We start from the raw sequence: 57671 nt of genomic DNA, 5'->3' as shown, positions 1-57671 counted from the left end.
GAATGGGGATTTGGTTATCGAAGTATACCGAGGATTGGGTGCTTCGCAGCAATTGGTTTATCGTGCAGGCACTATTGTAGTAGCGGATCAATTTTTCAGCCCATGTGTATTCAGTTTCACCGGCTCTGAGTATAATGTGCCAACCGCCGGTAGTAGTCAGATCATCTATTCCGTATATGCTACGTTCAGCTATAATCCTTTGTATAATGTGAGCGGTTTACGATTAGGTCCTGAGAGCTTCAATGCAACGCTCTACTCCGATGATTAGAATGTTCACATCGACTCTGTAACTCCGTTTTAGTTAAACAAAAAACAGCCAGACACCTGAACTATCCCTTCGTTGTAGTGGTTTATATGCAATAGGGTTAGTTTTATAGGTTGAATGGCTGTTTTTGTTGTTCGGTGAAGCGCTAAGTTAGCGTCTCTCATAAAAATTAGTTTTTCAGTTTAAGCAATGATCAATAATCAGTAGATCACTTCACTCTTTGGGAGATAGAATATATCGTTCATTGAATAACGTTTACTACTCATCCATCTAAGTGTATGCTAAGATCACTTCCGATCTATCTTTCTGAGGAATAACAAGGTTAGGAGTATTATCGCTACGTCAGGAGGCGAATATGAAAAGAAAAGGAAGATTGAAGAAAATGGTAATCTACATATTAAGTTTTCTACTCATGGTCATCGTTGGAGCTCTATTATTTATGCTACTTTACCCGAGCTTTGGCGGTAATCCATCCAAAGAACAAAAGGAAACCTATAAGCAGCTTGAAAATTATACAAACGGAAAATTTGTGAACGAAGTATCAGGCAAGTCTGACTTGGATTCCTGGAAATACTTGTTCGAAGGTACAACAGATCGCTCGACTCGGAAAGAGAAAAAACCTTCCAGCCCACAACCCGTTGCAGAGATCGATTGGAAAAAGGTTAACAACGTTGAAGACAGCATCACTTGGTTGGGGCATTCCACATACCTGCTAAGTATGGATAACCTCAAAATGCTGGTAGACCCTATGTTGGAGTCGGTCGCGTCCCCTGTTTCATTTGTAGGTTCGAAGCGATATCCGTATAGTACAGATATTTACAGCAACATTGTTTCTGAAATGCCCACCATCGATGCCGTATTAATCACACATGATCACTACGACCATTTAGATTACGCAACGGTTGTTGAACTGAAAGACAAGGTGTCACGCTTCATTGTTCCACTTGGAGTTAGTGGTCATCTTGTACGTTGGGGAGTCCCTGCAAGTCAGATAACTGAATTAAACTGGTGGGACGAAATAGAATTCGAAGGAATCACCCTTGCGTTAGGGCCTGCCCGACATTTTTCTGGTAGAAGCTTGTTCAATATGAACAGTACGTTATGGGGAAGTTGGGTTATCTCAGGTACTGAGAATCGCTTGTTTATTAGTGGTGACGGAGGATATGGAGCACATTTCGAGGAGATCGGCCGCAAGTATGGACCTTTCGACTTAGCTGTTATTGAGGGAGGACAGTATGACAAGAAATGGTCTGATATTCATATGATTCCCGAACAATCTATTCAAGCTAGCCTGGACGTTAACACGACCAAAATGATGCTTAGTCACTGGGGCGCATTCACGCTAGCCAGTCATGACTGGAGAGATCCGATTCAACGAGCTATTAAGGCGGCAAAAGAAAAAGACGTCGATATTGTCGTTCCTCAAATAGGCGAAACCCTCTCGATCTCAGCGCTTAAACCTGCGTTACCTTCCTGGTGGGATGACAATTCTTAATCCGATCCACACCATACTGTTGTTTAGGATGATATGAACATAGAATTGATGGCTAAAAACTTCTTTAACCTTCATAAACGATTTCAGGAAAGAGCATTAGGTTGTTAATCTATAGGTTCTTTCCTGGAATCCAACTATTTTTAAAACTACAAATTCTTCTCTAGAAAGTAATTGGTAACTTCTTGAGTCCACGAATAATCATACCTGTTCTCCATTCTAAAAGATGACTCCCAGTATTCAATTTCATCTCCGGGAGTTTCTGAAGGAGTGAGATTATAGCAATTTCTCCTTCAAGTCTCGCAAGGGGGGCACCAAGACAATAATGAACTCCTTTACCAAAAGATATATGATCATTGACCTTCCGAGTGATATCAAATGCATCCGGTTCCTCAAACTTCCTGGAATCCCGATTCGCAGAAGACAAAGCAACAAACATCATATCGCCTTGACGAATATGATGACCGTCCAGTTCAATATCTTCTGTTGCCCAGCGAACATTGCTTACTTCAGCAGGCCCGTTGAATCGTAGAACTTCTTCGACAGTAGCCTGAATCATATTAGGTTCATCGATCAATAACTGTTTTTGCTCTGGATGCTCTAGAAGAGCTAATATTCCATTTCCAATCAAGTTTACCGTTGTCTCATGACCAGCTATGATCAGAACAAACACGAGTGCATAAAGTTCTTGTTCTGATAGCTTATCTCCTGCCTCTTCTACGTTGATAAGATCACTGATTAGATCTTCTTTTAACTCTTTTCTTCGTTCAGCTATAAGACCTCGGAGGTAGTCTACAAACGCCTTCATAACCTGATCACTCTCCTGGCTCATCTGAGGGTTGTTGACACTTTCCATAATTGTATTGGACCACAATTGAAATTTGTCCTGATCCTTCAGTGGAACGCCTAGCATTTCACAAATTACAATAAGCGGCAGAGGAAACGCATACTCCTCAATTAGATCGATTTCGCTTTTACCCGAAGTAAGTACTCTGTCTAACAACTCATCACTAATTCCCTCAATTCTTTCACGTAACCTTTCAATCATACGGGGTGTGAAAGCTTTCTGAATTAATCGCCGTAGACGTCGGTGATCTTCTGGGCTTACGCTCAGTAGATTTTGCGAGATAATCTCCATATGTGGAGCTTGTTCCCCGGCTTGTCCTTGGAGAGGATGACTCGTGACAAAGCGTCCATCTTGTAGAATATTTACGGCATCCTCATAGCGTGATACCATCCACGCATAATGCCCACCCGGCAATAAAAAACGATGAATCGGTTCATCCGCACGTAGCTTTTCGTAGACTGGAAAAGGGTGTTGAATGAAGGAACGATCCAAAAAATCAACTTTAGAACCTGAAAGATTTGAATTTTCGTTTTTAAACATTAATACTCCTCCTCAGCAATTTTGATCGCATTGAAATCATTAAAAGATCTAGTTACAAATGCATACAATCTATCAATTATCTTTCAGTGGTTTTTCCAGCAACCTCTTTTTAGAGTATAATCCTCTTGTTTCCTATATACTGGTATGATTGTTATAAAAATCGTATAAAATTATGTAAATTTAAACTGCTAATAGTAGATTCGAACAGGTTTTACTTTATTTCTGGTAACGGCAGGTTGGGTGACATACATTTGTTTTTATTCAGATCAAAAAAGCAGTTGAACAAGGGATGTTTTCCCCATATTCAACTGCTTTTTTTTGTTGATATTCTACGAAGAAAAATGAAGCTGGAGCTTCGCGTACATGTCTTCCAATGTAAAGCGAGAATCTATAAAATGATACCATCGGATTAACCGCTCACTCTGGCCATGCACATATTGCATGTCATTCGTAATTCTCGGAGCAGGCTTCATTTCATAGCCGTATTCGTGATCATCCAGTAAAACGCTAACCGCTGGAGAATCTCCCAAACTCCACATTTCACCCTTGGGCCACCCCGGAACCTCACCCATCTGGAGATTGAAGTCCACCAATTGTTGATATAAATAGGCTCCTACTTTGCCATAAGGCTTCACTCTGACGGCTAGTTCCGCGATACTAACTCGAATGGTTGCGTAAACATCTTTAGGTATAAGCCATAGTGGAATATTTGAATTGAAAATGACATTAGCCGCATTAATATCATTACTTAAGTTAAACTCGAATTCTCCCTCCGGCCATTGGCCTCCCCCAATCCATACCGCGGTCAATCTGTCAGCAATTGCTGGTTCTTTCAGATATGCAGCTGCCAAGTCAGTGATTGGACCAAGGAATATAACGTAGAGCGGTTTCGGATCGTCCGAAAGGGATTCGCGGATAATTAACTCAGCACCTTCTGACATCGACGGAGTTTCTTCATCTGGCAGGGCTCTTTCGGAACCTTTAAAGACAGGAACTTCCTGTGTCAGATCCATAAGTTCCAATACGTTGTTCACTTCATCATAGCTTTCCTGCATCGAAGTGGTCGTTCTTCGTTCTCCAAAATGAGCTGCTATAATGCCTTTAATATTGAATCTCGGGGTCAGTAACGCATGAACAATGGCAAATTGGTCATCCGCTTCATTCTTAGCGTCAGTATTAATAATTAGGCGGATTTTTTTACCCTCAGGAATATCAAACAGATGTTTCATCACAGATCAAGCCTCCATTCACAACATAACTTACAATGTACTTAGTGTAGCTCCACTCGGAGCGCAGATGGGCGACTCCCAATGGAGAAGCCGTAAGCTGCTTCGTCTCCATTCAACACGCGTCCACGAACCCACTCGTCTTGCACGAAAGTCCCTTCCTCTATACGAACATACTCTGAATTGTAGTCCCCTTCTTTAGGGAGAAATTCTACCGAAAAACCGATACCTACTACAAAAAATTCGTTATCATTGGCCTCTATGACGAGTCCCCCTGATAAGGGTTTACCATCTTTTTTGAGCTTATAAGTGACTTTCAAATTGTATTTGGAGAACGACAGTATACAGCCTGGCTCATTATTCTGGAAGAAACCTGTCATTTTCCCCGTTCCACGGTTCTTCTGTATGACTCCTAGCATATTACTAAGCAACTTATAACTCTGTGCAAGGTAGGAACCTGTTCCGGTTGCATCAAATGCGGAAAAATCTATATTGAGACTTATTAACACGCTAGGATCATAATCCGAATCTTCTTTAGGCGGAGCTAAGAAGTCCTCGATGCCAAATGGGGAATAACACAAAGCATTATACTTTCCAAAAGCATAAAAGACTTTCGCCACAGATGCCACGTCTCTTCTCGCTTCGGGAATAAATAACGGATTTTCGTTCCCAGACGTATATTCCTCACAAACCTCTGTAAAATTATCAACATATATATCCGGCGCATAAAGACAGATTGACGGAGCCGTTGCTTTCCAGATCGGTATCACCTTTGCAATCGGCCCACCACTTGGATAGGATCCCGGATTCCACGGAAATTGTTCAAGCCAGGCATTCACAAACACAGGTAACGGGTACTCTTCAATTCCTTTACTTGCGATCAATTCAACTGCCTGAGCGTAATGGTAAGCCATAAAATATTCTTCTGCGTCGTAACCAAAAGCTTCTTTCCACGTTCCTGCTTTTCCAAAAATGGCTCCTACTTCATCAGGAATGAGAAGGTTGAACTGTTCATTTGCAGCATCTGAATAGTCACGATCACTACCAAGAAACCCTATTTCATTCTCCACTTGAACCATAATCACAGTATGATGATCACTGTCCACTTTTTTCAGATGGCTCATGAATTGCCTAAAAGCATTGGCATCCGCTTTAATAGCTTCTTCGCATAACGGCGAAATCGTATCTGAAGTCGTTTGATTACGATAGGCAGTTCGGAAATATGTTTCCTTATTTCTCTTCACCCAAGTAGGGACATAGGATGAAACTCCATTTTTCCACAACCCAAACCATAAGAGTACCAAGCGAACGTTTTCTTCGCGTGCCTGTTCGATAATTCCCTCCACAAGCTCAAAATCAAATTCGCCAGGATTCGGTTCGACAAGTTCCCAGTAGACCGGAGCAATTACCGTATTCAAGTGTAATCCTCTTAGGTTTGGCCACACGTTATCTCTCATATAGTTCAGGTCGGACGCACTGGAGTTGTGAATTTCACCTGCTAATGCGATGTAAGGCTTATTGTCAACATAAAGGTTAAATACTCCGTCTTCTTTTTTTAAGTAAGGCAATGTCATGATGCAAACTCTCCTGTCATATTTGTAATAAATGGATATTAATTCATTTATATCGACTTTGAAGATTAATTACTGTCAAAATTACCTAATTGCTTTTAATTTCTCATCTAACTCCTCAAGTATGCTTGTATCCATAGGAAAATGAGCGACAAAATCTCTGATTGAAGAGTCTCGAACCTTGTACCAAATCGAACTTGGTTCCATCTCAAAACCAGGAGGAACTACTGGTTCAATAAGCTTACGTGCATGTTCGTTCACAACCAGATCGACAAGCGGTGTATATGTGCTAAAAGTTTTAATATAGCTCCTATTCGGCATATATTGAATCAGGTAGTTTCCACTCTCTAACTCAAGCTTTACATCCTCTCCATCTTGAACCATGGGCACATTTAACTCCAAACTATTATTAATTGAGATTGTACCCACAGATGCTCGTGGTAGGAGAACATGCGCCGTCGAATTAAACGGAATCTCGAAGCGGAATTCAAGTCTCCCGTCTTCATCAAATGCCCATTCACTCCTATAAGTACCTGCCGCCGAATCTACCACAGCTTTCGCCCATTGTAAGCGGAAATCCGGCTTCGGTGCGAATATGATCCGGCGAAAACCCGGCACTTCTTCGTCTGGGTTCATTCCTGCGATTACTCGGTACATCCATTCTGCAATTGCACCATAGACATAGTGATTCAGGGAGTTCAACCCAGGTGGACCGATTCTTCCATCCGAGTCAATGGAATTCCAACGTTCCCAGATCGTCGTCGCTCCAAGCTTGACTGCATAGAGCCAGCTCGGATGATCTTCGTTGAGCAACAGTGTGTAGGCAAGTTCTTCACAACCATTATTCGATAATGCGAAGTTTAGGTAAGGAGTTCCTACAAAGCCAGTCTGGAGATGATAGTCATCCTTTCGAAGACGAATAACTAATGCCTCTATAACACGTTTCTGGTACGCTGCCGGGACTAGATCCATATACAGTGCTATGGCATATGCCGTCTGGGTATCGATCGCAAGGCGACCGTTTTTTGAAAAGAACTCGTTCTCTATAGCATGTTTGACTTCTCCGGAGATTCGTTCGTAATAGACTTGGTCATCCTCAAAGCCAAGCACCATTGCCGCTTTTGCGACTAATTTTGAGGAATAGTAATAATAGGCAGATGCGATAAAGGCCGTGTCTGTTGCCCCTATTACCGATTCAGGATCGTTCCCGTCCAGGGCAAGCCAGTCTCCTAAATGAAAACCGACCGTCCACAGTCTACTGCAGCCCGAATTCTCGTCAGCATGGATAATAAAGTCAGCCCAGCTCTTCATGCTCTCGTACTGCTGCCGTAATATTCCCTTGTCACCATAATGAAGATACACGTTCCAGGGAATGATCGTGGCTGCGTCAGCCCATGCGCTAGAGCCACCGCTCGGAACGTTCACTGCGGGAACGACCATTGGAACCATGCCTCCGCGATCCTCTTGTTCAAGTGCCATATCATGACCATACTTTGAATAGAACGCATACGAATCCATGTTAAAACAAGCGGTCCCAGAGAACACTTGGGCATCTCCTGTCCAGCCCATCCGTTCGTCCCTTTGTGGGCAATCTGTAGGAACATCCAGGAAATTGCCCTTCTGTCCCCAAAGCGCATTCTGAAACAACCGATTTACAAGTGGGTTGCTCGTCTCAATTACTCCAATTTGTTCCAAATCAGAGTAGAGGACACAGCCTGTAAAGTCGTTAGGATCGAGCTCTCCCGGCCAGCCTTGCACCTTGACGTACCGGAAGCCATAGAAAGTGAAGTACGGACGAACGATTCTTTCTTCCCCATTAGCTGTATAAACATATTCCGCCTTGGCTGTTCGAAGGTTATCGCGATAGAAGTTCCCTTCCTGTAGAACCTCACCATGTTGAAGACGGATCACCGTTCCTTTTGAAGCATGTGTATGAAATTGTATCCAACCAACCATGTTTTGACCCATATCGAGTACTGTCTCACCTGCTGGTGTGTAAATTACTTCAATCGGCTTCAACTCTTCCTTCACCACAACAGGAAGACTTAATCTTGCAGTAAGACGTTCAAAGCCAAGATTACCTTTGCGAACCGAATGCAATTCTGTGGCCGTGAAGGTTGCATCGTAGACTTCACCATCATACAAATTACCATTCAAAACCGGGCTTCTCTCCGCAATCCATTCCGTATCTGATTTTAGAATCTCCGTTGTTCCATCCGTATACTTGACCCGAATTTCACATAATAGAGCGAACTCGTTACCGTATAATTCTCTGGAATAACCATCAAATCCGAAACGTCCCTTGTATAACCCGTTCCCGAGGCTCACCTCTACCTGGTTTTCTTCTTCGATCAATAACTCTGTTATGTCATACGTCTGATATTGTAGCCACTTGTTATATGCGTTGAAGTGAGGGGCGAAATACTCGTCACCTGCCTTGATCCCATTAATCTGCATCTCATACATTCCGAGACCACATACGTATGCACGGGCGGAATCAACTGATTTTGTGAGTTTGAAAGTTCTGCTAAGGACTGGGTGATGCTCCGTGTCCATTACAGGTATGATCCACTCCGCCTCCCACGATTCGTCTAGTTTTGCCGTTTCGAACCAGGCAACATCGCTAACAGCATGGTCTCCATTATCTGCCCACACCTCTACCCTCCAGAAATAGCGAGTTCTGGGTTGGATTTCGATCCGCAGCTCGAAGGAGAGACTATCGATATCTGTTTGCTTACCACTATCAAATATAATGGAAGAAAAATCTTCGTCCAGTGCTACTTCGTACCTAGCTGCAATCTGCTTCTTAGCATCAGTACACGTGACTACATAAGAAAGTCTAGGCCAATCACCCAAGAAGAATCCCAACGGATTCGTAATTCGATTTGTTTTGAGTTTCGTAATAATCATCAGGCATCGTTCCCTTCCAAAGAATTGGATGATACAATAGGCAGCCCTTTATTGGTTGGATTTCACCCATTGGTCGAGTTGTCTCTGCTTCTCCTCAATCACTTTGTCAATTCCAGCAATTTTCAAGTTGTCCAAAAATTTCGGCAACACGTTATCTGGATCAATGCTTCCTGTTTCAAGAGGAAGGCGATACTGTGAAATAACATTCCCGATGGCGGCAATTTCTGTTTTGACTGATGTTGGATCGAACGTGAAACCAAGAGCCTTTGATTTTACAGCTGACTCATTAAACTGTTTTACTTTTCCCCAGATATCAGGATCTGTTCCTTGCCAGACATAGGCGATAAATTGATTACCAAACATCCAACCGGCATTTAATCGATATCCTGAATTTTGCTCATTGACACCTTCAGGAAAATCGATGACATTTTCAGATAAAACTTTATAGTGTTTTCCTTCAATTCCCCAGATCAATAGATTCGAGATGTTTTTATCAGAGTACATCAGATTAAGAAATTCCATTGCTTTATCTGGAGATTTAGAATTCGAAGTGATCCCCCACATTGTGTTTGTAATATGAGCAGTTGAAGAAACAGGAGGGTCTGAGAATGCTATGGTTTTCATCGACACTTTATTAGATTTTTTTTCCCCTTCTTCAAATTGAAGTGCTCCGGGATGAGCATTTAGTAGAAACGCAAAACCACGATTAGAATCGATTAGATCTTGTGCATTCATCTGATTCGTCGAAGCATCTTTAAGAATTAGACCATCCTGGTACCATCTTCTAAGCATGTGAAGCTGCTCAGCGTATTCTTCTGTACCGTACAAATCAACAACTTTCAATCCGTTGTCAAAACCAGGAAGAACACCCAGATGATTATCCAGTCTGTCGAAAGTCTGATAGTTATCTAGAATAGATGCTCCTGTTGCTGGGATTAAAGGTGCCATGTTGGGCTCACCATTTTTAACCGCTTTCAAAACTTCTTCTAAATCTTCCAGTTTTCGAAGCTTACTCGTATCAATTTGGTATTTTTCGAGGATATCTTCTCGCATTGTGATGCCATTAACATATGCCATTTCATGCATAGTAGGCACACCAAATATGGCTCCATCCACCCTTGAAGCATCCAAATAAGCCGAATCTAATGCCGCAATTATACCTTCCCCATGCTTGTTAAGAAGTTCATCCAGCGGAATCAATTGACCTTGTGTTATTGCTGTGTTGTAGGCATAGATTGTTGGCATTAGATCCAGCTTTTCTCCGCTGGAAAACATCAAGTTTACTTGTTGTGTCCAATTGGAGAAACTAATGGGTAATAATTTGACTCTAACATTAATTTTCTCCTCGGCTATTTTATTAACCTCTTCTTCAATCAAAGACATATCCTTCGGAAGTGCAGCAAAAATAGGAAAAGCAACCGTTAATTCTGTCAGTTCGCCGGATTCTTCAGATGGACCGGATTCTGCAGTTGTCCCTCCATTATTGTTATTGCTGCTGTTACTACAGGCTGACAACAATAATATGGCAATGATAAGTAATGCGTTAAGCAACCTTCGATTTTTTGGCATAATATCCTCCTCGGTATAAGAAATATTTCCAAGAAAATGTATACATTCACATTTTAATTTCTTTCAACCCGGAAGACTGCTCACTTAACGACATGTTGATATTCATTTGACGACGTACTAACAGATCCTACATCAATCGATCTCTAAATAATTCAAGCTCCATCTTTCGTTTCGCTCCTGATGGTATTTAGAGCAATCTAAGCTTGGTCTTAAACGACAGGATTAAGGGTAACTTCTACATGATGAATCTTTCCGTCAGAGAAGAGAGGTAGAAGATTTCCGATCATACGACTGCCGTCCACTTTTATCTGCGGTTGTCCTTTAGATAGTTTCATTGGATTCTTGATAGTGATTTCATAACGTGTGCCGCGGAACTCCCTATACACCTGAGCCTGCTCCCAATCAGCAGGTAAACATGGGTCAATCCGGAGACCATCATAATCCCGCTTGATCCCCATAATCCCCTCCAAAAGCGACATGAGTCCCCAAGCTGAGGTTCCTGTAGTCCATGATTGATAGGATTTACCATAATATTTGGGATGAATGGAATAACAATTCGTGAATACATATGGTTCTGCGCCGGATTCTGTAGAAGGATTCTCTTCACTATCTGGAATGATTTTCAGTAGTGTACGTATCGCTTCTGCTCCCCTGCCTACCTTGCAATCGGCCATAATCTTGAAACCAGTTGCATGACAGTAGACGCCGCCGTTCTCGAATAGTCCCGGTAACATGCCGGACATTCGACCAACATGAGGGGAATATTCCATATATGGAGGCATATTGATCGGGAAGCCAAAATCATGTTCCATGCTGTCCATGGATTCCAGCACTTTGGGCAACTTCTCTTCATCCGGAATATCTGCAAGAACAGCCCACGATTGAGCGTTAATATAGATTTTACTTCCTGTGCTATCTTTGGAGCCGATATTCTCTTCTTTACTAAGGGCACGCATATACCAGTTTCCGTCCCAAGCCACATTGTTAATCGCACTACGAAGGATATTGTACTGATCATCCAGGTATCCTGCATAATCAGCGTCTCCCAGTCGCCGGATCAATGTTGAGAGCTCTTTCAGGGCATAACAGAATTGCTCAGACAACATAACAGATTCCGCATTGGGATCTGTTGTAATATTCAAAGCATCATTCCAATCTGCGAAGAAAATGCGTACCAGACCATGTTCTCCTTTGTCCTCAATTAACCGGTTAACTGCAGCCTTCACATGCTCCAGCATCGTTGCTGAACCTTCGTCCTGATATTCAATCTCCATATCCAGAAGAGAATAATCTCCAGTCTCCTTAATCAACTCACATACAGACCAGATAATCCAGAACGGCTGGTCTGAATAACGGGTAGCGTCATATGGATACCATGTTAGTACGGCATGCCCAGCCTTAAACTGATGCCGCAAGCATTCAATAATCTCCTCCTTGGCCCTCTCCTGCCTGTAGTTAAGCAGTCCAACTGCAATCTGAAGGTTGTCCCTTACTCCCTTCTTGCCAACAATACAGAAGTCCACCTGTTTTTTAACCCATTCATTCATAATCACGTTCAGCTTCTCATCAGGTGTTTTAATTTGGAGACTCGCGTATTTGCTCTTCTGGTATTCCTGTGTTTCAAGTAATGCTCGTGTTATACGATCTCCTGTGCTATACACCTCCGCGGTTTGAACAGCCTCTTCGAGTGATTCGCTGACTCCCAGCACATAATACAGTTCCTTCTCTTCACCGGGTGCCAGTACAAGCTTGTTCTGCAGAACGCCACCAAGATTAGCAAGCGTAGTGAGAGAATTCGTACAATCTCTACCCTTAACTACAACATCAGGCCGCTGGAACAATGGCGCCGGCATAGAATCCAATCGGGTATACGTCCCCAGTTCCCCCAGAAACGTTCCAAGATTGCCATCAAAGGCGTGGACGGTTTCGGAACATGCGATATAACCGTTATATCTATTGTGTGGTGCGAAGGGATGTTTGGACTCACAATAAATGCCATTCAATTGCTCATTGAAAAAAGTTTCGCAGCTTCTATACATTTCATAATACCGTGGGTATTTAAAACCTTCCAATTCAAAACTCACAGCAGAAAATACGCTGATTCGCTTCATTACATCCGTATTATTTTTCACTTTAACCATCCAAACCTCGTTGTAGCCTTCATGAGGAACAAAAAGCTTCCAGAAAGCATGGACGCCGTTCTTTTGGGACTGGAGGATGGAATATCCGATATTATGTTCGCATGAGAAGTCCTCGACTTCTTCGTTTAGTGGGCCTTCCCCAATGTTCCAGAATACGTTGGCATCATCATCACGTAGGTACAAATACTTTGCATCCTGATTATTGATCATACACATATCAGCTTTTGAATTGATATAGTAGCTTCGGCCATGCCCGATTTGGGAAACCTGTGTGCAATACCCTTGTTCACTCCACAAGTAGTTGTACCAATGTCTTGGAGTGCGTGGCGTATTGATGATGCAGGAATTACCATCTTCAGTAAAACGGTGTATTTTATTTACTTTCATGTTATCACTCCTAATTAAAACTATTGTACAGGGATCTCAATTGATTCGAGATTCAGTCCGTCAATCTCAACCATCATTGTTGACATACCAACTTCATAGTTTGCACGAACAATAGCAAGCAATCTCCCTTGATACGAAGTAAATTGGCCTTTCGTATAGTTCTCTGTGGTTTGCGGCCTGCCCGTCCCAAAAGCTGCCAATGTTGCCGCACCAGACACCTTTGCTGTTGCTTTTAGTTCAGCTGTTGGTACCAATGTCCCTTCTGCATCAACGATCTCTACAACTGCGTAGATTAAAGATTGTCCGTTTGCAACAAGCTCTTTCTTGTCGGTAACAATCCTAATACCTTCGGGTTTTCCCGCGGTGATGAGGATATCAGATGAAATGCGCTTGCCATCGATATAACTCACCGCTTCCAAAGTACCTGGTTCATATATAAGTTCAAAACTGGCTGTGTACCTGTTCGTCTTACCCGCAGAATTTCTGCCGAGACTCTTTCCGTTAAGAATCAGCTCCACTTCTTCAGCTCTGGAGTAAATATCTACCTGTATAGGCAGACTCTCCGAACCCGTCCAACTCCAATGATGCTCACATTCTGGCCAACCCCATCTGCTCAGAATCTCCAGCTTCCCGAAGTTTCCCGGATTTCTAACAGCTATGAAGGTCTCATCGGAACCCCAAACAATTTTTCGGTAGAATAGCTGAGGACGTGCAAACCCACAGAGATCAAAATCTGAACAATTGGCCACACGCCATGGGTAAGGAGAATTGCCAATACTGTTATGAGCATTACGGGTTTCATCCCGTTGGACATATTTCACTTTCCCGAGTCCTGCTTCGCCAATGTAATCATGGCTCGTCCATACGAAATCACCAATTACATGGGAAAACCGTTCTACATCATGCCAGTACTTATCACACTGAGGAGGCATACTTTCTGTTCCGCAGATCACCCGGTCTGGAAAGTGCTCAATAGCATTCGCATAATGATAATTCATATAATTATATCCAACGACATCTAAAGGAGCTGCGAATGCTTCTGAATACTCAGGCCAGATTTTCATACCAAAATCAGTATCGTAATTTGGGGTGAATCCTTCACCATCTTCAAGAAGTAAAGACATTTCCTCATAAAAAGTTGCAGTATCTTCATCATCAAGACCGTTAAAAAAAGAACATATGGAATTCGTAACCAACCTGGTAGGATCAAGTTCACGCACTCTTGCCGCCAATTGCGCTGCCAGACGGTAACCATCTGACATCCCTCCGCGTTCAAGCACCTCATTGCCTGTTGCCCACATGATGATACTCGGATGGTTCCGGTCACGCAGCATAAATGTTTCCAGATCGTTCATCCAATTTTCTGCAAAGTACAGACTATAATCTTGAGCGTTTTTCTCCATCGTCCAAACATCGAACGCCTCGTTAATCACCAACAGTCCTAAACGGTCACAAGCATCTAGCAAATCTCTTGACATCGGATTATGGGCAAAACGAATAGCATTATATCCATTATCTTTGTGTAGCTTCATTTTGCGGAATTCACTGTCCCTAAACGAAGCTGCACCTAGAATGCCATTGTCATGATGGACGCAACCACCTTTAAGCTTAAGGGAACGTCCATTTAACATAAATCCGTTAAGCGGGTCAACAGATATCGTTCTTATACCGAATTGAGTGCTATTATGATCCAGAACTGACTTATTGTCGGTCAACTCTGCTGTGATTCTATACAAATTAGGAGAATCGATATCCCAAAGATCTGCATGTTCAACTGCAACCCGTACCCTACCGACAACCTTCTCTCCAGCAGGCACATGTACTTTCACACGACCGGTTCCCGCTTTGATTCCGGAGACTTCTCTCATCATATTGACATTCAACCAAACATCGGCGGGAGCCGAAGTAGAATTTTCAACTGTCGTTTCAACAAAAACAAATGCAGTTCCGTTTACAATATGTGAGGTATGGGCAAAAATGCCCCACGGAACGATATGCACCTTCTGAGCTACAAGCAAGTCGACATGACGGTAAAGCCCCGAGCCTGAATACCAGCGTGCATTTGGTTGTGCGCCGTTATTGACAGTAACCATAAGATTATTAGGCCTGCCCGGCTTCAAATAAGGCGTAAGATCGGCGTGAAACGGAGAATAGCCGTAATGATGTTTCGTTACCATATGCCCGTTCAATTTAACCGTCGCGTTCATGTAAACACCGTCAAATTCAACCATAACCCTTTTATCAGCATATTCTTCGGGAATATCAAGAATCTTTGTGTAAGTTCCAATTCCCCCATCGTAATAACCCGTTAATGAACCTCCCGGCGCCTCTGGCTTCGTATCTATCTCAATCATGAAATCATGCGGTAAATTCAATAATCTTCCTGGCTGGGCGGAGCCAGGTACTATCGATGGGATACCATGGCTAAACTCCCAAGCCCGGTCAATATTTTCTCTAATCATTTTCTCACCCCTATAGCTCTGTAATTGTTACCTGTGAAGAAAACACCTTACGTTCAACAATAAGTTTCTCGCCTATAATCGCAAATACACCTTTTAAACGAATATCTTGGGACGATGCACCTATAAACACTTCCATCTTACCTGGCTCAACAATCTGATCCATATTTAAATCATGAAATGCCAGCTGTTTCATACTTACCTTAAATTCAACTATTTTTGTTTGGTTCACATCCAGGGTAACCCGTGCAAATCCAACCAACTGCTTCACAGGTCTTGCAACACTGCTTACTTGATCCCTAATATAGACCTGGACAACTTCTTCACCAGCAACTTGTCCGGTGTTTTTTAGCTTAAATGCGATGCTCAAGTCACCGTCTGCCTGAACCGTGGCATTCTGTACCAATTCGCTGTATTCAAATCGGGTATAGCTTAATCCATGTCCAAATGGGTAAAGCGGTGTGTTTTGGTTAGTTTTGATATATTCAGCAAATTCATTAATATCAACATAGAGTGGTAATCTGCTGTTGTACATGGGAATCTGGCCAGATTCTTTTACTATGGTCACCGGCAATTTTCCGCTAGGATTGATCTTGCCTGTAAGGATATTTACAATAGCTTCTGCCCCAAACTGTGCTGGAAGCCATGAATATAAGACAGCTTTACTCTGTTCACTTACGTATGGTGTAGATAGTGGTCGCCCATCAACAATAATAGAAATAACAGGTTTATTCAGCTTAAATACTTCTTCCATCAAGTCCAGTTGAGGCTTTTCTAGACCTATATTGATGTTATCTTTGTTTTCACCACAGGTAGCTTCAGGATCTATCATGCTTTCTTTGCCGCCCAATACTGCAATGACGATATCTGCCTCTTGTACAGCAGCTTTAACTGTTTCTATTCCACCATCTATAGCCTTGAATATATTGCAGCCTTTGGCGTGTAACACATGATCTTTCCCGAACTCTTCTTCCAGAACATCCTTAACAGATTTACAATCCGGATAAAACATTTGAACAAATTCTTCATTCGTTCTATAGACTCTGTTCGATGAATCATCAGAATTTAAATTCTGCCTGATCATATTCATAATGATTGCTTTTTGTTCAGGGGTAGGTTTCTCATCAAACTCGATGCCCATTGACTTTAATGATTCTTTATTATCTGTAATGGTTCCGGTATATAGCATTCTCAAGAAGCTATCTTCTTCAGATTTGTCAAAATCACTGCTTTTTGTGCTTGCCGAACCAACGGATGAATATCCTCCAAAAAAGTTTGTTTTGGTATCCGAGTTTGGTCCGATCAGAGCAATTTTCAGCTTCTTGTTGAGTGGCAGGATACCATCCTCATTTTTTACTAATACCATTGATTTTTCCGCAATCTCTAATGATAATTCTGCATTCTCTGCTTTTTTAATTTCGCTAAAGAAGTCGCCATCTTCATAAGGATTCTCGAATAGTCCCAGTGTGAATTTCGTTTCAAGAACTCTTCTTAATGAAACATCAATATGCGCTTCTTCAAGCTCACCTGACTCAACTGCTTCTACCAAATGCTGATAACATTGACTTCCAGGTTGTTCCACATCCATTCCAGCTTTGAATGCCAGTATACCTGCTCCTTTCGCATCTTCTGCCACTCTATATCGTAGAAATGCATGAGTAATGCTACCATAGTCTGCTACGACCAATCCCTGAAAACCCAGCTTGTTTCTTAGAATGTCAGTGAGTAGCCATTTGGATGTAGACACAGCTTGGTCATTAAGCATCCCATAACTGTTCATCACTGCTTTTATTTTTGCTTCATGAATGGCAGCTTCAAAGGGGAAACAATAACTATCCAGCAATCTTCGCTCAGATATTTGCTGTTCGCCTCCTCCTCTTCCACCTTCTGCATTCCCATAACCAACAAAATGCTTTGCTGTAGCCATAATTTCATGTTCACCCTGTATCCCATTGACAAAAGATACACCAATTTGAGCAACTAAATAGGGATCTTCGCCATAGGTTTCACCAACTCGCCCAAATCTTGGATCTCTTGCCAAGTCAAATAGCGGGGAATGAACTGCTCTAAATCCAAAAGCAATGAGTTGTTTTTTGACGACTTCGCCCATTTTTTTTGCTAAAGTCGGTTCCCAAGTTGAAGCAAGGTTGAGTGACTGAGGGAATGTAGTAGCACTAGGAATCTGCGCACCAGCTATGCCTTCACTATGGAATAATCCGGGAATGCCCAATCTGGTCTCCTCGACAAGATATTTTTGTATTCCTTTTATAGTCTCCCTATCTTTATTAAGATCACCTGTAAAAGAATCATTTAGATAACTTACGGTTCCAATTCCATCCTTTAATTTATGCATTCTGCTATCATAGACAGATTCTCCACCATACGAATTGGCACAATATAATTGAGCTACTTTTTCCTTCAAAGTCATTCTTTTAATTAGATCTTCAGTTCTCTCAGCAATAGACTTACTGGCATCTTTATAGATCATGTTCTACCTCCAAATGTCATTTGCCTTTAGATTAATGGCGCGTGTTATACAAGCTCAAACAATGCCTCTTTTACGTGATATGAGTTCGATCCGATATATACTTTGAAATCTCCAGGTTCAACTTCATTCTTCTTGTTAAGGTTCCAAAATGCCAGATCTTTAGCAGTAATTTTGAAACTGATTTCTTTTGCCTCACCTACTGCTAATTTTACTTTTTTAAACCCTTTAAGCTCTTTAACAGGACGAACCACACTTGCATAGATATCCTGAATGTACATCTGAACGGTTTCTTCACCCGCTACCATTCCAGTATTCGTAACTGTTACACTAGCGAATATTGTTCCTGATTCCATCATTCGTGTTTGCGACAATCTTATCTCCGAGATTTCGAATGTCGTATAACTTAGTCCAAAACCAAAAGGATAGAGAGGGTCGTTGGAGCCATCAATATATCGGGAGAAAAATTTCTCACCCTTATTACTTTCCGTTACAGGTCTTCCGGTTTTGAAATGATTGTAGTATATTGGTACCTGCCCTGAGTGAGCAGGAAAGCTCATTGTTAATTTTCCAGATGGATTGTAATCACCGAAAAGCACATCCGCTATGGAAAATCCAGCCTGTGAGCCTAAGAACCACGTTTCTAAGATCGCATCCACATGTGACTCAAACCAATCAAGTACAAGAGGACGTCCATTGGTCAATACCAGAATAACCGGCTTGCCCACGCGAACTATAGCTTCGGCTAACTCTTGTTGCACTTTCGGTAGATGAATATCCATACGAGATGCGGCTTCACCTGACATTTCACTGCTCTCTCCTAAAGCTAGAATGACGATGTCTGATTGGAGCGCTGCCGCTACAGCTCGCTCTACTCCACCCTCTATCACGTGTTCAACCTTGCATCCCTCTTCAATGAGCAGATTAGTCTCGGGGAAGTCCTTCGCTAAAATTCCTTCTCGCAGAGTAACCGTTTGATTTGCATACCGGGACCACTGCCAGGGGCCGAGCATATCCTTGCTATCGCCAAATGGGCCGATCACTGCCAAATTCAATTCCGTGCTTTTAAGCGGCAGTACGCCATTATTTTTCAACATGACGATAGATTTTTGAGCTAACTTCCGGCTTGCTTCCAGATGTGCCGGGTGAAAATGATATTTCTTTTCCTTCTCGGGACGAATGTATCGGTATGGATCGTCCATAATACCGATCTTATATTTAAATGTCAGAATGCGACGTACTGCTTCATTTATTTGTTCAATGTTTACGATTCCTTGCTCAATTAAATCGCTCAGATGATCATATGAACGAGTCACCATTTCGATATCCATCGTGGCATCCAGTGCTTTTTTTGCTGCTTCTTTACTGTCTTTCGCATTTCCGTGAGCGACAATTTCATCAATGGAGCCGTAGTCGGAGATCAGTATTCCGTTAAATCCCAACTCTTTTCGGAGGAGTTCATTAAGAACATACTGGTTACCTGCCACCGGAACTCCTTGATAGGTGTTAAACGAATTCATAACCGACCCTGCACCAGCATCAATTCCTGCTTGAAATGGTGGGAGGTATACATTGCGCAGTGTCCCTTCGGATATATCTACTGTGTTGTAATCGCGACCGGCTTCAGCAGCACCGTATGCAACAAAATGCTTCAAACAAGCGATAATTGTCTCTGGATCGAACAGACTATCTCCTTGTAAACCTTCAACTTGAGCTTTTGCGATTAAGCTTCCTAGATAAGGATCTTCTCCCGCCCCCTCCACAACACGTCCCCAACGTGGGTCTCTTGTAATATCTACCATCGGCCCATGATTATAGGTTATTCCTGTAGCGGTGGCTTCCTTGGCAGCAATTGCACTGGCTTCCCGAATCGCAGTCATGTCCCAACTACATGAACAGGCAAGCGGCACCGGAAATATGGTCTGAAATCCGTGGATTACATCAAAGTTAAATAACAATGGAATACCATGAGGAGATTGTTCCACCGCAATTTTCTGCAATTCGAACACACGATTGCTGTTTACAGCAGATAGTACTGAGCCAGCTCTGCCTTCTGAAACAAGCTTTTCTGGCGATTCTGAATCAATATCAGATCCCAGAGAAAGATTGGTAGACATGCACTGACTCATTTGACCAAGCTTATCAGTAACGGACATCCTATTGAGTAATGTATCGACCTCATGATGGATTTCATTATCACTCCGTTGCTTTACATTTTGATTCCTGTAACTAGAGAGTTTAGCAATGAGCAAATCTTCAAGGGATGGACCCGAGCCTTCGGTTCCTTTTACAGAAAACGCTTCCTGATAGGGAATCTTGATTCTTCCCTGGAACTCCTTGCCTTCAAAAGTCAAATCAAATTCAAAACCCTCTCCTGGTACAAATTGAGATGTACCCTTTGCCTGCAATACATGACCATCGATTTTCACACTGTTAATCTCAACAGGAAATGGAAAGGGCTCAAGAATAACAGATAAGGTGAAATCCTCCTCTTTTCCAATAATAAACTGCATTTTTATGGTGGTATGAACAGTCTCATATATGAAATGCCAAGTGCCAATCATAGTATTCAACTCACTTTCAATAAGATACGACAGCAGGATCTTCATTTTTTTGATGTACATAGCAAAGTTATTTACATAAACCTTAAAATATCTGTTAGAAAGAGCGCAGTACACTTACTGCGCTCTCGTAGACTGAATCATCATCGGTAAAAAGATTTCATTTTAATGGAAAGAAAATATTTCTATTTCTTCTTTGCAAGAAAAGCGTCAACTTGTGCCTGTCCCTCTTCTTTTACTTTATCCAGACCAGCACTATTTAAATTTTGAGTCAGTTCATCAAATGCTTTGTCTACATCCTTAACTGCACCAATGTAGATCGGGTTGGCATACTGTGTGGATGCATTGGCCAAGTTTGCAATCTGTGTTTTCACGTTCTCAGTGTTAAAGTTAAATCCATTAAGTGCAAAGTCTGAGGTATTGTATTCGTCCTGTTTCTCCCAGAAGTCAATATAAGTCTTCGGCCAAGTACTCATTGGCTTAAACAAAGCTTTATTTACGAACCAGAAGCCTGCGGAATCAGGAGGATAGGTGTTTGTTTCAGCTGTCACCCCTTCCGGCAAACCGACTTTATCATCCTTGACGACATAGTTCTTACCTTCAATTCCGAAATATGTTAAATAAACATATAATGGATCTTCCATAATAAGGTCAAATGCTTGCATTACACGTTCTGGATTTTTGGAATTTGCCGCAATTGATATCCCAGCCCCAATGTGATTTCCCATCGGGACTTTACCGTTTGGCATCAACGACGGAATGATGTAAGTTTCAATTCCCTTTGCTTCAGCAGCTTCAATGGTCGCTGCAATATCAATGCTGTTGCCAAACGCTACCGCAGATTTGCCTTCAACAAAATTATCTTTGGAGCGAATTTTATTGGCATACGGATTTTTGTTAACGTATCCTTTGTCATACCAGTCCTTCATAATAGTAGCCGCATATTTCTGGGCACTTAAGTAAGGCTCTTCAACCATGCTATAAATTTTTCCCGACGGATCTGTGAAATCAAAAGCCGCTCCCTGGGACAAAGGTCCACCGCCAAGTGAGCCGCCCGTAAAGCCCACTTTCTCACGCATCAGATGTTGATACGGTGTTGGCAGGTCAACCTGTGAGTCCAGATTTAGGCCAACCATATCTGGATGATTTTTCTTCACTGCTTCCAGATAAGGACCAATCTCAGAGAGACTCTTCACATCGGTAAGGCCTGCTTCCGCCATAATATCTTTACGAAGTACAGATACGAAGACATTACTATCAGGGGTTGTCTTCGGAATCATATAGATTTTATCCTTAATCTTGGCTTCATCCCAAGCAGCAGGATCCATTGCTGCCGATTTTTTCGGCATATATTTTGCTATGTCTTCTTGCTTCAGTTCATAAAAGGCTCCTTTATTCGCTTGTTCAACATAATAATTCCAATCTGCTGAGAAGATAAAATCCAAATCTTCACCTGTAGCCAGCAACAATGGGTACTTGGATTGCACATCTCCCCAACTGATATAATTCAACTCAATCGTAGCATTGATGTCCTTTTTTAGTTTCTTATTCAATGTTTCAAGTACCTCAGGCATTCCTTTTGGCGCCTCACCAAGCAGGTAACCTTTTAGAACAACTTCTTTTTGCCCTGTTGGATCTTCATTTCCAGTGGTGCTTGCATTATCTTCATTGCCTTTTGAACAGGCAGATAATAGCAAGGCGAACGATAGCATCATAGCAAGAATGATCTTCATATTTCTCTTAGAATTCTTCATTTTTCTTCCCCCTTATTTAATTTTTTTATATAAATCCCAATGAATTAAATAGGATTCATATCACACCTAGGACTCTAATAACATTTAGCCTTTGACGGCACCAATGGTGATTCCTTTAACAAAATACTGTTGAAGAAATGGAAACAGGATCACAACCGGACCTGTAGCAATAACGGTCATAGCAAGCTTGAATGTTTCCTTCGGCATTTCAAGAGAGGATACATGCTGAGCCAGGGCAGCTGACATATTCATTGAAGACAACATTTTATAGAGCATATACTGAAGGGGTACATACTCCTGTTTATCAGTGAACATCATAGGTGTCCACCAGTCGTTCCAGTAGGCTAAAATAGTGAACAGGCCGATTGAAGCAAGCGCTGGTTTGCAGAGGGGCAGAACCATTTGCCAGAAAATTCGAAAGTCTCCTGCTCCGTCAATTTTCGCCGATTCCACAAGCGGCTCAGGCACCGAACCTTTAATGAAGCTTCGGAGGATCAAAACGTACATCACGTTGAACATAGGAAGCAGTATCAAAACTGCAAGCGTGTTCTTCAGATGCAAGTAACTGGTAACCCAGATGAAAAAGGGTGCTAAGCCACCACTGAATAATGTGGTGAAGAACAGGAAGAACGCCAGTTTGTTCCGATACTTCACCTCTTTGCGGTACATCACATAGGCTGCCATCGTGGAGATTAGCAGTGACAGAACGGTTCCAACCACTGCGACAATTATCGACACCCGATAAGCAGAAAGAAGTTCAGCAGGATTACGAAAAATAAAGGCGTATGCATCCAATGAAAAGCCTCGAGGAATAAAGGAATAGCCCTTTGCTAAAACCTGTCCTTCATCTGAAATGGAACCTGAGATCAGAACGATAAATGGAAGCAGACACAAAATGGCGACAATTGCTACAACAGTGTAAGAAAAGGCTTGAAAAATCGGAGCTGAATTTAGTTTGTTTTTATTCACAAAATTTCCTCCTTTCTAAGTTTTAGTTAGAACAGTGCGTTCTCTTTGTCATAACGACGTACGAGATAATTAGCAATCAGGATAATGATTAAAGTGAGTACGGACTGATAAAGACCCACTGATGAAGCCATACCAAAGTCTTGTGTGCCCATAAGAGAACGGAAAACTAATGTATCAATAATATCTGTAGCATTCATAAGCGCCCCGTTGTTGCCGATTAGCTGGTAGAACATATCGAATTCACCGCGCATGACTCGTCCAAGTCCAAGTAATATCAGTACCACCGCTGTAGGTTTCAACAACGGGAGCGTTATTTTCATAATTTTTTGGAACCGACTAGCTCCATCAATGGTTGCTGCTTCATATATCTCCTGATCAATCCCGACAATCGCTGCCAGGTATAAAACACTTCCAAACCCAACCCACTTCCACACATAAAGTAAAGGAAGCAATAGGTACCAGTAGCTTTCAGTTGAATAGATATCCATAGCTTCCAAACCGAGATTTCTCAGGAATACGTTGGCTATACCAAACTCATAGTTGAAAAAGTTATAAACGAACGCTGACACGGTAACCCAGGATATAAAGTAAGGCAGAAACATTAATGTCTGAGCAGTTTTTTTGAAAAATTTGTTATACGTCTCTGATAGCAGTACTGCAACCAATATCGAGAACAGCGTATATAATCCTAAGAACACTACGTTGTACAAGATCGTGTTTTTTGTGACGATCCATGCTTTACCTGACTGAAAGAAGTACTCGAAGTTCTCGAGCCCATTCCAGGGACTCATGAAAATTCCATCCCTGTAGTTGAATTCTTTAAAAGCCATTACAATACCGGTCATCGGTATATAGGAAAAGATGATAAAAAAAACAGCAATCGGTACAAACATTAAATACAAAACCCAGTTTTTCTTTATCTCCTGCAATGGAGACAGCCCTTTTATTTTTTTGGGTTTGCTCACTACAGATCGCTCTAAATTGACTTTCATACGCTACCTCCTTCTAAATGCCTCTCTCCTTTCACATTGTAATGGAACGGTGATTCTCATCCTACGAGGGAAAGCTCTGATCTTCTTTAATATTCTTTGTTAACGCTTACTTTTTTGGAATAAAAATTTGTACAGAGGTTCCCTCGCCCAATTGACTTTTGTATAACAATCCGTACTGAGATCCATAATTTAGTTTAATACGCTCCTGAATGTTCCATATGCCAAATCCCCCCGTACCTTTGCTAACCGAGCTGTTTAGAATATTTTCTAACACCTTTTCGTCTATACCGATACCATTATCAATAACTTCCACAAGCAAGTTTCCTTCATCTGTTCTTGCGGAAACAAGTATTTCACCTTTTTCAGAATCGGTTTCCAAAATTCCATGCAAAATTGCATTCTCAATCAGAGGCTGAAGCATAATTTTCGGTACTTCACAATGTAACAGCTCTGGTGGAACGTTCATGGTCAATGTGATTGCGTTATTAAATCGCATATTCTGAATCGATACATAGGATTCCACATGCGTGAGTTCACTCTCCAAAGTGACACTTTCTCTGCCATTAGATAAGCTCAACCTATAGAATAAGGCTAATCGATCCACTACTTTGGAGATTTCCCCATTTCCGGAGTTGATCGCCATCGCATTGATCAGTTCCAGGGTATTGTATAGAAAATGAGGATTAATTTGTGCCTGTAGCGCTTTTAGCTCCTTATTTTTGACTTCACGCCCAAGCGTATAGGTCTCCTCAAGTAATCTTGATACATTATCCACCATCACATTAAAATTACTAATTAGCTCACCAATTTCATCCTGATTGACCGGAAGTGGATTCATGCCAAAATCGCCATTCTTGACCTTACGCACATGTCTCGTAAGTTTGCGTAAACGTTTAGTCGCAGAACCCGCAACGACGAATGATAGAACCAATGTGAGAGGAATGATCAACAAAAATATAAAGATTAACCGATCACGCATAGCATTGCTTGATTTCAAAATATCCGTATAAGGTACAATCATCGCTACACGCAGATCCGTTTCAGGTATCTCCTGCAGACCTAACAGAATCCGCTGTCCATTAAACTCCAGATTATCTTCCCAAATATTCATACGTCTTCCTGTCAAAGCCTTTGACAATATCTCTTCAAAATCTGTAGTTGTATATTCAAAAGTCTTAGAGGTACTGAGAATTTCACCCTGTTCGTTAAATAAAGCAACGGAAGTGGACGGAGTCGCCATAGCATGTTCCAGTATAGATATCATTGTGCTCTGTGAGATCTGAGCCCGTACAATACCGTCCATTTTCGTGATGTTATGAGGACTTGGAATAACGCGCAGTACTGATATGGCATTATTGTCTTTTTTTTCTTCCATGACCGAAGAAGGCAGCCAAGTCAGGACAGAATGGCTGTCTAAGAAGTTTCTGAACCAGAGACTGTGCTTCAAATTCTTCATACTCAAAAAATCCGTACTCTCTGTCACTGATGCGAGCCCCTGTTCCATATAGACCTGCACGGATTCAATATCCGAATTGTAACTAAACTGTCCCACGACACGGCTTAGTCTGTTTGCATCCAATCCCCAGAGGTTAACATCCTCATACCGTTTGGGATCTTCAGAGACAAGATTCTGAACCGTGTCACTGAATGCAATTGAATTCAACACTTCTTTGACCATTTCAGCACGATATTGCAGATGCGACTTGGTCTCCTCCAGCATTTTTTGAGCTGAGTACTTTGCCTGCTTCTCTGTTTCATTTGTGCTCAGATACAGATGAAGCAAGAGCAGCAGAATCAGAGGGAGGATGATAACCATTAAATAGGAAGCAAACAGTTTGTAACGGATACTAAAGTCAGCGAACGTCCTCCAGTTAATCCGTTTCATTTGGCCATCCTCTCCCTGTACTCCGAGGGCGTGCAACCTGCATATTTCTTGAAGAAGGTTGTGAAGTAGTTGGCATCAGTAAAACCAGTCAGATCAGCTACTTCATACAGTTTTAGCCCCTTAGCCAATAGAAGTTCTTTGGCTCTCTCCACTCTCAGGGAAGAGACGTACTCTTTAATTGTACTTCCCCTCTGTTTCTTGAATAAGGAGCTAAGATAAGTCTCATTTAAACCCACATGATTGGCAATATCCAGAATTGCAAAACCCTTTTCGTGAAAGCGTTTGTGTACATACTGCAGTATCTCTCGCATCTTGGCGGAACTGCCGTCCTGTTCAGGCGATAACTGGAACAGGTCCAGGAAGGAAAGAATGTACTCTTCCATACTTGAGAGATCGGGAACTCGGTCAATTTCCTTCCAGATGTATCGACGTTCTGTATCCTCATCCGTATCCGTGAACCCTAACTGTACAGCAACATCAAGAATGACCAGTAAAAATTGAAAATAGGAGTCCTTGAGCCGAATAATATCCAAATCACAAGCTATCCTTGCCTTCTTAGTCCAATTCATAATTATGTTGCGGGCAGCTTCAATATCTTCTTGTTGGAGAAAGTTACGTAAACGGCGAACCAAATCCCAATCCGTAGCCAGTTCTTGGTTATCTCCAAGTTCACTGGCAAAAATTAATCGACTGCCATCGCTATAGTAATGAAGACTACACGCATCCATCGCTTTTCTATAGGAAGCTGGAATTCGTATTCGTTCTTTTACTGATTCTCCAACTCCCATCGAAAAACGGATATTATTTCCTATAAGTTCGGTTACTTCTGCATAAAGCTTCTCTAGTACACTACGTTGCTCCCTATAGCTGCTACCGTATGCTTCAGGCAGGATGAAAATCAAAAATTGTCTAGAATCGAATCCACAAATACAACGAAGTGAGGCAAGTGTGCTATTCATACTCAACCTACGTAACAGATCCTCCTGTAACTGCCTTGAATCTTCAATGTACTGAAGCGGTTTCCAGTATATTGAAGAGACGATCACAGTGTACTCTCCTTCCGCAGGCAGAAGAAACGTCTCTCTGCTCTCAAGAGCTTTCTGTACATTGAGCGAACTCGGAACTGTGATTAACTTACGAACCATCTCCTGTCTCAGATAAGGGAGTCCTTCATCATAGGCATTCTGCATTTGGCGTTCTTCAAGTCTTTTCTTCTCATCATGTTGCCTTGCCTTAACGGCTGCCCTGACTGCCTCTCGGACTTTATCCAGATTAATTGGCTTCTCAATGTAGTCAAGTGCGTTCAGCCGGATTGCAGACATTAAGTACTCTTTATCTGAGAATCCACTCATAAACAGCAGTTTGCATGATAAATCTTCTTCCCTGAGTAATTTAGCAAATTGTATGCCATCCATCTTCGGCATCCGGATATCACAGAGAACAATATCAGGGAGAAAAACACGGCTTAAGTCTAGAGCAGCCAATCCATTACGTGCAGTCTCCACTTTACAAATACCTAATTCCATCCAATCCACATGATTACACAGCATTTCCCTGGTTCTGTCCTCGTCATCTATGATCAGCAGCTTCATGATGTATTCCTCCTAAAAATCTCGATTGCATTAAGTTATGATAACAAGAAAGCCGGTGGATTCCCCCCGGCTTAAATCTTCATTTATTAAAAGTAGTCAATACCCGCCCTTTTAAATGGACTATTGTGACATATTCTTAAAGTAGGGATTATGAAATCTCCATACTTGTCTATGATGATTCATTCATTTTATTACTGTTGAGGTGTACAATCTACGGGGTAAAACTTGGTTATTCTTTGTTTATTTTGTTAGCGCTTACTTATAAAATGCCAACCCACCTTCATTTTAAGCTAACTCCAGCAGGAAGTGAACTGCCGGAATAGTACCGTCAAGATTAAAAACTACACCACCATCAGCGGGAGTTCCTACAATGTTGACAAGAGGCGTACCCACTGTATCCAGAGCCGTGAGCGTTGCCTTCTGGCTTTGGACAATCAAAGAACCTTCAGCGGTATCTGCATACAATTTACCTTGATGATCAACTATCGTAGTAAAACCATCAGAAGTAAAAATCGTTTCGTCCATTCCAGTAGGACCGAGTAACGTGATAAGAAATGATTTGGCAACGTCTATGTGATCGCAGTTCACAGGTAATAAAGCGGCGGACAAACGATCATTGTAAGCATTCAGGACAATATCCTTTGTGAGCTTAATACCTCCGGCAGGATCTCCACTAAAGTAGCTACAACCTGGGGTGTGGATACCGAACGTACCCGCAATGGGATCAAAGTTTATCTCACCAGTATCAGAGATTAGGGCATTAGCAACTAAACCACGGTCACTAGGTAGAAGCCCCCAACGCTTGAGTGCTGTGTCTATCTTGGATGCAAAAGCGGTATAATCACCATTGCCAGCCAATGAACTGATGTCTTCAAATACCAGTAGCCTGTCGCCCAATTTCGCACCAGTCAATTCTTCATCAGTCTGCTCTGCAAGTCTCTCTAATCGTCCTGTACCAGACGTGTGTCTCATGGCATCCCTAAAGGAAGACCAAGAGAAGTAAACTGCGTGCTTGGCCTGAGAGAGATCACCGTTGTTAACAAAGCCTCCAGTGATCGCGACATCGGCATCGCCAGTATAAGTATCCCCCTGATCCAGAAATACGTTACGTAGGCTAGTGATGTATGGAAGAAAAGTATTCGGCATGCTAAATGAAGACGGAAGGGTTTTAAGATCATTTTTGGTGAAAACGAGATCCACTTGGTGCTCAGCCGGGCGTACCAAACTTCCCAGAAATAATGATGCCATAAAACCAAACTGGCAAATAAGTGACGGATCATTGTAAGCATCAAAAATGTCAGTGATGACATCATCCGGCTGGTCGTTCCAGCTTTCTGAAGTATGATAACAATAGACCATAAGACCGTCCCAGTCATTCAGACAAGCATATGCTGCCATGGATATAAATGCCGTGGAGTGAAAAGGATTAACACCATACTCATTCCATTCGCTCAGGATAAAAGGTTTACCGGCAACCACTGCTGTAGTAGCCATTTGCAGCATTTCAGTACGCATATATATTCCATCCTTGTGTACAGTCAGCGGATTAGAAGTCACGTACTCCCGCATCCCCGGCACCACAAGAGTTTCTTGGTGAAATGGCGGCATTGGATGGTTAAAGTATGTATTATTCTCCATAATATCCCCGTCTATATGGGAATAAACATCCGCTGTACCATTCAGGAGGTTGCTTGTGTTTACAGGGACTTTTGCTCCTAACGATCTGATATGATCAATCATGGTGTTGTAGTAACGACGATTTACATCAATACCAAATTCCATAAAATCGGCATAACGTGCCGGGCTTACATTCCCTGCCCAATCCCCCATTGGATCATTAGTTACCTGATAGAAGCTGCCTTCTGGAAAACGAACCGTTCCCGCTTCCGGATCTTCCTCTTCCCCAAGTGCACAGATATCGTTATACGTCCAAGCTTTCGCAAGATTCTTCCTTGAATCGTACTTGGCAAGCAGGTGCCGGTTAAAACGACGCTGTAACTCCTCTCGATATGGTATTATGCCTTTCTCATTCTTAATGTCTTCCGTCCCCCGAAAGATGGAATCCTCATTATTGACCTGAATGGTCATAACTACAGGGTCGTCAATTAAAGCCAGTCCGGTATATGGATTCACATGACATAGGAGATTGGTTGCAAATTCCTTCTGAAGTTCAATTAATCTTTCATTAACGTGAGTGAAGCCTTTGAAGAAAAAAGGCGGTGAATCAGCATAATCCAGATCATCTCCGTTTTGAAAAACACGCGCCACCAGTAGATCGATCTGCACATAAATGCCCTTTTCCTTTAGCTTTGCAATGAAATAATCAAAACGATCAAGACCTTTCTCATTAAAGTTCCTGCTGGAACCGCTATCATAATCAATCAAAGGATTGTCCACACTTGAACTCCATCCAGAAGGACCAGGTGCAGCGTCAGCAGCATGAAGTCGAATGACATTAACTCCCATAGATGCAAAGCGCTCAGCCAATCGCTCAGCAGTATGATGATCAGGTGTATTAGAACGAGTAGGCAAATTGAAACCTATAAACTTCGCACGAGTGCCATCAGCAAAGTATAAATTGCCATCTCTAACTTGAGTGAAACCATGCTTACCCGCTGGAGCATCCAACAATTTCGAAAAATCCAATACCCCGTTATTGGGTGTTGCCTTGTCGATCTTAATTCTCTGCTTCATTCTTAGTCCTCCTTCATGTTATAGAGTTAATCCACCATCCACGGCGATGATGGAACCTGTAATGTAACGCGATTTATCTGAAGCCAGAAAGTCGACCATTTCCGCGATCTCGGATGGTTCAGCAAAGCGTCCGATGCGCATATTAGGAAACTCTTCTGGTGTATAGCCTGATTCCTGCATCATCGTAGGAACAGATTGTGTCAGTGCTGTATCGACACCACCAGGACAAATGGCATTCACGCGAATACCTTTACGAACGTATTCAATGGCCGCTGCTTTCGTCAAACCAATAACGGCATGTTTACTTGCTGTATATGCAGACATACTATGTTCAGCACGAATTCCTGCAGTGGACGCTGTATTAATGATTGAACCAAACCCCTGTGCGTTCATTATTGATAGCACCTTCTTTAATCCCAAGAAACTACCTCGTACATTTACGTTCATAACCCGGTCAAACTCCATTGTTTCAAGGTTCTCAAGTAAAGAGAACTTTTGCAAAACTCCGGCATTGTTGAAAAAGACATCTATTCGACCATAAGCTTCTATCGTAGCCTTCGTGTAACGTTCGACATCTTCTTCCTTTGTAACATCTGCCTGTAAAAACAGGCTCTCCCCACCTCGTTGCTGAATCAGATTAACCGTTTCCGTACCAGACACGGTGTTGAAATCAACAGCCACAATCTTGAAACCAGATTCAGAAAGTCTTAGACATGCAGCTCGGCCAATACCTCCACCAGCTCCGGTTACAATAGCAACTAGCCCATTTTCCAAATTGTTACTTCTATTTTGGACAGTCTCCGCTGAACTCGGCTGAGCAGTTGTAGAGATAGACGATAGATCTGACAAAATAACTGAAATAAGCTCTTCTGAAATATTGGCCTGTGGAATAGCACTAAGTTGCTTCAACGTAAAACTATTTGCCATGCTAATCATTGGATTAGTAGAGATCCCAGGCAAATATTTTTCTAAAATTTTTACGGCTTCTTCGTTGGCAAGCAATTCCTTTAACTTTGTGTTTTCTGTAAAAGCCACTTTAATCACCTCGTTTAGATTGTGGAACTAACACTAATTCTAATATTAAATATGTATTGTTTATGGTATGATTCTTATTAAAAAAGTATAAATCAATGTACTTGTAGGATGTGAATCGAATGAGATCAGCTCAAGCTGATGAACGCTTACATAACTCGTGCAAATTGTTACTAGAGAGCTTGCAACTACCTATCTGTTACACTTGGATGGATGATCATGACGAGATTTTCACTTACCTCCTGGAAGGTATACCAATTAATCCTCTTTTTAACCATCACTCAGAGCTTGTTGGGCTTCTGAAGCAACAAGTTCAACCTTTGCTTGTCCCAAATATTCATACAACCCCTTTAGGAGAATCCTTTATCGTTGTTCCGTTACTTGATGATCGTGTTATGGAGGCAATCATCGTTATTGGTCCTACTACCGTGATCTCGATGAACAACGAAATCATCAATGATCTGTTGAGAGAATGCCATTACACTGCGACACCTGAGTGGAATTCCTACTTGCAGCGACTACCTCTCTATTCAACAAAACGCCTTAATCATATCGGAATTTTGGTACACCATCTAATCAATGAAATCATGCTTGATATCACTGATATTATGGAAAAACATTTTCGATTTGAGCCTGAGTCTGATTCAAGTAAACTTGCCGAAATCGTCATTTCCGATCGACGGGAATCATTCGAATTCAGTGGTGTATTTGAGATCGAGAAACAGCTGTTGAGGTCTATTAAAAACGGGGATAAAACTGCCTTTAATCAAATGACACTTACGGCTAATTACGATGGCCCTGGTATTCTGTCTAACTATAACCAGTTGCGAAGGATAAAAAATCTTGGCATCTATTCGATTGCACTCGCTGCGCGAGCTGCGATTGAAGGAGGTCTATATCCAGAAATCGCTTATACTCTCAGCGATCTTCATATTCAGCATATCGAAGATCTTCGTGAATACAGTGCGGTAGTTGCTGCCATTGGCGATGCATTAATAGACTTTGTTGATCGGGTTTCTAACAGTAAACGGAAAAATTTCTCCAAGTCCATTGCGTCTTGCCAGGAATATATTTTTAACCACTTATATGAAAATATTACTTTGTCTGTTCTAGCCAAAAAGGCTGGTTTACAGGAAAATTACTTGTCTCAGCTCTTCAAGAAAGAAACAGGAGTGACGATTACCCAGTTCATTCAAGCAGAGAAAATTGAAGAAGCAAAAAAAATGTTGGAATTAACCCAACTACCTGTTACTGCAATAGCAGCTAAATTGAATTTTTATGATCAAACCCATTTTATTAAGATCTTTAAAAAACATACAGACCTGACACCGAAAAAATACAGAGACAAGAACAAATTTAACATTGTGAACGACGATGAAGAGTAAATTAGGGCGGACAACATCTTTAATAAAATCAAAAGCTCATCATGTTCAATACATGATGAGCTTTAAAATGAAAGACCAAGTACTGCTATATCGCTTAACCCTTAACCGCTCCCAGAGCTAAACCTTTGACAAAATATTTCTGTAGAAAAGGATAAGCTAGCATAATGGGAGCAATGCTGATTACCGCAATAGCCATGCGGAAAGCCTCTGTTGGCAGCTCTTGCATGGAGTCGCTTGCCAATGAACTAACTGAACTGTTGTTGGAAAGAAACTGGATGTTACTCATCAGTTGGTTCATCACGGTTTGCAAGCTGTATAGTTTAGGATCAGTAAGATAAATCAAACCATTGAACCAATCATTCCAATACATAAGTCCTTGCAACAAACCCACAACAGCCAATATAGGCAATGAAAGCGGTAACACAATTTTCCGATAAATTGTAAACTCTCTAGCCCCGTCTATACTTGCCGACTCCAAAACCGAGGAAGGTACTGTCGTCATGAAAAAACCTCTCATCATCAGCACACTAAATCCGTTCATTAATAATCCTGGAATAATAAGAGCTGCAAGTGTATTTTTCAGATGGAATATTTGAGTATATATGATGTAAGTTGGAGCTAATCCTCCGTTGAATAACAAAGCAAAGAACAAAAGGAATGCTACAAATTTGCCACCAGGCAAATCCGGTCTTGAAAGAGGATAAGCTAGCATTGAAGTAATAAGTAAACTGGATGCAGTTCCAACTACGGTAACAAAAATTGTGATTCCATACGCATTAAAAATGAGAGAGGATTGCTGCCATATATATTCATAAGCTGCAAAACTAAATGTCTCCGGGAAGAAGGAGTAGCCTTGTTGAATAATAGATTGCTCATCAGTTAATGAGGATATGACAAGAAGCAGGAATGGACATATACATGCAAGAGACAACAAGATCAAAATAATATTAGAACCCCAATGCCATAAACGTTCTTCTTTAGCCATCACAATACCTCCTAGAACAACGCATTTTCTTTGTTAATTTTTCGAACCGTATAATTTGAAAGAATGACAAGGATAAAACCTACAACAGATTGGTACAATCCTGCCGCAGCAGACATCCCAATATCACCAAGCTGCATAAGTGCGCGGAATACATACGTATCAATAACATTTGTTGTACTGTATAAGGCACCGGAATTCATGGGCACTTGATAGAACAATCCAAAGTCTGAGTAAAAAATACGCCCTATACTTAATAGGGTCATCATGACAATAATTGGTGTGATTAATGGAACTGTGATCTTACGTATCTGCTGCCATTTACTAGCGCCATCCAACTTGGCTGCCTCATAATACTCCTTATCAATACCAATAATGGCTGCAAGGTACACTACACAGGAGAAGCCTATACCCTTCCATAAGTTTACGATGACCAATATGAATGGCCAGAATTTGGGCTCATTATACCAAGATACAGGGTCTATGCCTAAGGCCGGCAGGATCGTCTTGTTCATTAGCCCTACATTCACACTTAGTAACGAATACACCAGATAACTTACCAGAACCATAGAAATTAGATAAGGCAGCAGTAACACACTTTGATAGAACTTGACTGCCAACTGATTCTTGATTTCATTCAGTAGAATAGCTGTTCCCACTCCAACAATAAGTCCGATAATAATAAAAGCTGCATTATATAGAATGGTATTACGGGTAATAATGAAAGCATCGGACGATGAAAATAAAAATTTGAAGTTGTCCATACCATTCCAGTCACTACCCCAGATTCCCTTTGCGAAATTAATATCTTTAAATGCAATGCTTATTCCATACATAGGCATATAGTTGTTAATGATCAGATAAGCAACTCCGGGTAACATCATTAAATAAAGGGAACCATATTTCCATAGTGTCCTTCTTGCACCATTTAATCTGCCTTTCATCATTCAGCACTCCCTTCTTTCATTACGATCTATTGTTGATCTATTGTGACGTTGAAATGACAGTTAATTCTGTTCTTGTACCCATTCATCAAGCTGCTTTTGCTTCTCTGCAATCACCTTGTCAATGCCTGCTGCTTTTAAGCTTTCTATAAATTTAGGCAGGATTTTATCCGGGTCTACACTCCCTGTTTCAAGGGGAAGCGCGTATTGAGTAATAACATTGCCGATAGATGCTACCTCAGTCTTCACTGTCGATGAATCAAAAGTAAAACCCAATGCTTTTGATCTCGTAGCCGATGCATTAAACTGTTTTACTTTCTCCCACAATTCAGGGTCAGTCCCCTCCCAGACGTTTGCTATGAATTGATTACCAAATAACCACCCCATATTCATATAGTATCCCGAACTTTGAGCATTAACGCCTTCAGGAAAACCAATAATATTACCAGATTTGATCTCATAATGCTTACCCTCAATACCCCATATCAATAAGTTGGCAATTTCCTTATCAGAGTACATCAGATTCAGAAATTCCATCGCCTTATCCGGGTTCTTGGAGTTTACAGTGATTCCCCACATCGTATTTGTTATTTGAGATGTTGTGGAAACAGGAGGCTGTGAGAATTTATAAACCTTCATCTCCACACCATTAGACTTAGCTGTTTCGCTTAGTGCTGCCGGATGTGCACTAGTTAGAAATGAGAAGCCGCGTTCAGAATTTATCAGATCTGATGGATTAGCTTGATTGGTTGAAGCATCTTGTAGAATTAACCCTTCCTGATACCACCTCCTAAGCATTTTAAGCTGCTCAGCATATTCTTTAGTCTCATACAGATTAACTACTTTTAAATTATTATCGTAATTTGGAAGAACACCTATAGTGTTGCTAAGTTCATCAAATGTTTTGTAATTATTAAGTATAGATGCACCTACAGTAGACGGGATTAAAGGTGCCATGTTGGGTTCTCCAGCTTTAACTGTTTTCAGCACTTCTTCCAGATCCTCAATGGTTTGCAGTTTACTAGTATCAACACCATACTTCTTAACAATATCTTTTCGCATGGACACTCCGTTAACGACAGCCATTTCATGCAAAGTTGGCACACCGTAGATAATCCCATTCACTTTTGAGGCATCTAGATAGGCAGGATCCAGAGCCTTAACAATTCCTTGTCCATGGCTTGTTAATAGCCCATCTAGTGGAATCAATTGCCCTTGTAGAACGGACTGGCTGTAATTATAAATGCTAGGCATCAGATCAAGTTGTTCTCCACTGGAAAACATCAAATTGGTTTGCTGCATCCAGTTGGAAAAGCTTATGGGTATTAGTTTCACCCTCACGTTGATTTTCTGTTGAGCTAATTCGTTAACGGCATCTTCAATAAGAGACATGTCTTTTGGTAGTGCACCAAAAATAGGAAATGCGACCTTTAGTTCAGTCACATCTTCATTACTTTTCTCACCTTGATTGGTACTACTGTCCTCACTACTGCATGCAGATAATAGCAATACCGATGCTAGGATCAGTACGCTGAATAACTTCAATTTCTTTTTCATAATTCTTCCCCCTCATGATCATTTTTCTACTTATGACAACCTTTAAATGTGTGGTGTTCAGAAGTGGATACTTATAGTTTACAGAGTACTCGCCTGCAATTCTGCTGTTTGTACGACCTTTCAATATTCATTTAACGACTATGATTAGTACATCAGCCTAAGCAATAAAATGAACCGGTCAAGTGTAAACTTGACTGGCTCATTTATTAAAATATTGCTATATAGTTGCATAAACTAAAGTCGAGTGTCCTCTTCGACTCCGCTAATTATAATTTTGCTTTTGGATTGTTGATGTGTATTGCGAAATTCATTCGGATTCATATTGGTATGCTTCTTAAACATCCGTGAAAAATGAGAAAAATTCACATATCCAATATGGGAAGCTATTGCACTAATTTGCATATCGGTTTTTATCAAGAGTTCTTTGGCGATTCTTAACCTTTCTTGAAATAAGTAATCAGATACAGCAATACCCGTTTCTTTTTTAAAAATACGTGTTAGGTAATCTGGATTAAGAAAGACATGATTGGCAATTTCTTCTCGGGAAATATCCTTGGATATATTAAGTTGTATGAACTGCATTACTTTCTGTACAACAGTTAATGATTGTTCTACCGAATGTACATATTCTTTTGCTTTTATTAACGTGTGTTCAACCCACTCAATTAAATTGGTTAAGGAACGAGTAGCATTCAAACTCATTTGCTGTGAAAATGAATCACTGTATAATTGATGCGCTTGAATCCCTTTTGTTTGTAGTACAAAATACATCATCTGTTGAAAGTCCTGGTAGACACGGTTCAAAAGATCGGCGTTTAGAACCCCTCTATCCAGACCATTTAAATACTCGGTAGATTCACTTAATACTTCATCAAATGAATCTTTATTTAACATAACACTCCATAACTTGATATTTGCAGCCTCATAATGTGAAGAGTTGATTTGAGATTTAGATAGGAAAAACACTTTATTGTTGTATGCAACATTATTGCGATCCAATTCATTAAGTTTGTTCACCATATCCAACATTTCATGACCATGAACAGGTTGTCCAATATAACATGAAATGTCACAATAAAAATAATGACTGCATTCCTCAACATAGCGTTGCCCTTCTTGCTCTAATGCGGCTGTGAGATCCTCTTTTTCTTCTAAAGAAAGTATGGTAAGTATTCTTCTATTGCTTAGCGCAATAACCAATCCTTCTTTTTTTGACTTAAGAAGTATTTCCTCAGCAGAATTTTTAAGACCATACTCCAATATCTTCTCCTCACGTAAGGTCAGGGATTTATGCCATCTTTGAATGTTAATCAAGATTGGTAAAAATAACATTTCAGCTAGATATTCAATATTTCGATCGGCAGCAGCGAGACTCAGAGCTTGTGGATTGGATGGAATAGTTTGATTCAGAATATCCTGCCAGAACCGTTCGTTTAACATTGGTTGAAGTTGAAACCAGAATTGCCCAAATTGACTAATTTGAATAAACTCTGCTTCTTTGTGAATCCTTTCTTTTGCTTTGAGGATTACCTTTTCCAGTTCATTGAATGGTACAGGCTTTAAGATATAATCTAAACTTCCTAATCGGATTGCCTGCTTGGCATAGTCAAAATCAGCGTGACACGTTAGAAAAATAGTTTCTGTTTGAGGAAATCGTTCTCGAACCCATTGGGCTAACTCCAAACCGGATGCTTGAGGCATCTCGATATCACAGAGCATGATATCAATACGCTTTTCCTCAAACAATTCTTTTGCCTGCTTAACCGTATGCGCCGTTAAAACTTTATCAATCCCCAGCTTACTCCAATCCATACCCAGGCGAATCCCTTCCACAGCATGTATCTCATCATCAACAATAATTAACTGGTACATAGTAATATAAGCCACCTTTCTAGAGCTCTTCAGCGTAAGGAAGTCGAACCACTACTACAGCGCCTTGGGGAAAGCCATTATAACAGGATAATGACGCATCCTGACCATATAGTAGAAGTAACCTTTTCTTAAGATTCCATATGCCTATGTGTTCACCTTTCTCATCAACGATTCGGTTTCCCGAACGAATTTGCGTCAATACATCTTCAGGAAATCCTCTACCCGTGTCTCTAATAATGATTTCAATAAATGGATTTAAACCTGTTTCTCGTAATTCAAGTATGACCGAGAGATGCAAAGGTTCCTCTAAAGTAACGCTATGTTTGATTGAATTCTCAAGAAAAGTTTGAATGAGCAGTGGAGGGATGTTTAAATGTTTTAACATTTCAGGATATTCTATAGTACAAGTCACTTGTTCTGGGAAACGCAATTCCTGGATTCGAACATAATTGCGGACATGTTCAAGTTCCTCAGTTAGCGTTACAAAGGAAAGATTGCTTCGGAACATAAACCTGAAGTAGCGAACCAGGCACAGGGTCATATCTTGAATAAGAGTAAAATTCTTCACTTGAGCCAAGCTATATAGAATGTTTAACGAATTCATAAAGAAATGAGGATTAATCTGAAGTTGGAGGTGCTGAAGTTCGATTCTCTGCTTACTCAATTGTTCTTCATACACATCAATTTTCAATTTCTCAATTTGTTTAATCATCATATTAAAAGTGTGGTATACCATTAAAAATTCGTCGGATGTTTTGTAATCCTCAACGCGAACATGCAATAAGCCTTTATTAATTTTATTCATGACTGCAATGAGACGGTTTAAAGGCACTAACAAGGTGCGATGTAGAAAATATAGACTTATTGGTACTAATGCAATGGCAGAAAATGATATCCAACCAATTAACCATGATAACATAGGCAGGTTTTGCAAGATCTGATTGTTAGGGATGATTGCAGCCAGACTGAAATCCCCTTCACTAGAGGATTGCCCAACAACCATCAAGTTGTTTCTGTCACCGGTTAGATAATAATGTTGAAATCCTTTCGTAAGATCAACATGTTCAAGATCTAAATCCGAACGAACCATCGGTTTCCCTGCAGATGTGATGAGAAGTCCGCTACCATTTTCCCCAAAATCTATTAAACTCAGAGGACCAAGTAGTGTATTAGCATTAACCCAGGCACCAATAAATAAGTTATCTGCTTCAGTGACACGGAGGAGATAACTTTGATCACCAACATTTTGTATATACCACGAGTTGCTTGGCATTTGGGACGAATCAGATAATTGATTTAAGTGTTTAATTAGATTTTGTTCAACTTCTATCCGTTCGGGGAATGGAACGGAAGATTGCGAAATATCTAATAAATCTTGACGGTTGGGTACATAAACAAAAAATGCATCAATAGATTTGTATAAGAACATACTATTGGACAGATCAACTGAAGCATTATACTTCGCTATTTGATATTCATCTTCGGAGTTTGGCGTACCCATGGACTGAATATCAGAGTTCGTTGTGGCCAGTCCGAGTATATTCTTCTCGGCAAGTTCTAACCGGTCATCAATCTGGTTCATATATAAAGAGATCAAATTCTTGTTAGAGATAGCTACTTGGTTACGGACCACATCGATACTGTAGCGATTGTTGTAAATAAGGAGAGTTATGAGCGGTAATGTAACAACAAACAAGCCCACAACCAGTTTGAAACGAATCGAGTTCCATGAAAAACGAGGAAAATGTATACCCATTTTTATTCCTCCTATGTATTGAAAGTAGGACCGTAGTATCTAGTAACCATAACTGCTTACTCTTATTAATTTGATCATAATTCAGAAATTATTTCTACCAAATTCATGACATCTCACTGTGCTTATGCCGACATCGTGTCTTAAATGAATCTTCCGTTTCTAATTTAAGATTTAATGTTTAGTTAAATTGAAAATCTGAATATCAAATAAGAAGTCACCACAGGGGTAACTTCTTATTTGAATAAATGAATTCATTAACTAACTCAACTTCATAATGAAGCTGATTGCGAGACTGTGTGGACCGCTGTGAGAACAGATCGCACAGCCACCTTCAATAATAAATACATCACGTATACAGGTTTCTTCAAGGATTATATTTCTGACCCATTCTGCTGATTCCGCCTCCAAAGTATGGGCTATAATAACCTGATCATGATCAATACGGTGAATATGTGAAAGAATGCTATCTAACAGTTTACGGAGAACTCGCTCTTTGTTCCCACGGTATTTCACACCAGAGAAAACGCGGCCTTGTCTTACATAAAGGATTGGCCTGATTCGAAGGATACTTCCAACTAAATGTTGTAGATTACTTACTCTTCCGCCTTTATGTAAATAATCAAGTCCATTTACTAGTACGTTTAATTGTACTTCATCTCTCAGCTGATGAATTTTCTCTGAAATACTTAGTGCACTTTGTCCCTCTACTGCAGCTCTGGTAGCCAAGAGAACAATCATGGCTGCTCCAGCCGATACATTTAATGAATCTATCACAGTTATTCGACCAGCCGGAAATTCTCTCGCTGCAATTAGGGCGTTCTGATAAGTAGACGATAACTCAGAAGACATACTGATAAACAGTACATCTTCTCCATTTTCAATTGCAGGACTGAATATTCGAATAAAATCAGCAGGTGAAGGTGCTGCAGTCTTTGGCAACTTGCCAGATTCCTCTACCCTTCTGTACATCTCATGGGTATCTATCTCGATACGATCGAGAAACGATTCGTCTTCAAATACAATATGCAAGGGCACAATGCCAATGTTGTATTTCATGATCCATTCCTGAGGGATATCCGATATGCTATCCGCAAATATGCGAACTTTTGCCATATTCCTTCCTCCTTATTCCGATTTCTTCTGGTTATTCATTACCGACTCTCCCTCAACATCAATATTCGGCAAGATTCGATTTAACCATTTCGGCAAATACCATGCACTCCGACCCAGGATCGTCATAATCGCTGGAACCAGTGTCATTCGAACAATGAAGGCATCAATCAATATACCGAAAGCTAGAGCAAGTCCCATTGATTTTATAATGGTGTCTTCTGCGAATATGAAGCTGGCAAAGACAGCAATCATGATAAGTCCAGCTGCGGTAACGACTGGCCCGCTGTGAGTCATACCACTTTTGACAGATTTAAGTGCATCTCCAGAGTGGTTGTAATCCTCACGCATACGACTCACAAGGAATACCTCATAGTCCATCGCAAGACCGAACAGGATACCCGTAATCAAAATCGGCAGGAAGTTTAAGACAGGCCCAGGTTCTGGAATTCCGAATAGACTACCCAAATAGCCATCCTGAATGACCCACACAACAAAACCAAGTGTAGCACCCAGGGTAAAGAGGAATCCAAGGACAGCTTTGATTGGAACCAAGATGGAGCGGAATACCATCATCAACAATACAAATGCAAGTCCAACGATTAATAAGGCAAATTTAGGCAAGGCTTCAGACAGTTTCTCTGAAATATCAATGTTAACGGAAGTGGTTCCAGTAATAAGAACTTGAACTTTATCCTCTTTAAAGATTGTATCTGCTTGATTCCGAATGGACTTTACAAGTTCTGTAGTACGAATATCATGCGGACCTGTTTTAGGTAGCACATTGATAATGGCTGCATTACCCGAAGGACTTGGAATAATCGGGCTCACACTAGCTACACCTTTTAGCTTCTCAATAAATGCAGTAGATTTGGCAATATCAGCCTGAGGATCAGAGCTCCCAGCTGCCTTGGCAACAATAATTAGAGGGCCATTAAACCCTTCACCGAATCCTTCTGCAAGCAGATCATATCCACGGCGCTCTGTTGTTTCAGTTGACTTTAGACCATTATCAGGTAAACCAAGCTGCATATGCATGAACGGAAGTGTGCAAACCGTTAAAATAACAATACATAAAATGGTCGTCAACCACGGTTTTCTTGTTACAACTTTGCCCCAAAAATTTTCGGATTTATGTTTCTTCTTGCTTCCTGACCATTTGCGAAGCCATTTGTTCTCACGTGCAGGGTTGATTCGTTCTCCTGCCGCTGCGAGTACTGCAGGTACAAACACTACAGCAATGATAACTGCGACAAAAACACTTACTGCAGCTGCTAGCCCCATCGTCGTAATAAACGGAATTTGCACAACCGACAAACCCACAAGCGCAATGATTACTGTTAGACCAGCAAATACGACAGAGCTACCTGCAGTTGCATTAGCCTGAGCTATTGCTACATGGCGTTCGAATCCTTCTGCAAGCTGCTGGCGATATCTCGACATGATGAACAGGGCATAATCAATGCCTACAGCGAGTGCAAGCATCACTGCAAGTGTAATGGAGAATGAGGACATCGACACAAAATTCGAACCTATAATAATCGTCATAAGTCCAATTCCCAGTCCGATTACAGCAGTCAGAATCGGCAGACCAGCTGCAAGAAATGAGGTGAATGTGAATGCCAAAATCATGAAAGCAATCAAGATCCCAATGACCTCTGATGTACCTCCAACTTCAAGTTCGGACAGGGCAACACTACCAGCAAGTTCTGTTTGGATACCTTTATCATTCAAGGAATTTGCAACTTTAAGTGCATGTTCTTTGGATTTTTCGGTTACTTCTGCTGCAGGTAACTTGTAAGTGACATCTGCATAACCAATTTTTTTATCCTCGCTTAATGTATAGCCATCATAAGGACTAAGGAAGGATTTTACCGCAGAATCTGTTTCCATATTCTTTAGTGCTTTATTAATCAAATTTTTATTAGCTGGCGTTTCCAAGGTACCTTGCTTTACCTTAAAGACCAATCTAATTTGTCCTTCGTCTGCTGAGGGGGGAAATTCCGCCTTTAGTACATCTGCTGCTTGTTCAGATTTAGTTCCTGGAATGGTCATTGAACCAGTGAAGGAAGGACCCTTTCCTAAACCAATGGAAGCAAGTAAGATCAATAAAACAATGCCTCCTATAATGATCATCTTACTTTTTCTAACCGACCATTCGCCTAGTCGGAATAATAATTTTGCCATGTGTAATAAATTCTCCTCTCAATTCCCATATCTTGAGTTGTCTTAATGACGAGCTCATGCATTCATCTTAACTTGGAATAACAATTAATGAATCGTACAAAAGGGCACAATGCCAATGTACTTTCGGGAAGAACGAGAGGGAATGTTGAGTACAGTATTCATTCAAAAATCACAGCCGATTTTCACTTTGAAAACCTATCAGCGATTTTCCTCTTAGCAAGCCTAGATATAAAAAAACAGCGCTACCTCGTAACTGGCTCATGAGGCACGCTGTTAAGTTCAATACAATACGATGTGAAATTATAAGTGAAGAATTCCTTTTTCCACGGAGACAGCAACAGCCTCAGATCGTGAATCAACCCCTAGTTTATTATAAATATTTGTAAGATGAGCTTTAATTGTTCTTTCTGTCACTCCCATATCAAAGGCAATTTCCTTGCTGCGCAGCCCACGTGCAACGGCTTGGAGAATTATTAATTCTTTCTCTGTTAGCAGGGTATTGCTCTCTAATTTGACATTGACAACGGTTTCTCTTTCTCTGAATGAAAATACACGTGCCGTTACCTCAGGTTGTAACAATGTTTCACCACGGAGTGCAGATTCTAAAGTACGGAATAAATTTTCCCGACTTGTATCTTTAAGAAGATATCCTTTCGCACCAAGAGCCAGACCGTTGATCATCAGGTCATCCTCATTGTATGTAGTCAAGATAATCACTGGAATCTGAATTTGTTTTTCATGCATCTTCTTCAACGTATCAAGCCCGCCTAGACCACCAGGCATATTTAGATCAAGTAAAATAACATCTGGTTTTAGATCCTCCATGAGCTGCAAAGCTGCTATACCTTCTTCTGCTTCACCTGCAACAGAAAATTGATCATTCGTTTCTAAGATTAACTTGAGGCCTTCTCTTACAACCCAATGATCATCAACAATTAAAACTGAACTTTTCATTTACTGTTACCTCCTAAGCTACAAGGGTAGAATTAGCTTAATGACTGTCCCCTGATTTTGGCTTTCAATTTGAATTTGTCCCCCGATTAAACGGGCACGTTCATGAATCCCTATTAGTCCATAATGACCTGACTGCTTACCAATCTTCTCAACATTAAATCCTCTTCCGTTATCTTGAATACATACACGGAGTTCATCTTTCCTGTTTTCCTCAATAATAATTCGAACCTTATTTGCCTGTGCGTGTCGTGCTACATTCATAAGTGATTCACTCACAATATGAAGAATGTGTTCCATTTTAAAGCCAGATATAGGCCTATTAATTTCACAAGTGATATCGGTCTTAATACCCGTTGCTATAACAAAACGATCAATTGTATCATTCACAGCATCACTAAAATCAATCGAAGGAGTAGCCCTGCTTCTTAAATTATCTATTGCTTTTCTAGCATCAGCCAACGTCTCTCTAGCTTGTCCCATAGAATTAATAATAATCTCGTGAGCACGTTCGGTTCTTCCTTTGCCTAGATGGGCATCGACAGCTTCTAACTGCATAATGACTCCTGCTAAACCCTGAGCAAGTGTATCATGCAAATCTCTGGCAATCCTCTGTCGTTCATTAGCAAGCGTAAGTTCCTCAACCTTCTGATGAGCGAGTTCCAAATCTAATAAAAAAGTTTGTGTTCTGAATCTTGCGTTGACCTGCCTATAAAACAGAACAGCGTATGCCACTACTACAATTATCATAAGTAACAGAAGAGGAATGAGTACAGCTAACTCTTCTGCACCTTTTAGTAAGTATATATTCATAATAAAACAGAAATATAAACACAAAGCAATGAGTACTACTTTAGCTGTTTCATAAAAAATCGTTATTGTTTGCCCAATTAATACAGGGATTAAACCAATCAAGACGGCAGGAAAACCATCTGACATTAACATCGCACTTCCAAAAATCAACATCCCCTGGATTACCACATAAATTGATCTGGAATGTCTGATGATTTGATTAACACGCCAGTATAAATATATATGTAGTAACATAACTATTCCAAAAATAACACTTTGCAGCAATATCGGAGTCGACATCGTTTGCCATACAATAGTAATAATGGATACAATTATTACCCAGACAATGACTGGTATCCGTGTAGAAGCAATTTTATCTTCATCGTTAGCCATTCCCGAATTCAAAAAACTTGACTGTTCAACTGATTTACTCATTGGTTCACCTCACTAATATCATTCCATAATTATATAATGAATTGTCAGTGAATGTATGTACTTAGGTACATGTCCGTTTGGGCAATTCCATGAATTTTTGAAGAATAATTATTACTCAACGACCAGTCGAGCCGACACTAATCTCAAAACTATAAAGTACTAATGGAGGTATATTCGTTTTTGAGCAGAAAAAATCCCCTTCAATAGGCAAGATTGAGTTCATCTTAACAGATGTCTCTCTTATCTTGCTTACCACAAGGGGATGTAATCAACTTAACGACTTTTTATTAGTTGTCTACCTGGATTTTGTAGACCACTCGTTTATGAGCACATCGATCACTCGTTGATCGTTCGTTTATATGCTTCAATGCCCAGGGCAAGTGCCCCGTATAATCCTGCTTGTTGTCCCAAGCCTGGTGGAACAATGTACTGATCGATATTGTGCAACAGCTCAGAAGCATTCACATAACCGTTGAGATTTTGTAAAACCTGCTCTCGAATCATTGGAAACAGATGTGTTTGTTGCATGACTCCACCGCCCAAGATTACCTTCTGAGGCGAAGTTAACAAGATAGTTGTTGTAATGGACTCTGCGATATAGAAAGATTCGATTTCCCAAGCCAAATGACCTACTGGTAGCGAGCTACCGGGTTCTTGCCAACGCCCTTGAATAGCCGGCCCCGATGCTAATCCCTCTAAACAATCGCCATGATACGTGCATAATCCAGCATAAGTATCCTGCGGGTGCCGTCTTGTTCGGATATGGCCACCCTCTGGATGCAACAATCCATGCATCCCTTTTCCTCCGGCGATCAATCCGATACCAACGCCCGTGCCAATCGTATAATAAACGCAGTTGTTCAGTCCCTGCGCCGCTCCCCATGTTAATTCACCAAGTGCCGCTGCATTAACATCCGTATCCCAACGGACGGGAACATTGAATGAACTCTGTATAATCCCAACCACATTACAGTTCTCCCATCCGGGTTTGGGTGTTGTTGTAATATAACCATATGTGGGGCTATCCACTTGCAAGTCAATTGGACCAAAGGAACCAATCCCTAATGCAGAAACTTTTTTATCATTGAAGTAGTCTATGACCTTAGTGAGTGTGGCCTCAGGGTATTCTGTGGGAAAACTGCACCAGTCTTCAATGTGCCCTTGCACATCGCCCACTCCACATACAAATTTCGTCCCACCTGCTTCTATAGCACCTATACGCATCTACCCGTCCCCTTATTTTTATTATTCATTGACATTGACCTTTTCAGGAGACAATTCGTAGATATGAAGAGATGATAAGATCAAGCTCTCATTGTCAGCTGCAATTGATATTCGATTCGCATCTACATCTGGATAGATCAGATCCGTAAGAACGGCCTCACCATCGTTAGCAAAAACCTCAACAGAAGAAGAATCTACATAAATCTGCAATTGCTGTTCTCCACGTCTAGCGTGAAAATTGGCTGTATGAATTCCAAGAAAATGCTCGTGAAAGTTAACAATTCCTGATCTTCTTCGATCGACATAAACTTCCTGCTGATTAGGATCTAGACCAACGACCGTTTGTTGATCTGAGCTATTTCTCAAAGTAAAATGAACAGATTGATCAGAATCCCATTTTGCAACAATTTCATAACTCAGAAGCTGCAATGACTTAAGGTGACTATTAGCTTCGCTAACAGAAACGTTCTGTAGCGAAATTAACGGTATTCGGGCTTGTTCCAGTTCACGTGCAGGACGTTGAATCAATGTAACTTTACCGTCAATTGTCTCTAAACTCAGTTCCCGTGCGATTGTCATGGCACCTCGATAGCTTTCTGTCGGTGTATGGTTGGCATACATCCAATTGCTCATCCAGCCCATGAACAAACGTCTGCCGTCTTCTTGCGGAATATCTGACCAACTGACTCCCGCGTAGTTGTCCCGTCCATGGTCAAGCCAACGAACAAACCGGGAATTTTCATCAGCTACGAATGTCGATCCATCAAAATCTCCGATAAAGTACTGCGTACGGGAACCTTCCTTGAAAGCAGGGTCAGCCCCTATGCTGACAATCATGACCCATTTTTCTGTTTGAGTGTCGTTATCGACTGCTAGCGGGAACAGGTCGGGACATTCCCATACGCCATCATGTGAACCGATTCCTTCCCCAAATTCACTGCATAAAGTCCATTCTTTTAGATTGGGAGATCGATACAGGCATACCGTCTGTCCACAGGCAATTATCATGATCCAGTGCTTGCTATACTCATGCCAGAACACTTTGGGATCACGAAAGTCCACTATAGATTCATGCCCCAATACCGGGTTCCCCTCATATTTATTCCATGTACGACCCTTGTCCTGACTATACGCAAGGCTCTGACGTTGAACCGGTTGCTCATTAGGTACTTCCAGGTGATGAGTGAATATCGCCACCAGTCCTGGCTCACCATCAAAGAACCCGGAAGTATTATTCCAATCCACTACAGCACTACCGGAAAAGATCGTACCGTGTTCATCAGGCGCAATAGCTACAGGGAGTTCTTCCCAAGTAATTAGATCCTTGGTCACAGCGTGTCCCCAATGCATCGGTCCCCACGTTGTGCCAAACGGATGATACTGATAGAACAAGTGGTATTCCCCTTTAAAAAACACCATGCCATTGGGATCGTTCATCCAATTTTCGCGAGGTGAAAAATGATAGTTACTTCTATAATCGTTTGTTAAAATCGTAGACATAATGGTTCTCTCCTTTTTTGTCAAACGGTATGCCTGAGATATTGTTACCTCAACCTATTAATGCAATAGAATGGTACGACATCCGCATCTCTTTTATTTTATTGTGTATTGCGGTCATATCCCGCTTGTTTAATTTCTAGCCATTCTTGTAATCCAAGTCGATCCAGCTCTTTCAGATAGGTATCCCACTCCTGCTCAATTTTTCCGTTTTGATACCATTCTGTGCGTAAGCGCAATACATATGCAAACAGATCGGTCTCAATGGTTGATAATCGGTCGAGCTCATCGATTGAGAAAAACACGCTTGGATATACATTATCTGCCTTCATATGTGGAACCATCACCTGATCAAGAAGATTCATACGCCACGCAGCATCCTCCGGTTTGGTTGTGTATTTGTCATAGTAGCTATCTAGAATCGCTAGTGGTCCGGCAATACTCGTTTTTTGTCTAAGCTCGACAGGAGCAGCTCCTTCCAGCGGCATGTGCTTCAGCATACCTTTGGCTTCATCGAATTCAAAAATATTCTGTTGCGTTTCATCCCCGTACGTTCCCCAGTTGTTCTGAATCGATTGAAGTGGTTCGTACAATTGATCTACCCATTTCGCTGTTGATTCCAGATTTTTATTACTACTGGTGATCACCATACGCCCTCTGTCAAGTCCAATTCCATTCGTTCTTGTGACGTTGCGCTCACCATTAGGGCCAGCGAGCGGAGGCAAAACATCATATGTTTCATTCATTCCCGTGATATTGGCCTTATCCCAAGTAAAATACATACCATATTTGTTGTCTTTGCCTTTAGCCAGATATGTGTTCCAATCCTGTTGATATGCTTCTATATCTATTAGATCTTCCTGTACAAGTTCATGGATATACTTTACCGCCTCCTTGTACCCTTCATCCGCTGCAGTAAACACTACCTTGCCATCATTCGTCACAACGGTATGATCCCAGTTCTCTCCAAGTCCAAATGCCGCAAAGAGAAATGTCAGATCTTCACCACCTGGTTTGTTTATAAACGATAAAGGAATCTCATCAGCTTTGCCGTTCCCATTTGGATCCTGCGTTTTGAATGCTATCAGAACTTCCTTTAACTCCTCAGTAGTCGTCGGCATCTTAAGTCCAAGGTTGTTCAGCCATTCAACATTGATCCAAGGTAAATTATCCACCGATTGTATCCGCTGTTTTCCACTTCCAAGCTCTTCAATCCATGGAAAAGAGTAAATATGTCCATCCGGAGCGGTAATCATGCTCTTATATTCAGGAGCTTCCTTCAACACCTTTTGTAAATTAGGCATATACTGTTCGATTAAGTCTTCGAGTGGAATAATCGCACCGTCTTTGGCGAGTTTCAGGAGATCATAATCCCCATAACCAGCGTCAAAAATGGCATCAGGTAAATCCCCACTTGCAACGGCCAGATTTCTTTTCTCTGCAAATACATCGCTGGTATAATTCTTCCAATTGATGTGCACGTTAGTCTTCTCTTCTAATCTCTTATTAATCAGTTTGTCGTTCGGATCTGCCGGGGCTAGCGGCGAACTCTGCGTAATAAAATTCAATGTCACTTTCCCATCAGGAGACTGTGCTTCGCTTGCTGCACCGCCCCCTCCACTACTGCAGGCTGAGAGCAAAAACACAGCAGACAACATAGAAAGGGATAAAGATTTTAACGTTTTTTTGGACTTTTCCACTTTTTTCATGATGTGACCTCCAATTTATATTGTTAAATCCAACATAATGTATCTCAGGTTGTTCACTATTTGAGTGAACCTACCATGACACCTTTTTCAAAGTACTTTTGAAAAAATGGATACATAATAATAAGCGGTAAACTTGAAATAACAATCGCTGAATATTTAATCATCTCAGAGAGACGTTTCAACTCAGCCATCGCAAGCTGATCGCTGATCATGCCAGGTGCAGCCTGGTTTTGGATCAGAATTGAACGCAATACTAGCTGCAATGGATGAAGATTCGGATTATCCAAATAAATCATGGCATCAAAATAAGAATTCCACTGCCCTACGAACGCGTACAATGCAAGGACAAAAATGATTGGTTTGGACAGTGGAATGACGATCTTAAAAAATATCTTCATATCTGAAGCACCGTCCACGTTCGCCGCTTCTTTAAGTTCTCTGGGCACACCTTTGAAAAAAGTTCTGGAAAGAATGATGTTCCAAACGTTGATTGCTCCAGGGAGGATGATAGCCCATATGGTATCCAGCATGCCGAGGTTACGCACTAGTAGATAGGTAGGAATCAACCCACCACCAAAGAACATCGTAATGATAAACAAAATCATGAAAATCCCTCTGCCAGCCAGCCTATCCTCCGATAATGCATAGCCTGCACAGATTGAAACCGCCACGGTTACGAAGGCAAACGAAACAGAATATAATACTGCATTCACAAAACCTCGAATCATCGCTGGATTAGACAATATCATCTGATAACCATCAAGACTCCAGTCGGATACATTGAAGGATAATCCCTGATTAAGTAGTACCGTTGGATCCATAAATGAAGCGATAACAATATATAACAGTGGAACAACCACTACCAGAACGGCACAGGTGAGGAAGATAGCATTTAGTACAAGAATGAAACGATCTAGCCCCGTCGATTTGATAGTCATGAATAACCCCCCTTTCTAATAAAGCCCTTCGCCTTCGTTTAATTTCTTCACAATCAGATTCACAGTAACGAGCAAAATTACATTAATAATCGAGTTAAACAGTCCTACTGCCGCAGAATAAGCGTAATCACCAGACTGTAATCCAACTTTGTATACATAGGTTGCAATAATTTCGGAGGATGGGAGATTCATAGATGTTTGCATCAGGTATGCCTTTTCGAATCCGATGGACATGATTCCACCAGCAGCAAGAATAAATACAATCGCCATAATTGGACGAATCGTTGGAAGGTCAATGTGCCGAATACGCTGAAGAAGATTAGCTCCATCCAGATTGGCTGCATTGTGAAGCTCAGGATCGACATTAGCCAAAGCTGCAACGTAAATAATTGAAGCCCATCCTGCTCCAGTCCAAATATCAGATAAAATGTAAATCCAACGGAAGTACTCGGGTTCAGACATAAACATAATTGGCTGCCCAGTAATCCATGTGGTCAACTGATTAACTGGACCTGTAGGCGACAAGAAAATGAACAGCATTCCCACAACGACGACTACCGAAATGAAGTTAGGAGCATACAGAAACAATTGAATGTTCTTCTTCACTCCTGCTTTGCGCACTTGATTAAGCATAAGTGCAAGTAAAATGGGTACTGGAAAGCTGAAAATCAACCAAAAAAAACTGAGCTTAAGCGTATTCAGAAAGATGACATCGAAATTAGGTGAAGCAAGAAACTTCTCGAAATGCTTCAAGCCTACCCAATCACTCCCCATGATTCCCTTGATCGGGCTGAAATCTTTGAATGCAATTATGGCTCCATACATCGGAATGTATTTGAAGATCAGAGTCAGGATGAGAGCTGGCGCTAGCAATACATACAAAAAGTAATTCTTTTTGAGCTGCTGCAAATGATAAAGAATGGAACTCCTCTCTTTGAAGCCACTTTCCATCCTCTTTTTGGTGTTCACTGTGTTATCCAACACATTACCTCCGTTCTTCGATGAAATTCACATTTGCTCACAGTAAGGGCTTTCATTTTTTTACAATTGCTCAAATGATATGTTTCAATTTATCAGGTATAGTGTCAATAAGTCAATACAAAATGTAAAATTAAATTGTGCAAATGAATCATTTTTTTTGATTAAAAATATACAATCCCCTGTGCAAAAACCAATTTTCTTTACTTTATAGCACTCTAATTAATAGAATACATTTTATATATGTTGAAATACACTAAGAAGCCATAAAAATTTTCAAATTACAAATGTTTGATTAATTTTTACATTTGTAAACTAACAATTGCTATTTGTTTCAATATACTATACATTTGACTTAGAGAATTATTAGATTATTCATTTGATTAATAGAGGTGTACATGAGATGACAAAAGAAAAAGTTACTATACAGGACATTGCCGATGCTCTAGGCATCTCCAGAAATACAGCTTCCAAGGCACTAAATGATAGCGGAAACATTCCAGAAGAGACAAAGAATCGAGTAGTTAAGAAGGCCATCGAATTGAAATATAAACAATTTGCTTATATGGAAAATGAACATATTCTTAGTAAAACGCCAGGTAACATTGCGCTATTAACGGAGAATCTTCCGAATACTTCTCATTTTGGATCGTTGTTAATCAGTGGTCTGGAGAAAAGAATAAGTTCTGAGGGGTATAATCTCTCGATACATATCGTCCGTGAAGTTGATAAGGACGTCCATGAGCTTCCTAACAATTTTGATATATCAAAAGTGGATGGAATTATTTGCATTGAGTTATTTGATATTGAATACACGCGCTTGATTACAGAACTGGGGATTCCCACGATCTTCATTGACTGTGCGTCCAACATATCTTATCCCGATTTCCAAGCTGATCTTCTACTTATGGAGAACGAACATAGTACCTATAAGTTAACCAAAAACTTAATTGATTCTGGCTACAAAAATATCGGATTCGCCGGTGACTACAATCACTGTAAAAGTTTTAATGAACGATGGATTGGGTTTAATCGGGCGATGTTGGAGTCGGATGTACAGGTTAATCCTTCCTACTGTATAACAGATAATGATAAATTATTTTTCTCCAAACCTAATTGGCTAAAAGAACACGTAGTAGCCCTCAATTCCCTTCCTTCGGCATATGTATGTGCTAATGACTTTATCGCAGTGGAAATCATCAGAGCATTGAGATCAAAAGGATTGGCAATTCCACAAGATGTTGTTGTGTATGGATTCGATAACGCACCTGAATCAAGAATTATTGATCCTCCGTTTTCGACAGTTCATATTTACAGTAATGAGATGGGGATTAAAGCTGCTGAGATGCTACTATCACGGATTGACAATCCTGCACAACCTTATCAGATTTCACATATTGTTACTAAACCAATATTAAGGTAGTTCCGTCTGAAGTAGTTATCTCTAAGAACCATAAATAACCAGCATGAAGCCTAGGGCTCTAATGCTGGTTATTTATATGTTAGAATTCAAATTCAGAGCAAGTACAGGTACTCTGCTAGATTAATTTGTTGTATATCATGTGATTACACCACTCCACGGCCTTCTCCAACCTTCATTGCAAGTTAATCATTTGTCCCCAAAGGGTTGTTGCGTATGTTTTGCGGGGTTGCTCCGTATACTTGTTTAAACTTTTTATAGAAGAAACTCATACTCTCGTAGCCCACCTGCTTAAATATCGATTCAAATGGCAGTTGAGTATTCACTACCAGCGAATACGCTGCATTCAATCTGATGTTGGCAATCAGCTGTGTATAAGTTAGCCCGGTTACCTTTTTTAACTTATTACTCAAGTAGGTGCTGTTATAACTGAACTGATCGGATAATTGCTGTAAACTTAGATCTCTGTAATGCTCTTCCATATAGTTTAATATGTCCGTAATTTTATTCTCCTGCTCATTTAGATGAATGTTGTGTTCACTTTCAAGGACACGAACCAATTCCCCGAACACGATCTGCATATATGCTCTCACCATTTCCATCGAATCGGTTTGCTCTGAATAGTATTCCATCAGTATTCTTCGCAGAATGTATTGCAGGTTTCCGTGATCCTGAGATTTGAAAATAATAAAATGGTCATGATGCTGATGCTGGAGCACTGAGTTAGCCAGAAATTCGCCGATTAAGCTTTTTTTCTTCGACAGACGCTGTAGAAACAGAGAAGAGATCGTTTCCCTTTGCAACAAAATATTAATAAGTATATCGTTCTCACCCAGCGGAGCGATGCTATGAGGAACATCCTTGTCCAGCACGCATATCTGGCCTTCGTCGAGCTGAGTTTCCTTTCCTGCTATAATCTGATGACATCTTCCCGAATAAACATAGTTCAACTCTATAAATTCATGCATGTGTTCCAGCATCGGAGCAAAACGATTATGCTTTTTAATATAGATATCATGTTTGTCAAAGAAAAACGAGGCAGGCATGCGATATATATTCCTCTGCGTATCAAAATATCGTTCATCTTCGGATTCAATTGAAAGATCGTTAATTACCTCATTGTTCCGTTGTTGTGTCCGTTCAATTTCCGTTTTGGTTCGTAGCAACCGATCCAGCTCTTGAAGATCCATGAATCCCGCCTCCCCCTTACTTGATAATGGAAAAAACGGGCAGCGAACTGCCCGTGATAGATAACGGTCTCAGAGAACTATTATCCCTCTAGTATTGCCGCCTGATCTCGTCCTGTCTTTCCTTTGATAGCAATTCCGAGACAGATAAACGCAGCTACCGTAAACAGGATGGAGGATACAAGGAATGAAAATGATGCAGAAGCATCGCCAAATAATGTACCCACTACTTTGATGACATAAGGAGATGCAAACGCACCCAAATTGGAGCCCACCATAGCAATTGATATCGAAATCGTTTCGCTGCCTTTAGGTACAATTTTAGTCAATGTCGTAAAAATATAAGGGATAAACAGCGCAAAGCTAAACCCGATGATCAGCATGGCGATCGTTACCATAGTTACGCTCTGTGATAACCATAGCAGTACAAAACCTGCAGCCGTCAAGAGACTTGAAACAAAAGGAGCAAAGTTTCTGAACCAAGTATATATTTTTCCGAATAAAAATCCGGCGACCATAGACGACAACGAAAACAAGGTTAATGCGGTGCCTAAAAATTCGGCATTCGACATGTTTTTTTCACTAATCATAATGCCCGTTTTGGTATAAACGATCATAATAAACGTCATAAACATAAACAGGACGGCACTTAATCCAAGAACAGGCAACGATACTCCGCCTCTTCTGGAGTCTGTTTCTGTTGAAGGAAGTAACAAATTGTTATCGCGTTCTGGTTCAGGCACAACGATGAAAAATAACAACGCAATGGGTAGCGTAATGGCGTAACATAAAAAAGCGAACTGCCAATCAATCAGGGCGAGCTGTCCAGCCACGAATGTCGCGAAACTGGTGCCTAGCCCTTGAACGGCACTTTGGAATCCAACCAGTTGAGCTCGTTCGTCCCCTTCAAAAAAGTCGCTTATTAAGCTGACAGCAAGCGAGTTAAACATACCCAGCCCAGCCCCAAGCACCAATCGCAAGGCGAGAATCCAAGTGATGTTTGTTGTAAACATTGGCAAAATTCCGCCAGCTAGCACCAATAGGAGCCCGAACATCACCGTATTCTTTTTGCCCAAACGGGAAGAGATTGGGCCACTCAGCAACACAAACAGCATCATGGTAAAGGAAGGAATTGTGACTACGCTTTCGATCAGCGAGCTGGATACGCCCGACAACTGGTTCAGCATCATCGGAATAATCGCCGAGACGGCGCTTGCCGACGTCAAAACCAAAGAAATGGATAACAAAGCTGTCTTGAATAGTATACGATTCTTCGTTTTCATGCTAAGTCTCTCCTCTAGTTTACGCCATTTAACTTCTGGATGCATGCACGGGAACTCGTGTTGGATGTTCGTAATTATACTGGAATGTGTAATTCCCAGAACCCAATGTAAACGTTAATCCCTTCTCTTCATTCATATTGAAGATGTCCCGCTTACCTTCTAATCCCATTTTCTCCGCTAATTCAGGAGGAATATTAACAGGCGGATTGGTAATTGAAGGGTAATGTTCCATGATTCTTCGCTGCACCTCTTCAACCTCTGCTACACATGGCAGCGTGATTTCTGCTGTTGTATTGTGAGGAATATCAACTTCAAACTGCATTTCATTCTTCACAATTTGCCAATGAACCTTCAGTGGTCCATAAGGCGTTTTAAGTTCACCGCGTGCAGAAGTTAGATTAACAGGTGGTTTGGGTGCAATACGCGACTTTTTGTATCCAGCTTCAATTAGGTCAATCCCCGCAATGTTCCGATACATGAAATCACCGACTGAACCGTATGAATAGTGGTTGAAGGAGTTCATCGCTGTACTCCAGAAAGACCCGTCTTCTCTGATACTGTCCCAATGCTCCCACATGGTTGTTGCTCCCCGTTCCACTTGGTAGAGCCATGAGGGGTAATCGTTCTGGAATAGCAATTTATATGCTACATCCGCATAGCCATTATCGGATAAAACCAGACAAAGATATGGCGTGCCGACAAAACCGGTATCCAGATGCATGTGTTTCTTTTCAATGAGATGGACGAGCTCTTGAATAACTTTCTTTTTATGCTGATCAGGCACCAAGTCAAAATGCAATGCAATGACCTGTGCAGTCTGTGTATTGGATGTAAGCCGGCCTGTTTCGTCAAAATATCGGTCGACAAAAGCCACTTTAATACCTTCGTGTAGTAACTGATATGTTTTGAAATCATTATAGTTATTCAGTAGCTTCGCCGTTTGAGCCACAATCTGCGTGGAATACGCAAAGTAAGCCGTAGCAACTAAGGTTCCATCTGTTGCCCCAAAATAACTTCCTTCCTCACTATCCAAAGCTAACCAATCCCCAAGTTGCAGCCCTGTATCCCAAAGATACTCATTTTCCCCTTGAATACGAATATAATCGACCCAGGCTTTCATACTGTCGTATTGTTGTGCCAGAATTTGTTTATCACCATAACTTTGATAGATCGTCCATGGACAAATGACTGCCGCATCGCCCCATGCCGCTGTCGTTCTACCTGTGTTATCCGCAAAAACGCCTTTGAGTACATCCGGAACGACAAACGGAACCGAGCCATCCTCCATTTGGTTGAATGCCAAGTCCTTTAACCATTTACGGAAGAAAGAAGCTGCATTCATATTGTAACTTGCTGTTCTCGCAAAAATTTGCGCGTCGCCAGTCCAGCCTAGCCGCTCATCTCGTTGCGGACAATCCGTAGGTACGTCAAGGAAATTCCCCTTTTGTCCCCAAACGATGTTATGCTGGAGTTGGTTTAGTTTGGCATCGGACGTTTCAAATACACCGATCGGCTCCATGTCCGAATGCAGGACAACCCCAGTAAAATCTTCAATGGAGATCCCCTCTGGAAACCCTTCCAGCTTAACGTATTGAAAGCCTTGGAACGTAAAATGCGGTTGATACGTTTCCGTACCGTTTCCACTGCAGATGTACGTAATCTCTTGAGCAGCATCTCGAATATTATCCCGATAGAAGTTCCCTTCCTGATCCAATACTTCGCCGTGAACCAGTTTCAACACGGTACCCGCCGGAGCCTTAACCTTGAATTCAACCCATCCCACCATGTTTTGCCCCAAGTTAAGTACACGTTCGCCTTTGGGAGTGTGAATAAGTTCAACAGGGTGGAGACGATTCATGATTTTCACAGGTTCATTCTCTTGGGCAACCAGATGTCTCAAAGGAAACTGCATCTCTTGCATCATTTTCTGTCCGTTCACTTTGTCATCTGCTTCTTCCGTTATTTCAAGCCTTGCATCATAGATTTCACCGTTATAGATGTCGGACATTAGAATGGCAGATCCCGTTTCCTGCCAAGAAGCGTCAGAGCAGATCAGCTCGGTGTGACCGTCTTCATAGCTAATTTTCATTTGA

Annotated in this window: 37 protein-coding genes (2 of these 37 running past the window's edge); 4 read left to right on the top strand and 33 right to left on the bottom strand. The window is 41.1% G+C overall.

The window, feature by feature from the left end; all coding sequences use genetic code 11:
• On the top strand, positions 1–268 hold the 3' portion of the coding sequence (locus ASD24_RS02215) for a hypothetical protein (RefSeq protein WP_056690861.1). Its footprint begins 185 nt before the window's first position; 268 of the gene's 453 nt are visible here — the last part of the coding sequence; the start codon falls outside the window, past its left edge; its stop codon occupies positions 266–268.
• A 352-nt stretch (positions 269–620) separates the two neighbouring features.
• A complete protein-coding gene (locus tag ASD24_RS02210) occupies positions 621–1760 on the top strand; it encodes an MBL fold metallo-hydrolase (protein ID WP_056690859.1) in 1140 nt (379 codons plus the stop codon).
• A 160-nt stretch (positions 1761–1920) separates the two neighbouring features.
• On the opposite strand, the gene ASD24_RS02205 is transcribed toward ASD24_RS02210, so the two are convergent.
• From ASD24_RS02205 to ASD24_RS02130, 16 genes are all read right to left on the bottom strand, one after another.
• Complete coding sequence (locus ASD24_RS02205; protein ID WP_056690856.1) at positions 1921–3144, bottom strand: cytochrome P450 family protein; 1224 nt, start codon at positions 3142–3144, stop codon at positions 1921–1923.
• A 329-nt stretch (positions 3145–3473) separates the two neighbouring features.
• Positions 3474–4373: a nucleoside hydrolase gene (locus ASD24_RS02200; protein WP_056690853.1), complete on the bottom strand. Its 900-nt coding sequence runs from the start codon at positions 4371–4373 to the stop codon at positions 3474–3476.
• Between the two features lie 41 nt (positions 4374–4414).
• Positions 4415–5944 carry a GH35 family beta-galactosidase gene (locus ASD24_RS02195; protein ID WP_056690848.1) on the bottom strand — a complete coding sequence of 510 codons (1530 nt, stop codon included), beginning with the start codon at positions 5942–5944 and terminating at the stop codon, positions 4415–4417.
• 81 nt (positions 5945–6025) lie between these two features.
• A complete protein-coding gene (locus ASD24_RS02190) occupies positions 6026–8851 on the bottom strand; it encodes an alpha-L-rhamnosidase (RefSeq protein WP_056690845.1) in 2826 nt (941 codons plus the stop codon).
• Between the two features lie 48 nt (positions 8852–8899).
• Positions 8900–10420 carry an ABC transporter substrate-binding protein gene (locus tag ASD24_RS02185; RefSeq protein ID WP_056690842.1) on the bottom strand — a complete coding sequence of 507 codons (1521 nt, stop codon included), beginning with the start codon at positions 10418–10420 and terminating at the stop codon, positions 8900–8902.
• A gap of 209 nt (positions 10421–10629) precedes the next feature.
• Positions 10630–12948: a GH36-type glycosyl hydrolase domain-containing protein gene (locus ASD24_RS02180; protein WP_156395295.1), complete on the bottom strand. Its 2319-nt coding sequence runs from the start codon at positions 12946–12948 to the stop codon at positions 10630–10632.
• Positions 12949–12968: 20 nt separating this feature from the next.
• Positions 12969–15410 carry a glycoside hydrolase family 2 TIM barrel-domain containing protein gene (locus ASD24_RS02175; protein WP_056690836.1) on the bottom strand — a complete coding sequence of 814 codons (2442 nt, stop codon included), beginning with the start codon at positions 15408–15410 and terminating at the stop codon, positions 12969–12971.
• A gap of 10 nt (positions 15411–15420) precedes the next feature.
• The gene (locus ASD24_RS02170; protein WP_056690834.1) at positions 15421–17895 is read right to left on the bottom strand and encodes a glycoside hydrolase family 3 N-terminal domain-containing protein; all 2475 of its coding nucleotides are present in this window, start codon (positions 17893–17895) and stop codon (positions 15421–15423) included.
• A 44-nt stretch (positions 17896–17939) separates the two neighbouring features.
• Complete coding sequence (locus tag ASD24_RS02165) at positions 17940–20405, bottom strand: glycoside hydrolase family 3 N-terminal domain-containing protein (protein WP_235540279.1); 2466 nt, start codon at positions 20403–20405, stop codon at positions 17940–17942.
• 233 nt (positions 20406–20638) lie between these two features.
• On the bottom strand, positions 20639–22207 hold the full coding sequence (locus ASD24_RS02160) for an ABC transporter substrate-binding protein (RefSeq protein WP_056690829.1): 1569 nt from the start codon (positions 22205–22207) through the stop codon (positions 20639–20641).
• Between the two features lie 84 nt (positions 22208–22291).
• Positions 22292–23176 (bottom strand): carbohydrate ABC transporter permease, encoded by an 885-nt coding sequence (locus tag ASD24_RS02155; protein WP_056690827.1) that lies wholly within the window; start codon positions 23174–23176, stop codon positions 22292–22294.
• A gap of 26 nt (positions 23177–23202) precedes the next feature.
• Positions 23203–24168 carry an ABC transporter permease gene (locus tag ASD24_RS02150; RefSeq protein ID WP_056690824.1) on the bottom strand — a complete coding sequence of 322 codons (966 nt, stop codon included), beginning with the start codon at positions 24166–24168 and terminating at the stop codon, positions 23203–23205.
• A 106-nt stretch (positions 24169–24274) separates the two neighbouring features.
• A complete protein-coding gene (locus ASD24_RS02145; RefSeq protein ID WP_056690821.1) occupies positions 24275–26053 on the bottom strand; it encodes a sensor histidine kinase in 1779 nt (592 codons plus the stop codon).
• On the bottom strand, positions 26050–27645 hold the full coding sequence (locus tag ASD24_RS02140) for a response regulator (RefSeq protein ID WP_056690817.1): 1596 nt from the start codon (positions 27643–27645) through the stop codon (positions 26050–26052). The genes ASD24_RS02145 and ASD24_RS02140 overlap by 4 nt, the downstream gene beginning before the upstream one ends.
• Positions 27646–27930: 285 nt before the next feature.
• Complete coding sequence (locus tag ASD24_RS02135; protein WP_056690815.1) at positions 27931–30339, bottom strand: cellulase family glycosylhydrolase; 2409 nt, start codon at positions 30337–30339, stop codon at positions 27931–27933.
• An 18-nt stretch (positions 30340–30357) separates the two neighbouring features.
• On the bottom strand, positions 30358–31113 hold the full coding sequence (locus ASD24_RS02130) for an SDR family NAD(P)-dependent oxidoreductase (RefSeq protein ID WP_056692494.1): 756 nt from the start codon (positions 31111–31113) through the stop codon (positions 30358–30360).
• A gap of 380 nt (positions 31114–31493) precedes the next feature.
• Between ASD24_RS02130 and ASD24_RS02125 the strand changes: the two genes are divergently transcribed.
• The gene (locus ASD24_RS02125; protein ID WP_056690813.1) at positions 31494–32756 is read left to right on the top strand and encodes a helix-turn-helix domain-containing protein; all 1263 of its coding nucleotides are present in this window, start codon (positions 31494–31496) and stop codon (positions 32754–32756) included.
• Between the two features lie 94 nt (positions 32757–32850).
• On the opposite strand, the gene ASD24_RS02120 is transcribed toward ASD24_RS02125, so the two are convergent.
• From ASD24_RS02120 to ASD24_RS02055, 14 genes are all read right to left on the bottom strand, one after another.
• Positions 32851–33741, bottom strand: coding sequence for a carbohydrate ABC transporter permease (locus ASD24_RS02120; protein WP_056690812.1), 891 nt, complete (start codon positions 33739–33741; stop codon positions 32851–32853).
• Between the two features lie 11 nt (positions 33742–33752).
• The gene (locus ASD24_RS02115; protein WP_235540277.1) at positions 33753–34685 is read right to left on the bottom strand and encodes an ABC transporter permease; all 933 of its coding nucleotides are present in this window, start codon (positions 34683–34685) and stop codon (positions 33753–33755) included.
• 60 nt (positions 34686–34745) lie between these two features.
• The gene (locus ASD24_RS02110) at positions 34746–36239 is read right to left on the bottom strand and encodes an ABC transporter substrate-binding protein (RefSeq protein ID WP_056690802.1); all 1494 of its coding nucleotides are present in this window, start codon (positions 36237–36239) and stop codon (positions 34746–34748) included.
• Positions 36240–36473: 234 nt separating this feature from the next.
• Positions 36474–38111, bottom strand: coding sequence for a response regulator transcription factor (locus ASD24_RS02105; RefSeq protein ID WP_056690800.1), 1638 nt, complete (start codon positions 38109–38111; stop codon positions 36474–36476).
• Between the two features lie 19 nt (positions 38112–38130).
• The gene (locus ASD24_RS02100) at positions 38131–39867 is read right to left on the bottom strand and encodes a sensor histidine kinase (RefSeq protein ID WP_056690798.1); all 1737 of its coding nucleotides are present in this window, start codon (positions 39865–39867) and stop codon (positions 38131–38133) included.
• A 258-nt stretch (positions 39868–40125) separates the two neighbouring features.
• A complete protein-coding gene (locus tag ASD24_RS02095) occupies positions 40126–40980 on the bottom strand; it encodes a DegV family protein (RefSeq protein ID WP_056690796.1) in 855 nt (284 codons plus the stop codon).
• A 12-nt stretch (positions 40981–40992) separates the two neighbouring features.
• Positions 40993–43164 carry an MMPL family transporter gene (locus ASD24_RS02090; protein ID WP_056690793.1) on the bottom strand — a complete coding sequence of 724 codons (2172 nt, stop codon included), beginning with the start codon at positions 43162–43164 and terminating at the stop codon, positions 40993–40995.
• A 300-nt stretch (positions 43165–43464) separates the two neighbouring features.
• Positions 43465–44118, bottom strand: a complete 654-nt coding sequence (locus ASD24_RS02085) for a response regulator (RefSeq protein ID WP_056690790.1) — start codon at positions 44116–44118, stop codon at positions 43465–43467.
• A gap of 18 nt (positions 44119–44136) precedes the next feature.
• Entirely contained in the window at positions 44137–45342 is a 1206-nt protein-coding gene (locus ASD24_RS02080) for a sensor histidine kinase (protein WP_056690788.1), read from the bottom strand.
• A 336-nt stretch (positions 45343–45678) separates the two neighbouring features.
• Positions 45679–46566 carry an ROK family protein gene (locus ASD24_RS02075; RefSeq protein ID WP_056690786.1) on the bottom strand — a complete coding sequence of 296 codons (888 nt, stop codon included), beginning with the start codon at positions 46564–46566 and terminating at the stop codon, positions 45679–45681.
• 21 nt (positions 46567–46587) lie between these two features.
• Positions 46588–48066 (bottom strand): glycoside hydrolase family 32 protein, encoded by a 1479-nt coding sequence (locus ASD24_RS02070; protein ID WP_056690783.1) that lies wholly within the window; start codon positions 48064–48066, stop codon positions 46588–46590.
• 98 nt (positions 48067–48164) lie between these two features.
• Positions 48165–49772, bottom strand: a complete 1608-nt coding sequence (locus ASD24_RS02065) for an ABC transporter substrate-binding protein (protein ID WP_056690781.1) — start codon at positions 49770–49772, stop codon at positions 48165–48167.
• A gap of 56 nt (positions 49773–49828) precedes the next feature.
• Positions 49829–50710: a carbohydrate ABC transporter permease gene (locus ASD24_RS02060; protein ID WP_056690771.1), complete on the bottom strand. Its 882-nt coding sequence runs from the start codon at positions 50708–50710 to the stop codon at positions 49829–49831.
• Positions 50711–50725: 15 nt separating this feature from the next.
• A complete protein-coding gene (locus tag ASD24_RS02055; RefSeq protein WP_156395335.1) occupies positions 50726–51661 on the bottom strand; it encodes an ABC transporter permease in 936 nt (311 codons plus the stop codon).
• 430 nt (positions 51662–52091) lie between these two features.
• Between ASD24_RS02055 and ASD24_RS02050 the strand changes: the two genes are divergently transcribed.
• Positions 52092–53111 carry a LacI family DNA-binding transcriptional regulator gene (locus ASD24_RS02050; protein ID WP_056690764.1) on the top strand — a complete coding sequence of 340 codons (1020 nt, stop codon included), beginning with the start codon at positions 52092–52094 and terminating at the stop codon, positions 53109–53111.
• Positions 53112–53293: 182 nt separating this feature from the next.
• Here ASD24_RS02050 and ASD24_RS02045 read toward each other — a convergent pair whose 3' ends face one another.
• The 3 genes from ASD24_RS02045 to ASD24_RS02035 all read right to left on the bottom strand — a co-directional run.
• Positions 53294–54298: an AraC family transcriptional regulator gene (locus ASD24_RS02045; RefSeq protein ID WP_056690761.1), complete on the bottom strand. Its 1005-nt coding sequence runs from the start codon at positions 54296–54298 to the stop codon at positions 53294–53296.
• An 80-nt stretch (positions 54299–54378) separates the two neighbouring features.
• The gene (locus ASD24_RS02040) at positions 54379–55578 is read right to left on the bottom strand and encodes an MFS transporter (protein WP_056690758.1); all 1200 of its coding nucleotides are present in this window, start codon (positions 55576–55578) and stop codon (positions 54379–54381) included.
• Between the two features lie 28 nt (positions 55579–55606).
• Positions 55607–57671 carry the 3' portion of an alpha-L-rhamnosidase gene (locus tag ASD24_RS02035; RefSeq protein ID WP_056690754.1) on the bottom strand. It continues 713 nt past the right edge of the window, so 2065 of the gene's 2778 nt are visible here — the last part of the coding sequence; its start codon lies off the right edge, out of view — the gene reads right to left on this strand; it ends in the stop codon at positions 55607–55609.

This window comes from Paenibacillus sp. Root52 (assembly GCF_001426865.1).
Classification (GTDB): Bacteria; Bacillota; Bacilli; order Paenibacillales; family Paenibacillaceae; genus Paenibacillus.
This window is presented reverse-complemented; position numbering and strand designations above follow the sequence as displayed.

Excerpts from the sequence above, each read along its gene's own strand:
- ASD24_RS02170 (WP_056690834.1), bottom strand. The coding sequence starts at position 17,895 with ATGATCTATAAAGATGCCAGTAAGTCTATTGCTGAGAGAACTGAAGAT.
- ASD24_RS02050 (WP_056690764.1), top strand. The coding sequence starts at position 52,092 with ATGACAAAAGAAAAAGTTACTATACAGGACATTGCCGATGCTCTAGGC.
- ASD24_RS02080 (WP_056690788.1), bottom strand. The coding sequence starts at position 45,342 with ATGAGTAAATCAGTTGAACAGTCAAGTTTTTTGAATTCGGGAATGGCT.
- ASD24_RS02190 (WP_056690845.1), bottom strand. The coding sequence starts at position 8,851 with ATGATTATTACGAAACTCAAAACAAATCGAATTACGAATCCGTTGGGA.
- ASD24_RS02210 (WP_056690859.1), top strand. The coding sequence starts at position 621 with ATGAAAAGAAAAGGAAGATTGAAGAAAATGGTAATCTACATATTAAGT.
- ASD24_RS02090 (WP_056690793.1), bottom strand. The coding sequence starts at position 43,164 with ATGGCAAAATTATTATTCCGACTAGGCGAATGGTCGGTTAGAAAAAGT.
- ASD24_RS02145 (WP_056690821.1), bottom strand. The coding sequence starts at position 26,053 with ATGAAACGGATTAACTGGAGGACGTTCGCTGACTTTAGTATCCGTTAC.
- ASD24_RS02140 (WP_056690817.1), bottom strand. The coding sequence starts at position 27,645 with ATGAAGCTGCTGATCATAGATGACGAGGACAGAACCAGGGAAATGCTG.
- ASD24_RS02100 (WP_056690798.1), bottom strand. The coding sequence starts at position 39,867 with ATGGGTATACATTTTCCTCGTTTTTCATGGAACTCGATTCGTTTCAAA.
- ASD24_RS02135 (WP_056690815.1), bottom strand. The coding sequence starts at position 30,339 with ATGAAGCAGAGAATTAAGATCGACAAGGCAACACCCAATAACGGGGTA.
- ASD24_RS02110 (WP_056690802.1), bottom strand. The coding sequence starts at position 36,239 with ATGAAAAAGAAATTGAAGTTATTCAGCGTACTGATCCTAGCATCGGTA.
- ASD24_RS02085 (WP_056690790.1), bottom strand. The coding sequence starts at position 44,118 with ATGAAAAGTTCAGTTTTAATTGTTGATGATCATTGGGTTGTAAGAGAA.
- ASD24_RS02160 (WP_056690829.1), bottom strand. The coding sequence starts at position 22,207 with ATGAAGAATTCTAAGAGAAATATGAAGATCATTCTTGCTATGATGCTA.
- ASD24_RS02150 (WP_056690824.1), bottom strand. The coding sequence starts at position 24,168 with ATGAAAGTCAATTTAGAGCGATCTGTAGTGAGCAAACCCAAAAAAATA.
- ASD24_RS02055 (WP_156395335.1), bottom strand. The coding sequence starts at position 51,661 with ATGGAAAGTGGCTTCAAAGAGAGGAGTTCCATTCTTTATCATTTGCAG.
- ASD24_RS02185 (WP_056690842.1), bottom strand. The coding sequence starts at position 10,420 with ATGCCAAAAAATCGAAGGTTGCTTAACGCATTACTTATCATTGCCATA.
- ASD24_RS02065 (WP_056690781.1), bottom strand. The coding sequence starts at position 49,772 with ATGAAAAAAGTGGAAAAGTCCAAAAAAACGTTAAAATCTTTATCCCTT.
- ASD24_RS02045 (WP_056690761.1), bottom strand. The coding sequence starts at position 54,298 with ATGGATCTTCAAGAGCTGGATCGGTTGCTACGAACCAAAACGGAAATT.
- ASD24_RS02180 (WP_156395295.1), bottom strand. The coding sequence starts at position 12,948 with ATGAAAGTAAATAAAATACACCGTTTTACTGAAGATGGTAATTCCTGC.
- ASD24_RS02060 (WP_056690771.1), bottom strand. The coding sequence starts at position 50,710 with ATGACTATCAAATCGACGGGGCTAGATCGTTTCATTCTTGTACTAAAT.
- ASD24_RS02175 (WP_056690836.1), bottom strand. The coding sequence starts at position 15,410 with ATGATTAGAGAAAATATTGACCGGGCTTGGGAGTTTAGCCATGGTATC.
- ASD24_RS02125 (WP_056690813.1), top strand. The coding sequence starts at position 31,494 with ATGAGATCAGCTCAAGCTGATGAACGCTTACATAACTCGTGCAAATTG.
- ASD24_RS02105 (WP_056690800.1), bottom strand. The coding sequence starts at position 38,111 with ATGTACCAGTTAATTATTGTTGATGATGAGATACATGCTGTGGAAGGG.
- ASD24_RS02040 (WP_056690758.1), bottom strand. The coding sequence starts at position 55,578 with ATGAAAACGAAGAATCGTATACTATTCAAGACAGCTTTGTTATCCATT.
- ASD24_RS02115 (WP_235540277.1), bottom strand. The coding sequence starts at position 34,685 with ATGATGAAAGGCAGATTAAATGGTGCAAGAAGGACACTATGGAAATAT.
- ASD24_RS02075 (WP_056690786.1), bottom strand. The coding sequence starts at position 46,566 with ATGCGTATAGGTGCTATAGAAGCAGGTGGGACGAAATTTGTATGTGGA.
- ASD24_RS02200 (WP_056690853.1), bottom strand. The coding sequence starts at position 4,373 with ATGAAACATCTGTTTGATATTCCTGAGGGTAAAAAAATCCGCCTAATT.
- ASD24_RS02120 (WP_056690812.1), bottom strand. The coding sequence starts at position 33,741 with ATGGCTAAAGAAGAACGTTTATGGCATTGGGGTTCTAATATTATTTTG.
- ASD24_RS02095 (WP_056690796.1), bottom strand. The coding sequence starts at position 40,980 with ATGGCAAAAGTTCGCATATTTGCGGATAGCATATCGGATATCCCTCAG.
- ASD24_RS02070 (WP_056690783.1), bottom strand. The coding sequence starts at position 48,066 with ATGTCTACGATTTTAACAAACGATTATAGAAGTAACTATCATTTTTCA.
- ASD24_RS02195 (WP_056690848.1), bottom strand. The coding sequence starts at position 5,944 with ATGACATTGCCTTACTTAAAAAAAGAAGACGGAGTATTTAACCTTTAT.
- ASD24_RS02165 (WP_235540279.1), bottom strand. The coding sequence starts at position 20,405 with ATGCAGTTTATTATTGGAAAAGAGGAGGATTTCACCTTATCTGTTATT.
- ASD24_RS02205 (WP_056690856.1), bottom strand. The coding sequence starts at position 3,144 with ATGTTTAAAAACGAAAATTCAAATCTTTCAGGTTCTAAAGTTGATTTT.